Here is a 57671-nt window from a genome sequence, read left to right as displayed (position 1 = left end):
CACGGCCAATCATAAACAATGCAGGTAACGTTAACCAAATATGGTTGTATTCAGCCACCAATAACACTAAGGCTGTAGTAACCATTATCTTATCGGCGACGGGATCTAAAAAAGCACCAAAGCGAGTCGATTGTTTTAATTTACGCGCTGCATAGCCATCTAGCGCATCGGTGACCGCTGCCAACCAAAAAACAAATGCCGCAGCAAATGGCGACCAAGAGTAGCTCGTATAAAAAAGAACAACGAAAACAGGTAATAAAAGCAACCTGAAAAGAGTAAGTGCTATCGGAACATTAAACGGCATCATAAAACCAATTTTTTAAAAGCAGCGCCAATCTTGCCTTAATTTTGTTACCCTCGCAATGCATCATGTATTGTTTGTGCCATTTCTAAGCTAATACCTGGTACTTTTGCCAATTCAGCCACACTAGCCCCTTTAACTTGTTGCAATCCCCCCAAATATTGGAGCAGTGCTTTACGCCGTTTGGGCCCGACGCCAGCAATAGACTCAAGGCTTGATGTATTGCGGGTTTTCTGACGCTTATTTCGATGACCCGTGATGGCAAAGCGATGGGATTCATCACGAATATGTTGAATTAAGTGCAACGCACCAGAATCTGCTGGCAAATTAAAGGCTATCTCATTTTCACCATAAATTAACGTTTCCAGTCCAGGTTTTCGCCCTTCTCCTTTGGCGATACCAATCAACGTGGGGGCCACATCAAGGTGAACAAATTTTTCATTAACCACCTTCTGCGCAATTCGGAGCTGCCCTATTCCGCCATCAATAAACAAGATGTCAGGAATTTTCCCTGAGGCATCAATCTTATCAAAGCGCCTTGAGATGGCTTGCTTCATCGCTGCGTAGTCATCCCCTGGTGTAATGTCGTTAATGTTGTAACGCCGATAATCAGCTTTACTCGGCCCTTGACGGTTAAATACAACGCAGGAGGCTACGGTACTTTCTCCCATCGTATGACTGATATCAAAACACTCCATACGCGCAATGGCTTGGCTTTGCTCCAAGGCTTCTTCTAACAATAAAAAGCGCTCTTCTACGGTATTTTGATGGGATAAACGCGTTTCAACTGCATGATGAGCGTTGGTTTCGGCGATGCGTAAAAAGCTGGCTCGCTCGCTACGTACTTTGGTTTTTATCGCAACGCTTTTTGATAATGCTTGCTCTATCGCCAATTCAAGTTCATGAATATCATCAAACGCATGGCTAACAATAATCTCTTTGGGCAAAGTGCGTTGACTGTCAAAGTTGAGATAAAATTGCAGCATAAATGCCCGCAAAATTTCTGACAACTCAGTTTTATCGGGTATTGCAGGATAATAGCTACGACTACCAAATATTTTTCCGCTGCGAATAAACAACAGATGAAAGCAGGCAATCCCAGAGGAGTAATAGACACCAATTACATCCATGTCTCCACTATCGTTTGAAACTTCTTGCTGCTCGGCTACCCGCCGCAGAGCACTGATCTGATCACGATACCGCGCAGCGTCTTCAAACTGAAGGGATTGTGAGGCTGTTTCCATCTTCCCTACTAGCTCGCCAACCACTTGCTGATCTTTGCCTTTTAGAAAAAGGGTCGCTAACTTGACCTGTTCTTGATACTCCTCATCAGAAACCTTTGCCACACATGGACCACTGCAGCGTGCGATCTGATATTGCAAACAGGGACGAGAGCGAGCTTTGTAATAGAGATCATCACATTGTCGGATGGGAAACAGTTTCTGCATTAGGTGCAGGCTTTCTCTCACGGCCCCACCATTGGGATAAGGCCCAAAATAGTGGCCCTTTTCGCGCTGAGGCCCCCTGTGGTAGGCGAGTCGCGGATGTTTGTGGCCACTTAAAAAAATATAGGGATACGACTTATCATCTCTCAGCAGCACATTGTATTTGGGCATGTACTGCTTAATGTAATCATTCTCAAGGATCAGTGCATCGGTTTCACTGTGGGTTAATGTCACATCAATATTAGCGATGTGGGAGACTAAGGCTTGAGTCTTTACATTAGGTAGGTTGCGTCTGAAATAGGAACTGAGACGCTTCTTTAAATCTTTAGCCTTGCCAACATAAATAACGCTTCCGCGAGCATCATACATGCGGTAGACGCCTGCAGAAGAGGAAACCGATTTAAGAAACAGTGCCGCATTAAAAGAGTCAGTCATTCGCTATGCTTGTCTGTTTAGCTTTAGTCAGTTAAAACTGGCCAGTATCGAGCATTTTGTAGCGAATCGCTAACCGCGTTAACTCTACATCACCACTGATCCCCAATTTCGCGAACAGGCGATAACGATAGCTGTTCACTGTTTTAGGACTCAAATTAAGTTGCTCGGAGATATCACTGACTTTTTCACCACTGGTGATCATCATCATGATCTGCAACTCTCTTTCGGACAGCGATTTAAAAGGGTTTTCTTCAGTTTGACTAAATTGACTTAAGGCCATCTGCTGGGCTATCTCTGGCGACAAATAACGTTGACCGTGGGCAACTTGTCTAATCGCTTGAATCACCTCAGGTGGCGTCGCCCCTTTGGTCAAATATCCTGACGCGCCCGCTTGCATCACTTTAGTTGGGAAGGGATCTTCACTGTGTATGGTCAAAACAATAATTTTAGCATGGGACTGATAGCGTAAAATCTTACGGGTCGCCTCAAGTCCTCCAATGCCAGGCATATTCATATCCATCAGAATCACGTCGGCTTCATTGTTACGACACCACTGCACAGCAGCTTCACCATCACCAGCTTCGCCCACCACTTTAATGCCACGCTCGTCCTCGAGAATACGACGAATGCCCGTTCTAACTAATTCATGATCATCAACCAAATATACAGATATCAACTTAACTCTACCCTGATAGCGAATACTAAACCGACATTGGTTTACGTAGGATAACACAAAGTAATTTATCCCAATTGTTGCGAATAAGAAAGCATAATGTGGTTTTGTATAAGCTTATGAATTATAAGTGAACTATATTTTTATTTCTGCACAAATAATCAGCAGGTACCACAGGCTTATATACAATTGCTGAACACCTAAACATGAAATGAAACGATAGAGACAGCCTAAACTGAAAAAAGGCAGCACAGAGGCTGCCTTACATAAACATATATCTAGCACCTGAAAACGAATGTCATCACAGCACGAGCATTCTACTCTAGGCACTTACAATCAATGTATTAGGTTAAGCTTAGTTGCCTGCACAGCTATTAACTAATGCCCCCCCCTTATGAAACTGAAGCTGACCGTCAACGGGTGCATAGTCTGCGACCTTCAAATTGGGATGGTTGACAAAATATTCACGAAACACTGATGCATCGGTAAGCTGCGTATCGATATAATTTGGATGCTGATTAATGACAGGATAATCATCACCGCCCGCAGCACTAAAGTGGATTAGCGCAAACGTGTAGTTTTGTGCTAAGTCGAACGCCCTTCCCCCTAGTTGTGCAATATCAACCTTACCAGCGTCACAATCAACATCCATTCTTACTGCATTGAGTTGTGGGAACCCGCCACCTGTTTTAACCGCTATCTCGGCAAGGTATTTTTCAACCTCTTCACCACTCATGGTCACATATGAGACAAAATTACCGAAAGGTTGCACCGTTAGCACGTCACGATAGGAGATGTTCCCCGCCTCAATCGATGCGCGTATCCCGCCTGAGTTCATCACTCCAAAGTCAGCGGTTACCGCAAAATTGTCAGTGATGAATTGTGAGTAGGCGGTTGTTAATAGCTGACCTAAATTGGTTTGTTGTGCCCTTACCACCTCTCGGTCACCTTCAAAACGGCCATCGGTATGCGAAATAACGACATCGAGTAGTTCCTGGCCGCGTTCTTGATAAGGCTTTAAGGTCTCGTAAACAAATGAATCAGGCGTGATCTCTTGGGTGGCGTACTCTAGATCCCCAGCCTCGTTTTCAACCTTTAAATTGATAGGGATCAGCTGATAGTTGGCTAACGTCAGCTTACCGTCCATATATTCAAAATCAGCACGCCCGACATACTTGCCCCATTCATGAGCTTGCATGATAAAGGTATCATTTTGAAAGTCAGGTTTACAGGTATCACCTGGCGTGAAGTCGGCATACTCATCACCCTCCATACACACTGGGTTTTGCGAATGGCCACCAATAATAGCTTGTAACTTGCCTTGCTCAACAGAGCGCGCCAGCATCACATCTCCCGGTGCTTCTGTACCATGATTACCATCGGCATAGTGCCCCATATGGGTTAGTGCAAACACCATGTCAACGGATTCATTTTGCTCAATCTCAGCTAATACTTTAGGTAATTCGAGTTGAGGGTCGGTAAAGGTTAAACTCCCTACATTTTCAGGGTTGGTCACTTTGGGAGTGTCAATTGTAGTGAAGCCAATAATGGCAATCTTTAGCCCATTTACCTCAAATACTCGATACGGTTCAAAATAGCGCTCATTACTATCTTTGTAATAGATATTCGCCGCAAGCATTGGAAAATTCGCCAACGTTTGCTGCATATCTAAGGTACTCAGTGGGTTATCAAACTCATGATTACCTACTGCCATCGCATCATAGCCAAGTAGGTTCATACCAACAAAATCAGGAATAGCTTGCTGCATATCGGATTCAGGGACACCGGTGTTGATATCGCCACCAGAAAGTAAAATTGTTTCACCGCCATTACGCTCAACTTCATCACGAATTTTCGCAATCACCGTCTTGCGCGCCGCCATGCCGTACTCACCATTACTGTTTTGCCAGAAACGACCATGATTATCATTAGTATGAATAAGCGTAAAGGTTTTACAGCCATCTCCCGCCGCTTCGCATGCCGTTTCTACTTTATCATCGCTACTATTACAACCAACCAACACTGCTATGACAGTGGTTGCTAATATACTTTTAAGCCATTTACTATTCATCACATCAACCCTAGTTATCATTATTAATCACCAAATATTGAATTGGCATCAGAAGGTTAAACCGCGATGAATATAGCAAAACAAGTTACATAAAATGTAACTATTCCAAATAAAAACAGCAACTTAAAACAAAACATTAACATTAATTGTTTTCTTGATGAAAGTAATCACCATAGCAACAAGTTATTGATGACATTTACCATGATTTAGATAGCATTTATTTTGATTCAACTCATTGAATATCAGCAACTTAAAATAATAAAAAAAAGGCGACACCTTCCTAATTACAGAACAATGCCGCCAATTAATATACAGTCCTTAAAATAAGCAAAAACTTAAAACCAACTTATTTGAGACGCGCAAGCAACCATTTACCAATATCTTGTAACTGATTAGGAACAACACTGTGCGCCATTGGATACGTCTGCCACTGGGTTTGATACCCCGCTGCAGAAATCAGGTCAAAAGCCTGCTTACCTGCTTGCATTGGCACCACATCATCTTGCTCGCCATGCTGCTGCAAGATAGGTGTATTACGATTAGCATCACTCAATTGATCGGGGAGTTGCGTACCTGTGGGTAAGTAACAGGATAGCGCCATGATGCCCGCTAAGGTATGAGGGTACCGTAGGCCAGTAAACAGACTCATTACGCCACCTTGACTAAAGCCTGCTAATACAATTTTATTCGCTGGAATACCTAATGCCATTTGTTCATCAATGAGCGTATTAATGGCCACTTCAGATAGCTGTACACCAGCCATATCGGCTCGGTTTTCAAGCTCCATTCCTTTGATGTCATACCAAGCTGGCATCACGTAACCTTGGTTAATGGTGACAGAAATGCTTGGCGCATGAGGAAAAACAAACCTAACTCCTATGGTATCTGGAAGGCCGAGTAACGGTACTACTGGCGCAAAACCCGCGCCGGAGTCACCGAGGCCATGTAACCAGATCACACAAGACTTGGCTTGCTGCTGGGGTTCTATCGTAATTCGCTCTAATGGTTGGCTCGACATTTATCTTCCTTTAAACGGCAAAATTTTTGATGGCGCAGATCATAGCAGGATAACTGCAGCGACCCCAACAGTTCTAAAACATCGAATGATTAAACCGCTAATATGTGCTTTTATATCGACATTCTGCAACCTAAACTAGGTTTCAACAGTGATAACAGGAAGCGATAATGGGCCTTTTACAAAACGGCAAGTGGGTCGATAAGTGGTACTCTACCGATAAAAATGAAGGGAACTTTGAACGAGAAGACGCCATTTTTCGTCAACAGATCTGTGCGCCAAGTGACGGCAAGCCAACACCGAGGTTTACGCCTGAATCCCAGCGCTATCATCTTTATGTGTCTCTGGCTTGCCCTTGGGCACACAGGACACTGATCTTCCGAGAACTCAAAGCATTGCAGTCCCATATCGGTGTGACCACAGTAGAACCCCATATGCTTGCCAACGGCTGGGAGTTTAGCGGCCCTAAGCAGAGTGAGATAGCAAGCCATATTAACGGCGCTGAAAGCGACAGACTCAATGGCAAAGATTTCTTATATGAGATTTACCAAACAGCCAAACCAGATTACAGTGGCCGCGTAACCGTGCCTGTATTGTGGGATAAATCCTTAAACACCATTGTCAGTAACGAATCATCTGAAATCATCAGAATGTTTAATAGTGAGTTTAATACGTTGACGGGTAACGAATTAGATTTTTACCCAAAAGCATTACGAAATGAGATTGACCAGATCAATGCATGGATCTACAGCGATATTAATAATGGTGTCTATCGCTGTGGCTTTGCGACCACACAATCTGCCTATAATACCGCCTTTGACAAACTTTTTAGTGCATTAGATAGAGTCGAAGCGTTACTCAGCAAGCAAAAGTTTCTGGTAGGAGACACCTTAACGGAGGCTGATTGGCGGCTATTTACCACCTTAATCCGCTTTGACGCAGTTTATGTGGGCCACTTTAAAACCAATCGAAATCGTATTGCTGACATGAGTGCAATTCAGCACTATATGAAGGCGTTATATCAGTATCCAAATATTGCCAAGACGGTAAACTTTGAACATATAAAGCAGCATTATTACTTCAGCCATGGACAAATCAACCCCACAAGGGTTGTACCAAACGGTCCGCAACTGGATCTATTATCGGCACATAATCGCGGTTAGTTACAGATCAAGCCCAAGCTCGGTCGCAACAACCTCCATCTGTGTCAATGAGTCAAGTTTACAGTGCCAACGTACCGCGCCAGCATCGGCTACGATCATCAATGCATCACTAATTAGCTTAATATCTTCGGCCATTGCATAAAGCGTCACCGGTAAGGCCGTTAGCTTAATCTGCAACTCAAAAGGGGATAAAATAAGCTTGCCTTGCGTAAAATCTAACACCATAAAACGACTCCAGTGAAGGCACAAAAAATAAAACCCAAACAACTGTTTGGGTTTATATCACATCATTAACCTACTCGCTTAGTGGTGATGACCACCTACACCATGGGCATGACCATGGGCAATCTCTTCGTCGGTAGCATCACGCGCGTCAACAACATCAAGCTCAAACGTTAACTCGCGACCCGCTAATGGGTGGTTTACATCGACGGTGGCCATAAACTTGCCCACCTTAATGATGGTCACTTGGCGTTGTCCTTGATCTGTATTAATCAGTGCACGCATGCCCGCTTTCCACACTTTTGCGCCTTGCAGATGTTTAACAGAAACACGCTGCTCTGCATCTTCATTACGAACACCGTAAGTCTGTTCAGGAGGTAAGGTAACCGAGAATTTGTCACCAATTTCGCGTCCAGCGATCGCATTTTCAACTCCTGGCATCATATTGTCATGGCCATGAAGATACGCAATTGGGTCTAAACCTTCATTGGTCTCTAATACTTCACCCGCTTCATCACGAAGGGTGTAGTTAAACTGAACAACCATATCATCTTTAATGCTCATCAGATTTCCTTGAATCTCTATCAAATTTAATTGCGACGCAGCTTAACAAATGTTGCGCTGTTGCTCTAGCGCTATTATTGCGCCTCAAGCCTCTCTTTAAGCAAGCTGGCGCTATCTTCCCTTGGCACCAGGCACAATAGCCAAATGTTCGATTTGCGCCAACACATCAGTGTTATCTAGGGCCAGCTGACAAACGCCAGTGCGAATTTGATGTCCTATCGAACAATCAACGCTCCATTGACGTAATAAGTAGCCCGCTAACGCGGCACGACTACTGATGACTAACTGCCCATCACGCATTTGATAGTCTAGTGCAATCGCTTCTCCATGCTTAAGACTTGGGTGAGGAATCAACACCAATTCCACAAGTTGCTGCCAAAGTTGGTCTAGCGCGGCAAGTTCATGATCGTAGGGCTCAATGCTTGACACCCCGACAGATTTTATTCGCGTCACGACAAAGTCTGTAAAAATCTGATGGTGACGGTCAAATGCTCTTACGTGCCAACGCTGACCATTATTAACTAATGTATGGGGTACCACTTCTCGCTGTTTCTCACCTGAAGATACCGACACATAAGTCATTGCGATCGCACGCTGATGCTGTATGGCCCGCATCAGCGCGGCAATGATCTCTGTATTCGGGTGAATAAGCTGAACGGCGGCAATACAGATTTGGCTGGGTTCAACAGGATGTGACAAACCATCACCAAATCCGTTAGCAAGCCCATGCAAAATCACTTCCGGATCGTGGTCAAACAGAGGCTTAAATGTATCACAGCGATGATAACGTTTAGTTTGATGAACCAACTGCATGTTTTGGGGTGCTAACGCCTTATAACTGGCAAGATCTCGTGTTGCAGCCGCTAAACCTGTAGCAAACTTTGCAATAAGATCTTGACGCGAAACCTGCGCAAAGTATTGCAAACTAAAATCAATAAACGCCAATCGCTGACGTTGACCATGAGACAGTTTGTCCATCACATCCATGAGCTAATACCTCGACACCATAACGAAACGTTTTTACACCACACAGAGCACACCCTGCAGGAACTATTGTATTCCAAGCGACTTAAACGTCTGATCGCTAGGGAAACCATCAGCAATTAAGCCGACACTGCGTTGATAAGCTTGCAAACCCGCACGAGAATTGGTCCCTAACACACCATCGGGCTTACCAACATCGAAGCCCTTGTCATTAAGCGCACTTTGTAACTGCTTTAATCTTTCGCGGCTGATATTATCTTGCTTTGGTGGTGCCACTGTCAGCGGCGCCCCACCATTAATCCTATCGGCTAAGTTGCCCACCGCAATTGCATAAAATTCAGAACGATTCCAGCGCATAATCACATCAAAGTTGCTGTATCCAAGAAATGCGGGACCTGTATGGCCAGCAGGTACATATAAGGACGCCTGCATGTCAGGCGTTGCCAATGGTTGTCCATTGGCCTGGGTAATACCCGTTGTCGCCCACTGTGTAAGTGGCTGCGCTTGTTTACGTCCTAGTTGACTAAAGTCATAGTTTGCAGGCAATCGAACCTCTCTGCCCCAGCGTTCATTACGCACCCAGCCTAACTGATTGAGAAAGTTGGCGGCCGATGTTAATGCGTCAGTAGTACTGTTCCACAAATCTGCTTTGCCATCATCATCGGCATCAATAGCGTATTTTGCATAGGCAGAAGGCATAAACTGCGTATGACCCATCGCCCCCGCCCATGAACCTACCATATCTTTGGTATCAAACTGATAAGCTTGCTTTAATTTTAATGCCTGAATGAGTTCGCCAGTAAAGTAGTTGCTGCGTCTTGGGTCGCACGCCAAGGTAGTCAATGAATCAATAACAGGCATTTTACCCTTGTAAGAACCAAAGTTTGTCTCTAACCCCCAAAAAGCCATCAAATATTGTGGCGGTATGCCGTACTCTTGCTGTAACTGTTTTAGCAAGACGCGATGTTCTTTCAGCAGTCGGCGCCCTTCTTTCACGCGCCAATCCGTAACACGCTTAGTGAAATAGTTATCAAAGGTTTGACTAAATTCAGGTTGTTTCTTATCAAGCTCAATCACTCGAGTGACATACTTAACCTGCCCCAAAGTCTGTTCAATGGTCGTTTGGGAGACACCCGCTTGCGTCGCTTTCTCTTTTAATGAGGCCACGCAACTGTCAAATTCATTTGCCGTCGCATTGAGGCTACTTACCCCAGAAACCAAGAGTGCAGAGGCGATAGTGAGCAATGTTTTCAAATTGGATACTCCTAGATAATCAGCGGTTGGTTATACTCGCCACCTTGAAACTGACCAACCTTAAAAAGAGATAGCGATAAGACATCATAACGATTGGTACTGTTTATACTAGATTTTTTATCGCAATTTAATTCACCTGCTAGGCTTTTATCTGTAAGCGGCCAATTAGTGCGCTTTTTTACTAAACTATCACTTGGCTGACTCATTACTTGACGTATAATGGGGCGTTTTTTTAACAAACTTCAAAGAGATCGAACATGACTGACAGCAATCCCGTTTTAGTAAGTTTTATTGAAAACGTAAAAGAGCACCAAGCCGTTTGGGGTCTTCAGGACGAAACTGGTGAAGGTTGGGTAGTTTGCGACTCTTCAGAGTATGAAGAAACTGACGTCATGCCGTTATGGTCAAGCCAAGATCTAGCAAGAATACACTGCACTGAAGAGTGGAAGAACTATCAGCCAGTATCAATTACCCTAGAAGAATTTCTTGAGTATTGGGTGAGCGACCTTCATGATGATGGCGTACTCATTGGTGTTGACTGGGTAGCCGAACAAGAATGCCTAGAACTTGACCCGATTGCAGTGGCCAAGACATTAGTTGATATCGAAAAAGAATAAGTTTCATCCGGTGCCAAATACGCCAATAGCAGACAAGGGCTAAACCTTGTCTGCATTATTTCCATTGATTGATATCCCGTTCACTCAACGTCACACCTGTTGGTTTTGCGGTGAACCATGCAATGCGATATTTAACTATCAAGCGCACCACTACACGCCACATCCATCACTCTCCCTTCCTTGCTGTAAAGAGTGTCTATCATTTGCATCAAAAGCTCCGTTAACCTCAATTTGGGACTGTCAAATGGCAGTCAAAGATGAACTTATGCGACGCTATGCCAAACATTTGGCCATAGGTGAAAATTGGACTGAACAGGAGTTAGCCGAATCTGAGTTCTCTTGTAAAGTATTTGAAGGGTTTAAAAAGAGTGCATGGTTTATGTACCAAGTCGCCAAACAGCGAGTATCAGCCTCTGGGTGGCCATTGAGTCTGAATGGTGTCAGTTTAGATGCCAGTCAGTACGATCTTGGCTTCATGTTTGACGGTGTCAATTACACATCAATCTCAAGCGCAGTGGAGCACTACAGCAACATGCTAGGCTTAGACAAACTATTTTTGCAGGATCTAGTGACCTTAGTAGGCCGAGAACGATTTGGCTATGCCGTCAGAATCTGTCGGATCAATATCGCTTCAACCAAAGCGGTGAAGCGACAGGTACTGGCGGATATGAGTAACGAGTTAAACGATTAACTTGTCTGTTTCACTTTGCATTGTCATTCGATAAAGCCTAATGCCAAGCTAAACCTAAACGTCAGTCCTATACCACTTGACGTAATCTATCTTGTACAACACCTACCAGTAGATCGGGTTGAAACTTAGAAATAAATTTATCGCAGCCAACCTTTTCTACCATGGCGTTATTAAAACTGCCGCTTAAGGATGTATTGAGAGTGATATAAAGTTTATTCATGCGTTTGTCTTTGCGGATCTCATGAGTCAGACGATAACCATCCATCTCGGGCATCTCTGCATCAGTGATCAACATCAAAATCTCATTGTAAACATCTTTACCTTCATCACACCACTTCTGCAGTACCTGTAATGCTTGCAAACCATCAGACGTCTCAATCACTTCAATCCCTAACGGCTCAAGCGTTTCCTTCACTTGTCGTCTAGCAGTAGAAGAGTCATCGGCAATGAGGATTTTACGGCCATACATGTTCGCCGCGAGCTCCTGGTCTAAAACGCCCTCAGAGAGTGAAATATCGTAATGGATAATTTCAGCAAGGACTTTTTCAACATCAATAATAGACACCAGCTGTGTGACGCCCTCTACTTCAACTTTGGTGATGGCGGTAAGATAGTTATGGGCACCGGTACTTTTTGGGGGTGGCATAATATCACCCCAAGTCATATTGATAATATGCTCGACTCGCCCGACCATAAACCCCTGAATGCTTCGGTTATACTCAGTAATGATCAAATTTGCATCGCCATCATCAACCCTAGGTTGAAAACCGATGGCCGCTCTTAAATCAATCACAGGTATTGAGGTTCCACGAATATTGGCGACGCCCTTTATGCTACTGTGGCTGCCAGGTAAAGCGCTGAGTGGCGGAAGTTTAACAACCTCTTTAACCTTAAAAACATTTATGGCAAACAATTGTGTCGCATTAATGCGAAACAATAATAGTTCCAAACGATTTTCGCCGACAAGTTGTGTCCTCTGATCAACCGTTTCTAACACTCTGGCCATAACACTTCTCACTAAATTTTCAGGGTATTTGGGGGCTATAACTTTAACAAGTATAGCCCTTTATTGACGCTATTTATCACTGTTCAATCACAGTCGACGAATCTCTTTATTACTGACTAGTATTTAATGCTACAGGTGCCACAGGTATGATTCTAGATCCATGTTTGATCACGATATCCATAATACCGAGATGAAGCTCTTCTGAAGCAACTTGGTAAGTAGGCAAACTCTTAGTACCAACATAAGCAAAAATATTAACCTGCAACCCATGCAGACCAAAGCCCTTAAATGTCACCCTTAATGGCGAATCCATCACTAACTCATGCGCCTCGAGCATCTCTTTAATGTCTTTAATAATCGCCTTCAATTGTTCGGTATTGGTCATCAAATAGTCTAATCGGATATCTGCTTTAAAACGAATTTTCTCCCGCTCAGAAATATTCTCAATTTCCATCTCGACCAACTTTGCATTAGGTACATGGATAAGTGTCCTGTCTAGCGTTCTTATCTGTGTGCAACGCAGACCAATCTCTTCAACAGTGCCTTTAATTGAACCAAATTTACAGACATTACCCACCTTAATTGGCGCGGCGGAGTATAAGGTAATCGTGCCAATGAAATTCTCAATTGACTGCTTAGAAGCAAGCGCAATTGCAATGCCACCAATCCCCATCCCAGCGATGATTGCACTGGCGTTAAAACCAAGGTGCTCAAGCCACACCAGCACTGCGAGCACAACAAAAATTACTCGTAAAAAATTGGTTAGCGGTCTTAAAAGTGATGCCCCCTGCTTTTGTCCTTTGTCGAGCATACGTTGTTTAAGACCAGCTTGGATTATCCCCATTCCTGACCAGACTAACCAAATAATTGAGATGAGCGTTAAAATGCCAGTATCAATCGCTTCGAGCGCGGCAGTAGATATGGTGCCATGGCTTAGCCAGGTTCTAACAGCCATCACAGCAAGAAAGAAGCGCAGTGGACCAGCAACAATGTAGGCGAGTTCAGTTTTTAAATGATACTCTGTACGGAGTATCAGTATCTTAAACAACCATGTAATTGGGATGATGATACAAAATGCTACCACTAAGTAGGTCACGATTAATGCCCACTCCCATATATTGACCTTAAAAACTCGGCCTTCCGGAAGGTGTGCAATATACCACTCAGTTAATGGCCCGTAGCCCAAATTGCCATATAACTGAGGCACTTTAGCCACCGTTGCATTGGAAATTTTCCAAATCGATCCATTCGCGCCTGGCACTCGTTGTAAATAAAGAGCTATTTCACTACTTTGTAGTTTGACCCGACCAAATAGATCTCGATAACTCGGTAATTGGTCTCCTGTGACGCCTTGTGGAGTATCACTAATAAGCTCCAAATCAATCCACATGTTCCGGTCAATAATCGCCTGCAGTTTTTGTGCATATTCAGGACCTTTGTCAGCAGACAAACCGTCTGGCAAGTACCTCAAATCGAGATATTTGGCCGCCGTTTCAAAATCTTGTTCATAGGTCGCTTGAGTGAAACCTTCTAGGGCACCGCGAGGCGTGTCGCGGCGGAGTGCGTCTTTATAATTATACTTGTGTGGCTCAACGTCTAAAAACTCTTGTTCTGTGGTGTCAGTCGATGCCTTTTGCAAAGCTTGTACAACACTTGTTGGTTCAGCAGCATTAGCTACCAAAGCAAAAGCTGATAGGAATAAAACCCACCCCAAAAAAAATTTGTTATGCATCCTAGCCTCAAAAAATTAACAAAAGCCTATGAATTCTAGCATTTATTACAGATAACAAAAGATACTAAACAACGCATTTGCGCAAAAACACTAACCTTATAAGTCTCCCATCAAAACTATTTGACAAGCGAATGCTTGTCGGTATACTGGCTGGAAGTTTGAGACTCCCTGTCCTGTATTCTTGTTTCGCTAGACCATTGTCATCGCATCCAACTAATCCAGCAGTCCCCTTAACACGTCATATCATTGTCATAAAACCATGATTTACTGTGTACATCCCAGTATCTCGGTGGCTAGACAAAGAGCAAAGCCAGCCACCATTGAAATGCTGATGATTAGTTTAAGGGAAATGGGTTATCTCAAATGTTTTTAACTCATCTTTTGCATAAGCTAAGGATATTTTATTATTGAATTTAAACTGTTAAGCAAACAGTCAACACTATAGGAGTATGACCTATGTCGTACAAAATGAATGGACATGAGATCACGGTTAATTTTCCCGTTGCCTCTATTTCCTTGAACAAATCTTCTATCGCTTTCACCGATAGTTTAGGTAAAAACAAGCAAACATTTTCTAAGCGGGTCGAAGCACTTCAATTTATGAAATGGTTGCTGTCTAGCAATAAATAACTAACCACCGCTATTCGATACACCTCCTCTCACCGTATCGAAGGTTGCTGTTGCAACAAGTAGGATTGACATCATCTGTCAACGACTCAGCAAATCACTTGTCTCAGGTTGTATCACTTTCACAGATACTAACCTGAGCCGGGTAGATTAATCAGCTTTACCACTCAATGGATACTTTCTCTGATACCTTGGCAACATCGACTCATTGCCCAGTAAGCCTCCCTGATGCAAATATACAATAGTTTCATGACTATTCTCGGCCATGTAATGGGTTAAATTAAGCCAGCCTAGTGGATCATAAAGCAACTCAAAAGTAATTCCCGTTTTATTCACTTTGTTCCAAATATCATAAAACTCTCGATAGAGCTTGCCAAAATGATAACGTTTTGCCAATGCGACCACATGTGGGTGATGGGATAGATTTGCTGACAGTTGGGTAAACTGAGCATTCAAATAAGTACAATCTCCAACAACAGCGCAGGTGACAACTTTGATACTGGAGGCAAGTTCGTAAAAGCTCTTTTGCAAAAATAACGCTGTAGTACCAGTGCCAGAAGGAAGGAAAACGGTAAGTTCTGCCAAATTTTGTTGTTTTTTCCACTCGTTCAATTCCATCGCTAACCGCCGAACGCCAAACTCAGCATAAGCACATCGACCACCTTCAGGCACAAATAGAGTATTTTGCTGATTGGGCAGGATCTCCTGCTCTATGTAATCTAATGCAGCACGCCCTTGCCGATCACTGCATAAGCTTAAATCGATAATATTGGCGCCATTATTAAGCGCACCCAAATAATTGCCACTTGGATTATCACGTAGGTGACTGGCAATGTGATCGACATAAAAGTCCAAACGCCAACCCTTTAGTTGCGCTAACGCTGACATTGAATAGAGCGAATTAGCCTGAGGAGAGCCGTAGCCAATCAGCCGACATATGCCGTCAAACTCATGCTGCAAAAAATGGGCAAATTTGCGCGCTTTATTACCAGAAAAATAGGGGTGCAACAGATCGTCGCGTTTAACGAAAACTCGATATCCGTCAACGTTGATGCTATGGATCGGGGTATTAGCTAACTTCATTATCTTGAGCGTCTTTAGAGGAGACGGCCATTTTACCCTGTATATGGATCGATGAGCAATCTGACTAACTTTAGGCATAATATGTCACACCTTAACAATAGCTCATCCGTAAAAAGCAATTATAACACAAATAATCAGTAACTTAACAGTTGGCACGCTATCTGCTTATCACTTAAGTAGATAAGGGAAATAGGAAATTGATATGCCAATTCTAAGATTAATATTTAATATTGCGTGGTTTATTTTAGGCGGGTTCGTCATGGGCTTAGCTTGGTGGCTAGCTGGACTTCTTTGCTTCATTAGTATTATAGGCATTCCGTTTGGCCGAGCCTGTTTCGTCATTGGCGAGATGGCATTTTGGCCCTTTGGACAGGATAATATTAACCGAAAGGCACTCACAGGTGTGGAAGATATAGGCACAGGTCCACTGGGTTTAGTCGGTAATATTGTGTGGTTCTTATTCTTTGGGGTTTGGTTGGCAATTGGGCATATCACTCATGCGTTAGCGTGTTTTGTTACCATTATAGGCATCCCGTTTGGGATAGCGCATTTAAAACTGGCGCTGTTAAGCTTGACGCCTATAGGTCAAACCATCACAGCCAAAGCATAATCTTAATTGCTTAAAATATTCGCGACATGAATGGCTGCCAACCGCGGCCATTCATAGCGACTTAAGATATTCATCGACCACCTGGTTGATATCGATACGCGCCAAACCCTCGTTATATATCTCACGCCACTTAATGCCCTCATCGCTATTTTTAAATGCCACATAAAGCTTTTTTGTATCAAGCAGTTGCTTATTTATTTGCAGTTTTTCGCCTAACCCCACTAAATGTGGTTGCGCCACTAAATAGTTAAACACATAGAGATCCATCACAGCTCCAGGAATGCGCCCTGTGGCTACTTTTCGAATATTGTGTTCATCGGAACTAACCGTTTCGACTGGTTGCCGGCCAGAGTCGATCATCTCATCCAACTCCAGTGTATTAACGTAATCCCTTACGACACCTAAGGTGTAGCGGTTAAGATCTGTAATCCTGGACCATTGCATAGGGAACAGATGATGCTCTATTATCCCTAAGGGACTTTCGCCCATGGAACTGGAAAAAACAAACTGATCGGTTGGATGGTAGTATTCGGGGAAATAGCCCATATAGATGGAATCTTCACGATTAACAACGCGGATTGTTCGACTCCATGGATAGTAATCGACTTTCAACTCATGTCCCATGGCATTCAATGCGGCTCGTGCGACCACAACACTTGCGCCGCCGCCTTTAAGTGTCTCACCACTATATGGCGGCCAATTTAAAGACGATAATACTAAGGTGTCAGCGCGACTGTGGATTGCTGTTACCAACATCAATAGCCCACTCGTGATGAGGCAAAATATCATCCACAAAACAGATCTGCTATCGACAGTAAAAGTAGCATTCACTATGTCTAATTCCTCTATTTACTTTTAAAGTCATCTTTCATAAAAGAGATACAGTAACCATCCTTCTTTAAGAATCTAATTAACTCCACCAGCAAGCAATTGAACCATTGCCACTTATACTGCAGGCTCTTTCAAAAAGCACAACACTATAACTAACGTTGACCCATAAATCCTTTTGTTACAAATATTGATTCGCAATATGGGGAAAAATGATGCACAACAAGTATAGTTAATATCTGCATTACAAGGGGTAAACATGTTACGAAAAACAGTTATTACGATTGTGGGAGGCGGATTAACCCTGTTAGGTACGGCTTTGATCGTCTTACCAGGGCCTGCTTGGTTATTACTCCCTATCGGGCTAGCAGTGCTGAGTCTAGAATACTCATGGGCAAAACGTTGGCTAAAAAAGAGTCAGCGCTTCATGAGCCATAGCGCCAATTTGCTTGATAAGAAGATTAGGGATTATCGCTACCGAAAGCCATAAAGCGGTCAATATCACACATTACCCCATAAGCGTGAGGTACTGCAATGAGCCTATCCTTAGTGATAACCCCTGTCTGTGATCTAAATCGTATAACCTCAATCCAAAATAGCGATAGTCTCAATCTAAACAATACGTTATAAGTACTCAGTTAAAAAATCTACACTAGCTTCAAGTTAATAACCCTACATTTAGCATGTATTTATATGAGGTTTTAGATGAAGCAACTTAGTACACTTAGTATTGCCGTAATCACCACACTGGCCAGCCACTCTTTGCTTGCCCAAGAGCCAATTGCAATAATCGAACCAGCCAAAATCTCTCAGCCTGAAAAAGTTGAGTTGGGTAAAATGCTATTTTTTGAACCACGCCTATCTAAATCTGGGTTCATCTCTTGCAACTCATGCCACAACCTTTCGTTAGGTGGCGTTGATGCATTGCCAACCTCTATTGGCCACAACTGGCAACAGGGCCCTATTAACTCTCCCACGGTCCTCAATGCTGAATATGGTTTAGCCCAATTTTGGGACGGCAGAGCAAAAGATCTGCAAGAGCAAGCAGCAGGCCCGATTGCAAATCCCAAAGAGATGGGCTTTACCCACGAATTGGCCGTATCTACCATCGACTCTATGCCAGGGTATCAGAGCCGTTTTGCAGCGATTTATGGTAAAGATAGCGTAAATATTGACAATATCACCGATGCCATTGCTGAGTTTGAAAAGACCTTAGTCACCCCAAATAGCCCTTTTGACAAGTACCTTGAAGGTGACAAAGAGGCGATCAGTGAAAGTGCGCAAGCAGGTTACCAGCTATTTAAAGATAAGGCTTGTAGCAGTTGCCATAATGGCCCTGCGGTTGGAGGAACTATGTACATGAAAATGGGACTTGTTAAGCCATTCCACACGAATAACCCAGCAGAAGGTCGCATCGCTGTAACCGGTAAGGAATCGGATAAGCACGTGTTTAAAGTACCAACCCTAAGAAATATTGAACTAACCTACCCCTACTTCCACGATGGTGAAACTTGGACCTTAGAAGAAGCAGTTAATACAATGGCCGACATCCAACTTGGTGCAGCATTGACAGAAAAAGAAACCAAAGAGATGGTCAGCTTCTTAAAAAGTCTTACAGGTGAGCAGCCGCAAATTACCTTACCTATTTTACCGCCGTCCAATGCTAATACTCCAAGACCACTGCCGTTTACTAACTAGTCTAGGTTAACTAAAAACACGTGGAGGTTATTGCCAATATTGGGATAACCTCGTTTACACCATTTATACGGCGACTTGATAACTTAGCTGAGTCAAACGGTCTACAATCGCAATTAGCACACCTTGGCGGCGCATGTTATTAAGCACCCCAGGGCTAAAGCGCTCTAAACGCGCCATTGCAGTCAACAACAACTGACATTCATAAAAGCTTGCATCGCCTATATAGTCAGGCCTATCGACGAGATAGCTATGCTGATACCACTCATCCCAATTTAACTGCGCCAGTAGCAACCCATTATGATCCATCGCTTCCATAAAACCATATAAATGCTCGGCCAAGACCAGATGTTCTCCAGGTGTCAGCTTGGTTCTATATTGACTATTGATGTTTGCCATCTGGACTGATGATAACCCATTCATATCGATCTCCTCATTATTGCAGATCGCAATTAAGCCTATCCTTAAACGGCTAAATTGACGGTCGCTCGCCAATATATTTAATCTGCATAACCCATACCACTTAGTTGCTGACAAGTGTATGGAACGCTTACTGAACACACGCTTAACGATTGCAGGAGAGTCTCTATCTAAGGAAATCTATCAATAAGACGTAAGTGAGGACTTCTCTTATAGCTATCAATCTACTTAGCTGATTGTCGAGCCTGTGGGTAGATTATGAAATCGGCTAAACTCTTTTAATATCAGATCGGTAAATAAACGACCAGCACGGCCCAACGGGCGGTCCATAGTCGACACTAATTGGGGGGTAAAGCTGAAGCGGCTGCCCCCTAAGAAATCCAACTCAACAAGGCTTTCCAGAGCAAGTTCATCTTTAATAAGAAACTCAGGCATCCAACCGAAGCCCAATCCCATCAGCAGTGCATTTTTTTTCATAATGAACCCCGACAGAAAAAACACCTTATCTCCACCAAACTGCAACTCATCACTGTTGTGCTTGCCGGGCGAAGAATCTTCGATGGTTAACTCCACATGTTGCAGTAACTCATACAAGCTTACATCAGTCGCACTCGCAAGTGGGTGCTGTGCAGATACGACCAACATACTGCGAATTTCCGGTAACGACTTGGGGCGATAATTGGGGCCGGTCCGATAGTCTTTTACCAGCATCAGATCTGCCTTATCACGCTCAAATCTGTGCTGTACACCGCCCAAGAACTCCATGTTTAACTGAATTTTGGTCGGGATATTATGTTCTGATAGCTGTTTTAGTGCACTCATAATGGGTTCCATAGGCAAAGACCCATCAACTACAACTTCAAGCTTAGGCTCCCACCCTTCACTGAATCGACTCGCTAAATGTTCGATATTATTGAGATATTGTAGCAATCTTCGTCCTTCTGCCAGAATGACCTTGCCCTCGGCTGTTAATTCCGCCCGGTACTGATCACGACAAAATAACTTTACACCTAAGTGTTGCTCTAGCTTTTTTACTTGATAACTGACCGCCGACTGAGCCTTATGCAATCGCTCTGCAGCCTTAGCAAAACTGCCCTCTTCCACTAAAACTTCCAGTACTTTAAACGCTTCAACATCAATCTTCATACGCATCACTCACTGTAAAGCAAATACCACCATCTATAAATTAGATGGAGTTGAGCTATTTATTATTCTTTTTTTTGTTCATTCTAGCAACTAAATTGATACCTAGATCACAAATTGATAAGTGTGCCAGCAGAGCACCCAAGGACTTAAGCGATGCCATTTTATGTAAGACAGGGAGAGATCCCACATAAACGCCATATCACGTTTAAAAAAGAGAATGGTGAGCTTTATCGCGAAGAGTTGTTTTCGACCCACGGTTTTTCCAATATTTACTCCAATAAATATCATCACAATATGCCCACCAAAGCATTGCAGGTTGCGCCTTATCAGCTCAATCATGGTGAGACTTGGGAAGATTCGCTTATCCAAAACTACAAGCTCGATTCAAAACAAGCCGACTGCGAAGGTAATTTCTTCTCTGCACGAAATAAGATCTTTCACAATGCCGATGTTGCCATGTATACGGCCAAGGTAACTGAAGACACAGAAGCGTTTTACCGTAATGCCTATGCAGACGAAGTGGTTTTTGTCCACGAGGGGGCAGGCACTTTATACAGTGAATATGGCACCTTAGCAGTTAAGAAGTGGGACTACCTAGTGATCCCTCGCGGCACTACGTATCAATTGAAATTCGATAACTATCAAGCGGTTCGTCTATTCGTGATTGAATCATTTTCCATGATTGAAGTGCCTAAGCACTTCCGAAATGAATATGGTCAACTGCTCGAATCTGCTCCCTATTGCGAGCGAGACCTTAGAGTACCGAGTTTGCAACAAGCGGTGGTTGAAAAAGGTGAGTTTTCACTGATCTGTAAATTTGGTAATAAATACCAATTAACGACACTTGAATGGCATCCCTTCGATTTAGTGGGCTGGGACGGCTGCGTTTATCCCTGGGCATTTAATATTCAAGATTACGCGCCAAAGGTCGGTCAGATCCATCTACCGCCTTCCGACCACTTGGTCTTTACCGCCCATAATTTCGTAATCTGCAATTTTGTCCCGCGCCCCTACGACTTCCACCCACAGTCAATTCCAGCGCCTTACTATCACAGCAATATTGATAGCGATGAGGTGCTCTATTATGTCGACGGTGACTTTATGAGTCGCACAGGTATCGAAGCGGGCTACATGACCTTACATCAAAAAGGCGTGCCGCATGGACCACAACCTGGTCGTACTGAAGCCTCAGTGGGCAAAACTGAAACCTATGAGTATGCAGTAATGGTGGACACCTTTGCACCACTGCAACTGACCCAGCATGTCAATGCGTGCATGAGCAAAGATTACAACCGTTCCTGGCTAGAAGAGTAAAAGCGTTCAGCCAGTGCTGAACATCTAATAAATATAACACCAGAGGTGACACCGAAGAGTGTCCTTGGTTGCAATAAGTTGAAAGAGGATAATTACATGGCAAGCGAACAAAACCCACTGGGTCTACTTGGTATCGAATTCACTGAATTTGCTACACCAGATCTAGATTTTATGCATAAAGTTTTTATCGACTTTGGTTTCTCAAAACTTAAAAAACACAAGCAGAAAGATATTGTTTACTATAAACAAAATGATATTAACTTTTTACTCAACAATGAAAAACAGGGCTTTTCAGCCCAGTTTGCCAGAACGCATGGCCCAGCCATTAGTTCTATGGGCTGGCGTGTAGAAGATGCCAACTTTGCCTTTGAAGGTGCTGTAGCCCGTGGGGCTAAACCCGCAGCAGATGAGGTGAAAGATCTTCCCTATCCCGCTATCTATGGCATTGGTGACAGCCTTATCTACTTTATCGATACGTTTGGCGATGACAACAATATCTACACTTCTGATTTCGAAGCGTTAGATGAGCCTATCATCACCCAAGAGAAAGGTTTCATTGAGGTCGACCATCTCACCAATAATGTCCATAAGGGCACCATGGAATATTGGTCAAACTTCTACAAAGACATTTTTGGCTTTACAGAAGTGCGTTACTTCGACATTAAGGGCTCACAAACAGCTCTTATCTCTTACGCCCTGCGCTCGCCAGATGGTAGTTTCTGCATTCCAATTAACGAAGGCAAAGGCGATGATCGTAACCAAATTGATGAGTACTTAAAAGAGTACGATGGCCCAGGTGTCCAACACTTAGCGTTCCGTAGCCGCGACATAGTTGCCTCACTGGATGCCATGGAAGGAAGCTCCATTCAAACCTTGGACATAATTCCAGAGTATTACGACACTATCTTTGAAAAGCTGCCTCAAGTCACTGAAGACAGAGATCGCATCAAGCATCATCAAATCCTGGTAGATGGCGATGAAGATGGCTACTTACTGCAAATTTTCACCAAAAATCTATTTGGTCCAATTTTTATCGAAATCATCCAGCGTAAAAATAATCTCGGTTTTGGCGAAGGTAATTTTAAAGCCCTATTTGAATCGATTGAGCGTGATCAGGTGCGTCGCGGCGTACTCTAACAATCACCCAGTGATCCAACCTCAAAAAACCAGCATCGCGCTGGTTTTTTTTATTGCAGCACAACAATAAACCTCTACACTAGCACACTTAATTATCTACTCACTGGCCTAACGCTTTCATGTCAGAACATATTCTCATTGCGGTATTTTTACCGACCTTTTTTTTCGTCTCAATTACACCAGGTATGTGTATGACACTGGCCATGACTCTCGGTATGAGTATCGGTGTGCGCCGAACCTTATGGATGATGGTTGGTGAGCTAGCAGGCGTTGCCCTCGTGGCGATTGCCGCCGTAATGGGTGTCGCCAGTATGATGCTGAACTATCCACAACTCTTCGATATTTTAAAATGGGTCGGTGGGCTCTATCTTGGTTACATCGGCATTAGCATGTGGCGAGCCAAAGGGAAAATGGCCAACCTTGACAATACTTCCAGTCAGATCAGTAATCGAGCGCTAATAACTCAAGGCTTTGTCACCGCAATTGCTAATCCAAAAGGCTGGGCCTTTATGATCTCGCTGCTCCCCCCTTTTATCAGCGTTGACCAAGCGATTGCACCACAATTAATGGTATTACTGTCAATTATTATGATGACAGAGTTCTTCAGCATGCTTGCTTATGCGAGCGGCGGAAAAACCCTTAAACTGTTTTTAAGTCGAGGCGATAACATCAAGTGGATGAACCGTATAGCAGGGAGTTTAATGATCTGTGTTGGCTTATGGTTGGCGCTAGGTTAACGCAGAGTCTGTTAGTCGCCCTTTTTATACGGTAAGACTTTCCGCAATTGCGCCATATAATGGTTAATTTGCTGTCGCTCTTGTTGAGTAAAATCCTCAATAGCGACGCGAAAACCAGGATGCTTGATTTCATGTGCTGAGTAGGTTGCTACCGGTTCAAATCCACGCAAGACTTTATGCTCTCCTTGGGCGCCTGCATCAAATATCTGAACCCCATGGGTTATCGCATAATCAATCCCTTGGTAATAACAGGTTTCAAAATGCAGCCCATCCATCTCTACCAAGCTGCCCCAATAACGCCCATAAAGTGTGGTCGCTGAGGTAAAATAGAGGGCTGCGGCAATAGGAATAACGCCATGCGACGTTTGTTGCTCAACAATAAGCAACAAGATGGCATCCGCCATCGAAGCTAGCAATTGGCTGAAAAAAGCATGATTTAGGTATCCACTGTGACCAGAGCGTTTATCGTAGGTCGCTTGATAGCACGCCACAAAGTGCAGTAAGTCACTTTCTGTGACATCCTCACCCTTAACAAAGCGGAAACTCAACCCTTTATCGTCTAGCTGACGACGCTCTTTAAGGATATTTTTACGCTTGCGGCTACTCATGGTGGCAACAAAGTCATTGAAGTCACTATAACCACGATTGTGCCAATGAAATTGGGTACCGAGGCGCGTAAGGTGACTCGCCTTCCTGAACTTTTGCTGGGCCTCGCTATCATGAAATAGGTTATGCCAACCTGATGCACTTAGTTTATCAAGTAAGCCATCTAAATAGTGACTTAACTGCTGCAGTAACAGTGTTTGTTCCCCCACCTGCACACTTGGCGCGATGGCTATCCGCTTACCGCAAACGGGAGTAAATGGAATCGCGCTGACAAGTTTTGGATAGTAATCGAGCTGGTGTCGGGCATAAGCCTGCGCCCACGCCCAATCAAACACATATTCACCATAGGAGTGAGTCTTAAAGTACAAGGGCATTACTGCAACGCTTTGCCCTGCATGGGTCACTTTAACGTGCATAGGTTGCCATCCACTCGCCCCACCAACACAACCACTCACCTCAAGCGAGTGTAAAAAATCATAGCGGGTAAACGGGTTACTTTGCCCCATTAAGCTAGACCAAGCCTGCTTACCAATCTGCTCAATCTGATTAACGTATTGAAAACTAAATTCCACTGACACCCATAACTCCTTACGACAACACCTTGCTTTTAACAGCATTAATCGGCACATTTAGTAACAAATCAAGATACAAAGGAATGATTGTGCGCCCAATTAAGACCCTCATTATCGCCATATCGCTCTCTTTGCCGCTAATCTCAGGGCAATTTGTTCACGCTAACGAATCATCAATATACAGTAATAGTGCCACTGTCCAACCCATCTGGGCTAAACATGGCATGGTATCAAGCCAAGAAGCGCTGGCAACCCATGTTGGTGTCGATATTCTCAAACAAGGCGGTAATGCCGTCGATGCAGCCGTCGCGGTTGGTTTTGCTCTGGCCGTCACCCTGCCACGCGCAGGGAATTTGGGGGGGGGCGGTTTCATGCTCGTTCACCTCGCTAAGGAGCAACGAACCTTGGCTATCGACTATCGTGAAGTGGCGCCAGCCAGTGCCCATAAGAATATTTTTCTCGACGAAAATGGTGATCCGGTTGCAAAGCTGAGCCGAGAACATGGGCTCGCTGTTGGCGTACCTGGCACAGTAATGGGAATGGAGCTAGCGTTAAAACAGTATGGCACCATGACGATGTCGCAGGTCGTTGCCCCCGCCATTGAATTGGCCAAGAACGGCATTTTAGTGACCCCTGATTTAGCAACATCCTTAGCGGGACTTAAACGCAGAATCGCACAGTGGCCAAGTTCCAAGGCAATATTTTATCAAGCAGATGGCAGCAATTTTGCCATTGGAGACACCTTATTTCAGCCTGAGCTTGCTCACTCACTCTCTTTGATTAGTGAGCAAGGCAGCAAAGGGTTTTATACTGGCGACACGGCAGAAAAGATTGTGGCAGCGATTACTGAAGCGGGTGGCGTTATGACCCTCGATGATCTGGCACAATACAAGGTGATAGAGCGACAACCTATCAGCGGCCAATATCGAGGCTATCAAGTGGTCTCCATGCCACCGCCGTCATCAGGGGGGATTCATATTATCGAGATGCTCAATATGCTTGAGCCCTACCCGATTGAAAAATTGGGGCACAACAGTGCCGATACGCTTCACTTAATGGCTGAAGTGATGAAGCGGGCTTACAGCGATCGTAGCGAATATTTAGGCGATCCCGGCTTTGTTGACGTTCCCGTCAGTCAACTTATCAGTAAAACCTATGCCAACAGTCGTGCCAAAAGCATTAGCATTAACCGAGCGACACCCAGCAGTGAAATTGCACCTGGGAAAATTGCAGGTTATGAAAGCCCACAAACCACCCACTATTCTGTTGTAGACAAATGGGGGAATGCGGTAGCAAATACCTACACACTGAATTTCAGTTATGGCTCAGGGTTAGTCGCTAAGGGAACGGGGATTTTACTCAATAACGAGATGGATGATTTTTCAGTTAAAGCAGGTGTGCCAAATGGCTATGGCCTCATTGGTGGTGATGCCAATGCGGTGAAGGGAGGTAAACGTCCATTGAGCTCCATGAGCCCAACCATCGTAATGAAAGCGGGTAAACCCTTTATCGTCACAGGCAGTCCTGGGGGCTCGCGAATTATCAATACTACTCTACAGATTATTATGAATGTCATTGATCACAAGCTGAATATTGCAGAAGCCAGTTATGCCAGCCGTATACATCATCAGTGGTTACCGGATGAACTACGAGCCGAAAAGAGCCTTAATCGCGATACGATAAATTTGTTAGAAGCGAAGGGGCATAAAGTGAAGGTGAAAAATGCAATCGGCGCTACCCAATCTATCATGGTAACCGAAGAGGGTATCTTCGGCGCCTCTGATCCGCGAAGAGCTGGCAGCGAAACAGCGGGATATTAAATAATGATGTAGTGCAGAATAGATAGCGCAGCCATAAACTGCGCTAAATTCCACTATTTTGCTTGCACAGCCAACTCAACAAAGGCTGCGGTATACATTTTGAGATTAAGCATAAATTGTTCATGGGTGATAAATTCATGTTCACTATGACCTGTGTATTCAACCCCAGGCATGGCTGGGCCAAAACTAAGTGCATTAGGAAACAGTTTACTGTTCGTCGAGCCGCCAATCGCAACAGGTTGCGGGTTTTCTACGCCGGCGAAATGGCCAAATACTGACAATAGAGTATTCAGATGCGGTGCCTTATCCATTAACTTAGGTTCACCCCAATAGGTGTCGACATCAATAAGTTCAATATCGTTAGCCTGTTGCCAATTGCTTAATGCCTTAAATGTCTGTTCATCTAACGTTTGTGCTGTTTTACCTAAGGGTCTACGCAAATTAATGGTGACTTCAGTACCCTGCTCCACCGCTTTTATTACTGTCGGTGCAAGGCTCATTTGCCCCATAAAGGGATCACTGTAACCAATCTCGCCAAATTGCTCGGCGTAGAGCCCAAGACCAATCATCTGTGCGACAAATCGCTGAGTCAACGCCGCAGTGGTCGCAGGCCAATGATAACCTGCCAGCAGCATAGCCAGATGCGTGACAGCATTGACACCATCTTCGGGCGTTGAAGAGTGAGTAGACTTACCGTCAGCTAGAACAGTTAAGCTGTTGCCTTGTTGAATAAATTGGTATTGCACCCCTGGATGTTTTTCAGCACGGTGCTTAAGCAGGGTGACCAGTTTGGCATCTATATTGACGATTTCAGCCCTTGCTTGCTGGGGGATCTGGCTAGCAAATACACCACCCGTAAACTCGACCAGGCTAGCAGAACCTACCAGCGCATCAGCAACATTAGGAATAATAAACTTTATCTGGCTCCAGCCTTTCTCCGCTGTCACCACCGGATATTCTGCATCAATGGTGATGTTAATCTCTGCAGGGGTAAATGTGTCTAAAAACGCTTTCAGTGGATCCCAATCTGACTCTTCTGCCATATAAACCATTAATTCGATGCGTCTATTTAATTTAAGCCCGCGATCATTAATGGTCTTCATTGCATACATTGCGGTGACAATGGGCCCTTTATCATCTTCGGTGCCACGACCAATCAACAGCCCGGGCATGCTAATCTTATTCAGTTCGAAAGGATCAGTTTGCCACAGGGTTGCATCAGCAGGTTGCACATCACCGTGGGTAATAACGCCAAGCTTATCTTTACTTTCCCCAAGCCCAATCAGTACCACATAACCATGATCGGCGTAGTCTAACCCTAATGTTTCACTGAGGGCTTTTAATTCCCTTTTTAAGCCAATAAATTCAGGATTGGTATCGGGTGTCATGCCATCTACGGCAACCGTTTTGTAACGTACTAAACTTGCTAAACTTTTGACTGTTTCATTACCATATTGGCTCACGGCAAGCTCGGCCGTTTCTATCGCCAGAGTAGAGATGGGAGCATGGTTATGTTCAATTGTCGCTTTCGTCGCGGGGCTGATACAAATACTAAAAAAAGCTGTCAGCAAAGCTGCCTTTACAAGGCTAAAATGATGAGTAATCATAAAAGGATAGGTATTATTGTTAATGATTAATCGCCGCATATTGCCACAAAAAAGCCCTGTTAGAACTAAAAAACGACCAACTCACAACATTTGTTACAAACAAAAGACAAATTTGATGGCTTTCTCTGTAAGAACAATGATAATTAACCCGTTTAACGTCAGGCAAAATGCATTTTTGACGTGAGTGTTACACCAATATTGACCACACAATAGTGCAACAACAATGACTTGTTGCTATCGATTCCAAGCAAATAACCGGGGATTTTAGTATGAAGGGATTGACCCTTAAGCCACTTGTGTCAGCGATGGCACTGACCTTTGCGCTAGGCGCATGCAGTTCAAATACCGTTAGCAACGATGACAGCAACATTGCACCCAATGTGGTTGCACAGCAAATTATCGACAATAACGCGACCAACCCATTTTTTAAGCCTTATGACACTTATATGGGTATCCCCGATTTCGACAAGATTAAGCCTGAGCACTACCTTCCGGCATTCAAAGCCGGTATCGCCCAGCACAAAGCTGAGATCCAAGCGATTATTGATAATCCAGATGCGCCAACTTTCGCCAATACGATTGAAGCAATGGAGTTTTCAGGCGAATTAACCACCAAAGTTGCCAGCGTTTTTTATAATTTGACAGGCGCCGATACCAACGACGAACTACAGGCTATCTCGAAAGAGGTCTCACCAATGCTTTCTTCAGCTGGTGATGATGTTCTGCTTAACGACAAACTGTTTCAGCGCGTTAAAACTGTTTATAACCAAAAAGAAAGTTTAGGTCTAAGCGTTGCCCAGCATAAATTACTTGAAGATACGTACAAATCATTCACCCGTGGCGGCGCTAACTTAAGCGAAGCTGACAAAGTGAAGTTACGCGCACTCAATGAAAAAATTGGTAAATTAAGCCTTGAATTTGGCGACAACCTATTGGCCGAAACTAATGCCTTTGAGCTGGTAGTTGAGCGTGAATCTGACCTCGCCGGATTGCCACAAGATGTGATTAATACTGCAGCCCAAACTGCCACAAAACGTGGTCATGAAGGCAAATGGGTATTTACCACCCAACGTCCTTCTATTACGCCGTTTTTGACCTATGCCGATAATCGTGATCTACGTGAAAAAATTTACAAAGGTTATATTGAGCGCGGTAACAACAATAACGCCAATGACAACAAGAAAATATTGGCTGAGATGGCAGCACTTCGCGCAGAGCGTGCTCAACTCATGGGCTATAAAACCCACGCCCATTTCGTCCTCGAAGAGCGTACAGCCAAAACACCAGAAAATGTTTATCAGCTGCTAAACAAAGTATGGCCAGCAGCACTGGGTCAAGCCAAGGCTGAAGTGGCAGATATGCAAGCGCTTATCGATTCTGAAGGTGGCGACTTTAAACTCGCAGCGTGGGATTGGTGGTACTATTCAGATAAGATCCGTGTAGCTAAATATAGCTTTAACGAGCAGCAAACACGCCCTTACTTCTCATTAGAAAACACCCTTAAAGGCGTATTCTATACCGCTAATCGTCTGTACGGCATCACGGTAAAAGAGCGCACCGATCTACCTAAGTACAATGATGAAGTGCGTACCTGGGAAGTCTTTGATAAAGATGGGTCATTGATGGCTATCTTTATGGGCGACTACTATGTGCGTGACAGTAAGCGCGGTGGCGCTTGGATGAATGCCTACCGTCAGCAATACAACATGAACGGTGTAGACTCTACGCCTATCATCGTAAACGTACTAAACTACCCTCGTCCTGTGGGTGATGAGCCCTCTTTGTTAACCTTTGATGAAGCCAGCACCCTATTCCATGAATTCGGCCATGCACTGCACGGCATGTTATCTGATGTCGAATACCGCTCACAGGCGGGAACATCTGTACCGCGCGATTATGTGGAGTTCCCATCGCAAGTGATGGAAAACTGGATGACTCAGCCGGAAGTATTAGCGCAGTTTGCCAAACACTACAAAACAGGTGAAGTGATTCCACAAGCATTAGTGAAAAAGATCCAAGCTGCCAGCAAGTTTAATCAAGGCTTTGCCACGGTTGAATATATGGCTGCGACTAAGCTGGACCTTGATTGGCACACATTGACTGACTTCACGCCAAAAGATGCAGCACAGTTTGAAGCTGATTCTTTGAATAAGATGGGATTAATTGGTGAAATTGCACCGCGTTACCGCAGTACCTACTTCTCACACATCTTTGCTGGTGGGTACTCTGCCGGTTACTACAGCTACCTGTGGTCAGATATTTTGGGGGCTGACGCATTTGAAGCCTTTAAAGAGAATGGTATTTTCGATAAAGCAACCGCAGATGCCTTTAGAAACAATATACTATCTCAAGGTGGCAGTGAAGATCCTATGCTACTTTACAAGCAATTCCGCGGTAAAGAAGCAGGCATCGAGCCGCTACTAAGAAGCCGAGGCCTTTTGTCTAAATAGGCTCAGATTAGTCACTCAAAGCGCGCTTTATAGCGCGCTTTTTTTATCCCTATTTCGCACAAACTCTCGCTTACGCCCACTATTTGACCACACTAATGATATTGTCTAATTGTTAATCGATGTTACAAAATGATACATGCAAACTCTGGGGTTCGTCACAATTATCAAACAATGAGACGCTATAATCGGCAACCGTTAATAGACAATTATACTCAAAATAGCGCTATTAGCAGTTTAAGAGGTCTTTAGTTACCTCTTGGGGTCTAAACAAAAAAGAGAATGGATATGTTAAATAAAAAAGTTTTAGCAGTTGTTATCGCATCATCACTCGGCTTAGCGGCATGTGGATCAGACAATAATGACGACAACACCACGGCAGTTCAGGTTGATCTACGCATTTTAGAAACCAGTGACCTGCACACTAATATCATGGATTACGATTACTACAAATCGAAATACGACCCAACCATCGGCTTAGCCAGAACCGCAAGCCTAATAAAACAAAAAGGCAGCGACGTCAGTAATTTCGTTCTTGTGGACAACGGCGACTTACTTCAAGGTAGCCCTATGGGTGACTATGTTGCCAATAATTTCAAACGTGACAACACCATAGGTGGTACTCACCCAGCCTACAAAGCCATGAATACCTTAGGCTACTCTGTGGGCAATATCGGCAATCATGAGTTTAACTATGGCTTAGATTTCCTAAGCGAAGCAATTGCTGGTGCAAATTTCCCTTATATTAACGCCAACGTATTGTGTGAAGCTGATTGTTGGGAAGGTAAAGAGAAAGGCGACAACCTATTTACACCTTATCTCATTGAAGAAAAAGTGGTCATCGACAGCAATGGCGACCAACAGATTGTTAAGATCGGCTACATCGGCTTTGTGCCACCGCAAATTTTGCTGTGGGACAAGCAAAATCTTTCAGGCAAAGTCTCGGTAATGGGTATTGTCGAAGCGGCAGAAAAATTTGTGCCTATGATGAAAGAGCAAGGCGCTGATGTTATCGTCGCTATCCCTCATTCAGGGGTAGGTTCACCAACCAACCCAGTTGATGTTAACGATGAGAATGCTACCTATGCACTGTCACTCGTAGATGGCATTGACGCCATTACTTTTGGCCATAGTCACTCTGTTTTCCCATCTGCAACCTTTGATGGTTTGGCTAATGCCGATCTCGATAAGGGCACTATTAACGGCGTCGCTGCTGTAATGCCTGGCCGCTGGGGTGACAACCTAGGCGTTGTAGATATCAAGCTTGAAATGAAAGATGGCAAGTGGATGGTTATCGACCGCTCCGCAAAAGCTGAACCTATCTATGACAAAAGTGCCGAACAACCTGAATTAGTTCAGGCCGATAATGGTATTCGTGATGCTGTCGCTATGGATCACGCCAACACGCTCGCTTATGTCGACCAACCTATTGGTAAGGCATCGGCTGACATGTATAGCTTCCTCACTTTAGTGCAAGACGATCCAAGCGTGCAAATTGTCTCTAATGCCCAAATTGAAAAAGTGAAGCAAAATCTGACTGACGCACTAAAAGACATTCCAGTACTTAGCGCCTCTGCGCCGTTTAAAGCGGGCGGACGTCATAGCACGGCGGCTGACGCAGACAGTTACGTACAAGTGCCTGCTGGTGATTTAACTTATAAAAACGCCGCCGATCTTTATCTTTACCCAAACACTATGGTTGCCGTAAAAGTGACCGGTGCTCAGGTAAAAGATTGGCTAGAATGCAGTGCCAACCAATTTAATCAAATTGCACCAAATAGCACAGAGCCACAATATCTGATTAACTGGGACACACATCGTACCTACAATTTCGATGTGATTGATGGCGTTACCTACAAAATTGATGTTACCCAGCCAACTAAGTTCGATGGCAACTGTAAAGTGGTTAATGCTGATGCAAACCGTATTGTCGGTTTAAGTTTCCAAGAGGAAGATGGCACCATCATTACTGGTGAAGCGCTTGCGACCAAAGAGTTCATTATTGCATCAAATAACTACCGCGCATTTGGCGGTAAGTTTGCGGGCACAGGTTCTGATTATGTCGTCATGGAATTGCCTGATAGCAACCGTGAAGCTCTGGCTGAGTACATCACTGTAGAAACTGAAGCTAATGGCGAAGTTAATCCCGCTGCCGATAACAACTGGGACTTCGTGACGATTAACACCGCCACGAAACTTGATGTTCGTTTTGAAACTCAAGACAGTGAACTGGCAGATAAATTTATTGCTGAACAACAGTTACGTAAGCTCACTAAGCGTAGTGATCTTACCGATGAGTTTGGCTTTGCGATTTACAACATCGATCTCACTACTGAGCCTGCGGCAAAGTAACGCTGTAACACCTGTGAAAAGGCTCCTTTAGGAGCCTTTTTTATTATCCGCCATCACTTTTTATTGAGGCCTGTGGCACATTAGGGTTAAATAAAGGACAAATAACAACAATAAGCACCAATTTACCTATGAGTGACATTCAACAGCTTCCCTTTTCGCAATCATGCGAAAACAATAAACAGGCAATTTTACCTCAACTGCAATCCCTTTTTTCAACCACTAAACGCGTATTAGAAGTTGGCAGCGGTACGGGCCAACATGCTGTGTACTTTGCCAAACACCTGCCCCAACTTATTTGGCTACCTAGCGATCAAGTGCAATATATTGAGCCGCTGTCGCTGCGCATTGAATTAGAAGGATCGAACAATATTGCACAACCAATAGCATTAGAAGTCACTCAACCCTGGTCATTGGATCCCAACGCCGTTGACGCCATATTCAGCGCCAATACTTTGCATATCATGAGCGAAACAATGGTCGAAGCCTTTTTTGACGGCGTTAAGCAGCATCTTGAGCGCAACGGTCTCCTGTGTATTTACGGTCCGTTTAATTACAACAACCAATATACCAGTGACAGTAATCGCCAGTTCGACATCTGGTTAAAGCATAGAAATGTTAACAGTGGAATACGAGAGTTTGAGTGGGTCAGAGAACTCGCCCACTCAGCTAGCTTAAATTTACTGTCAGATATCGACATGCCCGCCAACAATCGGCTGCTTTCGTTTAAGAAAACATAGAGCCTCTAACAACATTGTCACCGCTCTGAAGGCTGAGGTGCCATTATTCTGCAAGCGTTAGAAATCGTCTTCACACAGCCCAATTAATTGCAAACTTGCACTTTCAACTTGCTTGCGCAAACTGCGTGTTTGCACCGCCCAGTAATTCATATAAAACTCTGCAGTAGTGAGTTTAGCGCGATAAAAGGTTTCATTCTCAACACCCTCTTCCAGTGCTTGCAAAGCCACTGCCGCCGTTCTAGCCCACATCCAAGCTAATGCAGTAATGCCAAAGATCTGCATATAGGGCATAGAAGCTGCACCGATAATATCAGGGTTTGTCGCGGCCTGACTTGAGATAAAACCAGTGGCTTTTTCTAGATCAGTAGAAGCATCCATCAGAGGTAACAAGTAGGGTTTCATTGCTTCATTGTTAATATGCTCAGCGATAAATGGTTTAACCATATCTGACCATAACGTCAACGCCTCACCACGGTCAGACAGCAGCTTACGGCCGACTAAATCTAATGCCTGTACCCCGTTGGTTCCCTCATAGATCATCGCGATACGGCTATCTCGAACAAACTGTTCCATGCCCCATTCATGAATATAACCATGACCACCAAATACCTGTTGAGCATCTACACACGCATTAAATCCTCTATCGGTGATAAACCCTTTTACAATCGGGGTAAACAGGGCTGCCAATTTTGCAGCTTGTTTCTTCTGACCCGAGTCAAGGTGGCGATGGGACTCATCAAGCCATAAGGCTTGCTGACCAACCAATGCCCGAGCCCCTTCATTAAAGGCTTTTTGTGCCATCAACATCCGACGTACATCACCATGCACAATGATGGGATCTGCAGGAGACGCAGGAGCTTTAACACCACTTAGCGCACGGCCTTGAAGGCGGTCTTTTGCATAGGCCAATGCATTTTGATAGGCAATCTCTGATACACCAAGACCTTGAACGCCCACCCCAAGGCGGGCTTCATTCATCATGGTGAACATCGCTCGCAGTCCTTGGTGCGGCTCTCCTACTAATTCACCCAGTGCGCCATCAAATACCATGACACATGTCGAGTTACCATGGATGCCCATTTTGTGCTCTAACGCCGTAGCCTCAACCCCATTTCTACAACCTAGACTTGCATCATCATTAACCAAGTATTTAGGCACTGCAAAAAGCGATATGCCCTTCACCCCCTCTGGCGCATCAGGCAAACGCGCTAGCACTAGATGAACAATATTTTCGGTCAGATCATGGTCGCCAGATGAGATAAATATCTTTTCACCACTTACGGCGTAATTTCCCTCCCCAACGGGTACAGCTTTAGTGCGTAGCAGCGCAAGATCGGTTCCCGCATGAGACTCAGTCAGGTTCATAGTACCCGTCCACTCGCCGGAGACCAGCTTCTCAAGATATTTCTGCTTGAGCGCATCGCTGCCGTGGGCATGAATCGCTGCATAGGCACCGTGGGTTAGCCCCGGATACATAGCAAACGCCATGTTGGTGGCAGTTTTCATCTCTGTGGCAAAAATCCCCACGACTTCAGGTAAGCCTTGGCCGCCATAGATAGGATCACTGGTTAACGTTGCCCAACCATTTTCAACATACTGCTGATAGGCGGCTTTGAAACCAGTAGGCGTTTTTACCTCTCCCTCAACAATTTTGCATCCCTCTACGTCACCACTACCATTGAGCGGTAACATCACGTCAGTGGTAAATTCAGCGACACCTTGCAATATCGCATCGGCAAGTTCAGCATCAATCTCTTCAAATCCTTGAAGGTCGTCACGCTGATAGATGTTAAGAAGTTCATTTAAGACAAATTGATAATCTCGTAGGGGAGCTTGATAGATAGGCATTCCATAATCCTTTTTATTATTTGAATAACTATTTAACTGGGTAGAAATTAGGGTGAAACAAAAACTGCTCTGACCACTGTAACCAAGTACGCACAAAAATGCAGCACAAAAGTACCTTGTTTTCCGCTAAGAACAGGGAAACCGCAAAATCAACCAAACCGATACTTATGCTTTTACACAAAAATCTGTAAAGTAGACAAAAATATTCCGGTCATTGGCCAGCATTCAGGAATGAGGATTAGCGCATGGGTTCTGTCACCACCAAACAACATCCAAATGGTTTAGAGTATGTCGATATTGACACCTCGCTATGTAAAGCGAGAATATTTATGCAAGGTGCGCAGATAGATCACTTCCAACCTGTGGGTAAACCGCCACTATTATGGGTATCGCCCGCCGATGATTATCAGCCAGGTAATGGTATTCGTGGCGGGATCCCAGTTTGTTGGCCTTGGTTTGGTATGAGTGAAACACCTGATTGGCCACAACATGGATTTGCTCGGACTCGCATCTGGTCACTCGACTCTGTACAGATGAAAAATCAAGCTGTAGAGCTCAAGTTCAGTCTTACCATAAGTGAAGAGGACCAGCTCTATTGGCCTCACAATACAAAAGTCGAGTTAATCTTTAACCTGACTGACTCCTTAAAAGTAAGCCTAGTGAACACCAATCTCGCTGACTACCCGGTGAGTCTTACCCAAGCTTTACACACCTATTTTCCAATTGAGGATATTCATCAGCTCAAGGCAACGGGTTTTGCAGGATCAAAGTATATTGAATTTGGCGAAGGTCCGTTCTCACAAGATGGAGATGAAGTCGTCTTTAACAAAGAGACTGATCGCGTCTACACCCAATTAGGTGAAGTACAGCAACTTAATACCCCGCAGGGTATAATTAACGTGCACCGAGAAAACAGTCAATCAGCCGTATTATGGAACCCTTGGATAGACAAATCTCAACGCTTATCACGTTTTAATAGCGACGACTACCTCACCATGGTGTGCCATGAAGCCGCTAATGTCCTAGAAGATAAGGTCACGCTAGCACCAAGCAGCTCCCACACCTTAACAACCGTCATTAGCTGGGCCAAATAATCCAAAAAATGGGCGCACTGAACGCAACTGAAGGCCTCATGACGAGGCCTTTTCTTTCAATATTTACTTCGTCGATGCGCCGTCTAGCATCACCACAACACTGATCGTCCCTTCAGGACTAAAGCCATTAGTTCTCACCTGCATTGAATGATAGAATTCACGCTACAGGATGGAACTTCTCAAGAGATAGGGATAGATGCGGCAGGGCTTTTCTAACGTGACTCAACGCTTAATGTTAATAACAGTGCTATTTTTTATCACTGTTGGCATCGCGAGCAGCCTTCTGATTGCCAATATGAGCTATCTGACCCAAGCAGTTGCTAATCGTTATCTTATGCCTCAAGGCAGCCAAGTCACTGCCATCACGCTCTCTTTATCGTCCCTAAGTCATTTGCGCATTGACACGCTGTCCCTCGACGTTAACGACAGCCAAATTCATATTGACGGCCTGCAGTTAACACTGGCGAAAAAACCATCTTGGCTAGATATGGGTCTAAAAGATATCGAAACCATTGCACTAGGTAATATCTCAGTTGCATTAAACCCGACACTGTTAAACCCGCAATCGGCACAAGATTCAAGCAGTGGGCCGACCCTGTCGTTAGATCTCAACCATCTACCACAAATCGCTATCGGCCCAACCCATTTTGAGGTCAAAGAAATCAACACTATGGATTTCAGCCTGGATATGGACTACCTAAATTTGGACGACCAAGGGAGGGTGACCAGCGCACTCAGTCACCAAGGACAGCTTTTATTGGCGTTTGAGGTTAGTCTCAATCCCAATCAATGGGCGTTAAACAGCACGCTATCTCTTGAGAGACTGCAAGGGCTGCTCAATCAAATCGCTCAACTCCCCACTGTTAACCCTGTAGGTCCGCTGGGACCACTGATCGCACTAAAGGAAACGGTTGAACGTCACCACCTGGCATTAACTGGCGATCTTGCCACGTCTGCCACATTAGATATCTCCACCGCTCAATTAACCTCTACCCACCAGCTGTCAAACCTCTCTATGTCAGTGGACAAGATTGCTGGCACGTCACTGCAAACGCCACTAGACTTGCAACCTCAATCAGCACATCCCCAAGCCGAAGGCCCCATCAGCTTTACACTTAATGGGCCCATCACTGACCTAACCTTGGCGCTACAACCTCTGTCGCTGCAACTAGCGCTATCTGAAGAGCAGTACCAAGGCTTGCTCAGACCATTAGATGAAACTGGCCTGCATGGCCTATTTCAACGCATAAAAGATGCTCAACAAGCGACAGAATTTACGGGGTCTTCATCGCTTAATATTCACCTAGCACTACAATCGCCGCTTCTCTATCGAATGGCTAACGCCCAGTTGACGCTCGGCAGCGCCATTGCCGAGGTCACATTAGCTGATTTTTCGCTAAGTGCTGAGCTAACCGATAGCCGCTATGTCCATACGCACAATAGCCGTCATGCAAATAGCCAGTGGTCATTAAACCTCAAACAGGGAGCACCGCTATGTCTGTCCGCGCTTGATAGCGGTCAATTCAATACCCAGCCGACCTGCAATAATCAAGATGACGCCTTTAATCTGGCGCAGCTCAAACTTGCCACTCATGGGGAATTGATATTCACTGGAGGTCTTAACAACCTAGGTCAACCCACATCGGCAATGTACGCGCTAACCATAGCGCCAGGCAGCGAACTTAAACTCCAGTCACCCGCTTACCAGCGGCCGAACATCGCGGTGACCGCTCAACAAATCTCCCTGCAGCTTATGCAAGCAACTCGACTGACCGTAACTGAATCACTAACCGCAGAGGTCGGTGAACTGCTTGTAATCCTTGAAGGTAATCAATTTGAGTTTGGTCGGCCCATATCGCCACTAGGCAGTGATAACCGTCATGGAGGATCTTCCAGTCAATCCGATTTTCAATCAATACTCACTAGCCAACTGAGTACTATGCAGTTTGCTGGCGCATCGCTTACCATGGGTCTACAGGGCGTTGAGCAACTGTCGATACTCCCTATGACGATGACGACCAAATCACCGCATTTACTCAGCCGGAATGCACTGACACCAAAAGATGATAGCCTACGCAGCGATACAGTGACTTTTCAAAGCACAAATGAATTCAGATTTGCTAACCGTTATAGAGACCAACAACCGCCACAGTTTAGCTTCCCAGAAATGCGTGTTGTGGCCAGTAATACCTCAATCTATCGGCACACAACCAATAGCGAAAATCAGCCGAGAGAAACGGAACTGCAGCTAGATAGCGCATCGATGCATAGCCAAGGCTTTTCACTCAACTCGATAAAAGATGACTCTGACGCCCAGCAAGCTAAACATGTCATCACAGCGTTGCTCCATCAACCGGGGCAAACCTCGCTAACCTATCAGCTCGATAATGTTACCGCCACCGAGCACTATAAAAAGCGCAATAAACAGAAAAATCGCAAGACTCTGAGTTTAACCGGTGCAACCTTGTCACAAGAATTGAGTTGGCGACCAGCCAATGAGCAATTTAGGCTTAGTACCACTGAACAGTGGCAGGCCGATACCCTTCAATTCAATAGCGCTCATCAATTAACTTTTTCCAGCAAGGAGACGGTGGCGCTGTTGGATGGTCAACTATCATTCAATAGCGATATTAACCAACTACTTACCCAGTCTAACATTTGGTTTGCAACCCAATTACCAGCCGACTTAATTGGCGATATGAGCATCACCAGCGACTATCAACTGAGATGGCAGCAAAGCGGCCTCGCACTTGCTATGAAGGTGACGCCCAAGGTTGAGATAAGCCAGGGGTCAATCAATAATTTTCCATTAGAACAAGCAAGTTTTAGTGGAGATTGCAGTCTTTCTAGTCGCGATTTACTCGGCAATATTACGCGGCTTGGCTGTGATGCACTGCAGCTGAAGGTTGCCGCGTTTAATCCAGGGGTCCTATTAACCGATCTAGAAGCCACTACACAGATCTCACTGGAGGGTTCAGCGTTCAAGGCAAATAAAGGTGCATTAGCACAGAGCAATTATGCCGTGACACCACAAATTGATTACTCCCCGATTTCCCCGCTAAGAAAAGCGCAGATCGATATTAAAGCGCACGCCAACACATTAGGCGGCAGCGTACTCCTGCCTAAGTTCAATCTCAATTTGAACGGAGGATCAGAAGCCTATCTGGTGCTACAAGCGATAGACCTGCAAGCCTTATTAGCCATTCAACCACAAGTCGGTATCTATGCCGATGGTTTTTTTGATGGCGTACTGCCAGTTGAACTAACAAACGGTCAAGTATCGATAGAAGGCGGCCGGCTTGCCGCAAGAGCGCCTGGTGGCTTGATTAAGGTCGAGAACAACCCTGCCGTGTTACAGATGCGCCTGTCACAACCCTACCTGGATTTTGCTTTTGCCGCCTTGGAAGAGCTCAATTACAGCGAATTATCCAGCTCCTTTGATATGCAATCAAATGGTGATGCGCAGCTTATGGTCAATGTAAAAGGTCGAGCAAAAGATATTGAACGCCCGATTCACTTGAACTACTCTCAAGAGGAAAACATGCTACAACTACTTCAAAGTTTACAAATTGGTGATCGGTTGCAAACTCAAATCGAAGAAGAGATGGCTAGCCAATAACACTGTTCAGCTAACAGTCATATTCGCCCTGTTACGCTATCAATCATAGCGATAGCAGCAATCCTGTTTAGCAGATAAAAGGAACTATCCGTGAAGAGACTACCCAAATGGCCCTATGCAGTTATCATACTACTGCCTGTCGTCACCCTGTTTGGCTGTACGCCAACCGTGAAGATTGAGCCACCCGATAAACCTATCGTCATTAATCTCAATGTTAAAATTGAGCATGAAATTAAGATTAAAGTCGATAAAGAACTCGACGCACTGCTTAATAATGACGAACTATTTTAAACCGACATAGGTATAAGGAGATAAAAATGAAACGTAAACTACTTGTACTCGCGGCAGGTTTATTGCTCAGTATTAATGCCTTTGCGATCTCGCTTCAAGATGCTAAAAGCCAAGGTTTAGTCGGTGAGCAAACCAACGGTTATCTTGGACTCGTGGTCAACAGTGGTGTGAGCAGTGATTTAGCCACAACCGTAAATGCTAAACGTAAAGCCCACTATCAGAAGATCGCCACTAAGAATGGTATTAGTATTGAGGATGTCGCCAAGTTAGCAGCCGAGAAGGCAATAGCGGCGACTAAAAAAGGCCACTATATCCAAACTAAAGACGGTAAATGGGTCAAAAAGTAGTAAGTTAATCGCGCTGCGCAGTCAAGGTATTGGCTGCGCCAGCGGCGTATCTAGCTTATTGGTCGCGGTTAATGCATGCTTTGTGGCTTCACCACTAATAGGTCGCAATTAATTCTGTCAATCACTAGCTCTGCGATATTGCCGCACATGTTATTGAGCAATCCTTGATGACCAAAGTCGCCCACTATCACCAGTTCAGAATCTACCTCCTTAGCGACAGATTCTATAGCATCTTCAGGCAAGGCTTTAGCCACATGAAGCAACAAATTGTTATCATTACCACCCCTTGAGTCTAAATGATACTGGCTCAAACAGTTTGAGAGTTTTTCTATGTGGTGCTGCTGATTGGTCCTCTGGTCATTTTCAAGATGAAAAGAGATGCTGGGGTTATCGCCATAAAAGCAATCGATTAAGTGACAGTCTCCTTGTAGCAAGTGACTAAAGTGGGCTGAGGTTTGCAATACAGTACTGTTTAAGGATTTGTGGTCTTCATCTTCACAGCAAGGCTCCACGAAGGACAAAATATGCCCACCTGGCTGCCAAGGATGATCTTTTACCACGAAAACCGGTTGGTCAGACTCTCGCACTAAACGTAAATCCAGTGGTTTAATAGTCAACCAGTCCCACATCTTATGCCGCGATGCGGATACCACCACAGCATCGACCTTAAAATCTAAACAAAATTGCAGTACGTCATCGCTGCTATGGCAACTGATTGATGCCATCGAAATGTTGATGCCAGTGTGTGCTGCCTTTTTGGTAAACTCATGCAAACAATAGTGCTTCTCTTCTAATGTCGAAGGTTTGCCTATCTCCGTTTTCACCTCAAAGGCATCAAGCAAACGGTTCACCGTGTTGCCATGCTCCAGCAACATAACAATCACAGCCGCATGATTCTTTCCCGCAATATAAGCTGCTCGAGAGATCCCTTTTAGGGTAAAGTCATGTTCATCGACCACAACCAAAATCCGCTGATAGCTGTCCATTACTATTCACCTCATCTTGAGTAACGCATTAATTGTAGTCAAGTCGGACGTAGAAGAGCGTCAGCGAATCCGTATAAACAGGGTAATAATAGGCAAACGCATGATAATAGAAATGATTATTGTTAAGACTGTTTTTGACTTAAAACAGGCTGTTTAGCCCGTTTTGTTTAGGGAGGTAATTAATCGCATTCAAACAAACACTTACCAAAAATTGGATGTACACCCACCCTCAACGCATAGCAGTCAACTGAAATTAAAGATAAAAAATATTGTTTACAACCGGCTGGCCGACAGCATTAAAACAACAAGCATTCTTTATTACGTTTAAACAATCCCCCATCATTGGATAATGGTCATCCTACCACCGTAACAAAGCTTACAACGCAACAGCGCTTAGATAGGATTAAAATCTTTATCCAACATCTGACTTAGCAACAATTTTCCCGCCGGATCAACGCGAAATTCTCCATATTTAGATAACGCAAACTCATCGGCTCTGCCCTCCTCAAAGAAAAACGCATTACTGGCAAGTTTCACTTGACCTGCTCGCACCCGATATTGAATGAGTCGTTGATCTGTCTGTAATGTTTCTCCTTGGTAGAGCCCAACAAATTGCGCCACACCTTGGTTAGCAATGTTGATAACAAATAGCCCGTCTTCATTTTCCTCTTTGACAGTCTGACGAAGGCTAGCCGCTATGCGGTAATTAAGCGCCATATAATCCCCTTGCATTAATGAGCGAGGATCAACTGGAGCAAGTTCAAAAATCACCACATCGCCACCGGCCAATAACTGTTCCTGTTGGTAAATATTGACATTTATCAGCGCGAGTATCGTCAAAGCTGTTACCACCACCCATACGGATGCATAATCTAATTTCAATGATTTATTCACCTTCATGGTATTTGACCTCACTCCCTGTACTTTCCCGCTCTGCTGTTTCGCTCACACCCATAGCAAATCTGAGGGCTACCAGCAGCAAGCCGCTCGCCATTAACCACAACGACTTATCAAACAGATCCATATGTAGCGAGTAATAATAAAGGCCGATAAAAGCGACTAAGCCACACACAGAAAGCACCACCAACTTAAGCTCGTTATAAAAATAGCCTAACAGCAACATTAATATTGCAGCGCTGACTCCACTCATCACAATGGAAAGCAGACTAATAAATATCGCAACCAAGATAGTGGTAAACTTGGCTCTCGCTAACATCGCCCCATTACTTTTAGCATGAGTATTGAGCTGATTGAAGACTTGTCCAATAAGCCAAAGCGCCGACAACAAGATCATGGTGATGGCCATATATTGGCTCATCGCTGCATCAAACGTCATCAACACCTTGGGCAGATTCATCATTTGCCCCATCTCAGTCATGGAGAAGTTTGCCATCAACAAATTAATCCCAACCGCATACCCTAATACCCTAAGGCGTTGATAATGCTGAGGCCAGCGGTAGACGCTCGGCCAGATAAGCATAAGTAAAACCACTAGCAGTGGCAGTACTAGCACCGTCCACTGATTAATGACTAAAATGGCTAACAGACTCGGCACCATGCATAGTGCCGCTACAAATTGATTAATCTTATGAGGAATCACCAGCCAGTGTAGGGCAAACACTAACAGATAGATTAAGGCGATCAGCGTATCATCAAAGGCATTTAAACGCTCATATATCCCCCAAAGCAGCATCAGTTGGCCACAAAGGCTGAAGGCAAACACCATCTGTAATACAAACTCTTGACGATTAGCGCCAAAACGGTAATAAGCTAAACACCCTAAACACAACAACGTCCCAAGGCTAATAAACGACTCAGTGATGTCGGCAACAGATGAAGCACTCGCCAGCACAAAGGCCAATAGAAAAAGTGCCGCTATCCAGCCGCCAAGCATTTGCGCCCCAATGATATACCAAGGTACCGACAACTCTGTTTCGGGTAACGTGTCGCCATTGAGTAGCCCTTGATTTGACAAGCTCTGCCATAATTTGCGCTGGGTGATATTATGGCTCATGGCGGGTTACCTCAGTGTCAACACAGGCCATCTCAATGAACAGTTTCTGCAATTGCTTTAGCCAAATTAAACAGCCGCTGGTTAACCCCACGACCACCATCGCTAGCATAAAAAAGCCACCGACGGGATCGTTTGAATCTAATAACCCTCTGGATAATAAACCAATTATCACAGCACTAAGGCTGGTCAACACCAACGTCAGTGGATATAAGGTGGGCAAGCGGTAACGATACCAGCCAAACACGCCCGCCATAGTCAGTAGATAAAACAGGCCCAAGCAAGCAAACCTAAGATTAAATTTGAATTCAAAAACAACCCAAATCATCATCCACGTTAAACCAAATACCGAGACAAATAGTGCCGTTGTTTCGACACTCGGACTGCAAAAATGTGACTGACCTGCCCATTTAACCCGCCTCAACGCAGTAAATACGCCATGCATCACTAAATTACACCAAGCAAACACAGCGATTTGCTCGATATCTTCAAATATAAAACTAAACATGCCGGAGAAAGTACGGAAATAGAGCACTAAGCTAACATTGAGTAACACAAGGACGAGTAACCATAACAGGTCAAACCCTGCGATGATGGCAAAAGGTAAAATCAGTAACGCCCACGTAGCAAACAACTGCCAGGGATCGGCGCCAGTTTGATAGGTCTGTCCCACTAACGCCAATAATGCTCCCACCATGATACTGGCACCCAATAACATTGCGTTAGCCAGTGTCCAGCCATAATGGTTTTCCACACGCTTTGGTGTCGTTTGCTTTCGCTGTTGTCGATTGAACAGATAGAAGCCAACAATAAACAGTAACAATAGCGATTCAACCAAGGCAAATTTGGTCAAGTTAGTTAAGGCGTTCCAGTTAAACGCCATAAAAAAAATCACCCCAGCGCTCAGCAATAGTACGCCAAGATAAAGTAATAAATAACCGATTAGCTTACGCCATTGCTGAATACTTGGGTGTGGCGATGCCACTGACATCGCGGCTTTGAAATCGTTTGGGCTAATGTGACCGTGGCTAAACCAGTGCCAAACGTCCGAGCGTTGTTTATTTATCATCCCTTATCCTTGGAAATAGCGTTGTTGCTTGCCGCTAAGCGAGCTTTATCACGTCTGGATGTTGAATACTTGCCGATTCATGGTAAATATCGGCCAAATATTGAGCCAACTCAGCTTCAACAAGCAAATGGGCGATCACGACATCAGTCACAGGACGGCGCATACCTAATCCTGACTCAATCGCTAACATCCATCCCCGATCACGGCGCGTTATAATCATTGTGGTACCAAATACATCAAACTTCGCCACATCTTCCTCGCTTAATCAGCCATCAATCCATAATAGAAAAACTACTGGCCAGATAGCAATTAAAACTTTTTTGTGCACAACCACCAATCCCTCAACGCCACGCAGTGAGTCAGTTCACAGCTTGCAGATAAAATGAATTAGTAAGCGCTACAGTAAAGACAAAACCGGTAAAATGACGTTATCGCGCATAGGCAACGTCTACTACTCGCCCTCCCTGCTAAATGCGACTCCCTTTTACTTTGCACCGGAGTGCTAATGATTGCTATCGAACTCTTTATTGTACTTGCCTTTATCTATCTCGGCGCTCGAATGGGTGGCATTGGTATAGGGTTAGCTGGCGGCGCTGGCGTACTGGTTCTGTCACTATTTCTGGGCGTCGATACGGGACACATTCCTGTCGACGTGATCCTGATTATCATGTCGGTTATTGCTGCTATTTCGGCATTGCAAGTCGCTGGCGGCCTTGATTGGCTTGTACAGTTAGCAGAGAATTTTTTACGCAAGAACCCTAAGCAGATCACCTTTTATGCCCCTATGGTCACCTATTTGATGACACTGCTTGCTGGTACGGGACACACAGCTTTTTCTACCTTGCCGGTTATTGCCGAAGTGGCAAAAGAGCAAGGTGTTAGGCCGTCCCGTCCTCTCTCAATCTCTGTGGTCGCCTCCCAGGTCGCCATTACGGCATCGCCTATATCTGCGGCAGTAGTGTTCTTTTCTGGTATTTTGGAAAATCATGGCGTGAGTTACCTAACACTGCTGTCTATCGCCATACCATCAACATTTATGGCTTGTATGGCCGGTGCCTTTGTCGCCAATTTTATCGGCTGTGAACTTAAAGAAGACCCGGTTTATCAACAACGTCTCGCCCAAGGGTTAGTCACAACGAATGCGGTCACGAGTCGTCACATCCTACCCTCTGCGAAACTGGCCACCGCAATCTTTGTTGTCGCGATTATTAGTGTGGTGGTTTACGCTACACTCATTTCCGACTCAGTAGCATTGATTACCCATCCAAGCTTGAGCCGTAATGACGCCATTATGGTCTTTATGCTGACTGCCGCCACCGCTATCGTCACCCTAACCAAAATTGATGCAAGCAAGATCCCTGATGCAGCCACATTCAAATCGGGCATGAGCGCTTGTATCTGTGTTCTGGGTGTCGCATGGTTAGGTGATACTTTTGTGGCGGGTCATATTGAAGAGATTAAAGCAGTGTCATCGGAACTACTCGGTCGCTTTCCTTGGCTGCTAGCAGTGGTACTCTTTTTTGCCTCAATGTTACTCTATTCTCAAGGTGCAACCACCACTGCATTAATGCCTGCTGCATTAGCTATCGGTGTTGCACCACTCACTGCAATTGCGTCGTTTGCAGCCGTAAGTGCCTTGTTCGTACTACCGACCTATCCAACGCTCTTAGCCGCAGTAGAGATGGATGACACGGGGTCAACACGTATAGGAAAGTGGGTGTTTAATCATCCCTTTTTCATCCCAGGCGTGGTAACTATCAGCACCTCAGTCTTGCTTGGCTTTATATTTGGCCAATTGCTTCTAGGCTAAACTAATCAAGGCCCGGTTGGCCTTTAGTCTTGCTTGAATTATGGTTAACTTTTTTACCGTACTTTTGCAGGTACATGCGCTGATCGGCCTCTTCAATGGCAGTATCTAAAGCGATATCACTATCTGCTGGGATCTCCATAACACCATAGGAAAAATTTAATTGATAAGGTGCTTTTTCTCGTTGTAGGCTTTTGCTCAAATCTAGGTTAAAACGATCAATCGCCTCTATCGCTGAGCGCATTGTGCTGTCACTAAGCAGGACGATAAATTCGTCGCCGCCAACTCTGCCCAAAATATCAGAATCTCTAAATGTATCAACCATCTGCTGCGAAAATAGACGTAATGCCTCATCACCCACCTGATGACCATATTGATCATTGATAGGTTTAAAACTATCAAGATCGATAAAAACTAGACTACTGCATAGCCCCCTTCGACGGCTCATGGTCAACGCTTTGTCAGCCAAAATACAAAAACCACGTCGATTGGTTATACCTGTCAATTCATCAAGGGTTGCCAACGAAATTGCAGCCAACTCATGCTCCACCATGCTCGAAAGATCAACCAAGGTCTCCATATCCTCATGGGTCAGGGTTTTAGGCTCGTCATGAATAATGCACAAGGTACCGATTTTCTGTCCATTTGCGGCCCGTAAAGGTTGTCCAGCATAAAAACGGATATGCGGTGCCCTGGTGACAAGCGGATTATCAGCGAAACGCTCATCCAATAAGGTGTCTTGAATATAAAACAGCTCATCGCCCAATATTGCATGGCCACAAAAAGAGATATCTCTGGGTGTCTCTTTCGCATCTAGCCCCATGGCAGACTTAAACCACTGTCGGTTTTCATCGACCAAGCTTACTAGCGCAATATTAACCCCGAATAAGCGCCTTGCGAGACGCGTTACGCGATCAAAACGTTCTTCCGGTGAGGTATCAAGAACCTGTAAAGCATTAAGGGTGGCAAGCCGAGTGCTTTCATCTTTAGGTATTTTGGGTACTAGCATAGAGAATAAGCCCTTTAGGGTGGGGAAAGTTCCCCAAAAAAAACATCAAACATTAATTGGGAAAACCCAATTATTTATCTTGCCAAATCATCACTTGAGCTTCTTCGCCACTCTTGCGTGTCGCGCGATACATTCCTTCAGTATTGAAGGGGGTAGCAATATTGCCACGTTGATCGATTGCGATAACACCACCAGTGCCACCTGCAGTGATAAGCCGTTGATTAATCACTTCATCGGCCGCTTGAACAATCGACTTTTGTTGATACTTAACTTTAGCACAGATGTCACCTGCAACATGGTAACGGATAAAGTACTCTCCGTGTCCCGTTGCCGATACAGCGCAAACACCATTCTCTGCATAAGTACCTGCACCAATGACGGGAGAATCACCGATCCGTCCAAAGCGCTTTGCCGTCATTCCACCAGTGGAGGTACCCGCGGCGAGGTTGCCGTGTTTATCTAACGCCACTGCACCTACGGTGCCAAATTTATAGTCTAAATCCATATAGTTGAGGCTCGCCTGTTGCTCGAGGCCCCCTGTGTCGCCCTGCTCCGCAGCCTTAATTTTAGCTTTAGCGTCTAGCAACTGTTGATAGCGACTATCGGTATCGAAATGAGTGACAGGCACTAAACTAAAATTTTGTGTTAATGCAAACTCTTCTGCACCGCCACCAGACAACATCACGTGCGCAGACTTGTCCATCACTGCCCGAGCCAAATCGATGGGGTTTTTAATGTGCTTAACCCCAGCAACTGCGCCGGCATTCATGGAGTTTCCATCCATAATGGACGCGTCCATCTCATGTGCACCATCAAACGTATACACAGCACCCAGCCCAGCATTAAACAGTGGGCTATTTTCTAATATGTTGATGGCTGCTGTCACAGCACTAAGGCTATCGCCGCCTTTTTCTAATACCTTATATCCTGCATCAATCGCTTGAGTCAGTTTTGCACGATAGGCGTTCTGCTGTTCTAACGTTAACTTAGCCTTAGAAATGGTGCCAGCACCACCATGGATCGCGATAGAAAAAGGCTGTTCTGCCGCGACGACACTGGGAGCGGCCAGGCTACTCAATAGTGAGATCAAAGCAAGGTAGTTAGTTTTCTTCATCGTTATTATTGTCGCAGGTTGCCTTATAGATGGCTTCTTTGTACCTATAATCGCCAATAATTACAATCCTCATCTTGCTTGGGGCCAATAATCTGCGACAATAAAGGATAATAAAACTTTCAAATAGATAGAGCTTTTACTTGCGATTATTTTCCGCACCAAAGTTGGCAATGCAGAGTTTGATATTTAGCCTAGCTTTAGTCGCATATTCAGCTGCTGCAAACGACTGGTTAAATGTTGAAGTTGCCGGCGCCAATAACGCGTTGGCGCGTAATATCAATGCCCACTTAGGCACGCTGCCAACCTCTGATGTACAGCGTCGCGCTTTTGTGTTTAATGCTGAAGATAACATCAATGCGGCATTGCACTCTTTAGGCTACTATCACGCCAATGTTAATCAACAACTCAGTAGCCCAGAAAAAGGCGTCTGGACACTTTCTATTACAGTCAAACCTGGAGAGCCTACGAAGCTGCAATGGGTTGATATCCAACTCAGTGGTGAGATCCTACAAGATGCGGTGGTCAATCGGTGGCTTTTAGGGCTCAACGTCAAACCCGGAGACATACTTAATCACGGCGTTTACGAAGAGATTAAAACTCAGCTGCTGACAATTGCTCTTGCACGAGGCTATTTTGATGGTAAGTACAGTGCCAATAGTATCGTCATCAACCGCGATCTCAACACGGCGCAAATCACACTCCATTATGACTCCGGCCCTCGTTACCACATAGGCCAAGTGACGTTTGAGGGAGATAGCTTAGTCGATGGATTTCTCGATCAGCTGATCCCATTTGAGCCACGTACCACTTACAGCACCAAAAAGCTGGGCGACCTTAATCGCGAGCTAATCGATACGGGTTACTTTACCAATATCAAGGTGCTACCCCAACTTGACAAAATTGAGGGGCAAGCAGTTCCGATTAAAGTGGGCGTAACTGACCGCCCTAGCCACTCATTTGAGATAGGCGTAGGTGCCGAAATAGGCAACAGCTCTAACAGCGGAATTGAGCCTAGGCTGCGACTAACGTGGCGCACACCACAAGTGAATCAATATGGGCACTCGCAAGAAACCAGCCTTGAATGGTCGCCAGATCGGCCTAAGTTTTTGACAACCTATACCATTCCATTGACTCACCCATTAGATGATCAGTTAAAGCTTCGTCTGGGTATCTTACGAGATAAATATGGTGTCACCCAGGTGTATGACCCAAACAAACGCGATTACGTTAACACGGGCGAACTTGAGTCAACCAAAGCCACCGCGGGGGTGGTCCGTCAAAAGCGCTTCGATAATAATTGGTTGTTTACCTACTCCATTGACGGCATAAAAGAAGCCTACACGCAGCGAGACGTTGACTACAATACGCAGATGGTGCTCCTTGGTAGTAGCCTTTCTAAAACCCATCGCGGTGACAACTCTCTCGACCCTAAATCAGGTTTTTTCCAACATTACTCACTGGAATATGCCGATCCTAACTTAGGCTCAGATATTCGATTGACTCGATTACAAGCAAAGTTTAAGTGGATTGATACCTTTTTTGAAAAACACCGCATAGTGTCACGACTCGACCTTGCCGCCAATATTGCCGCAGAATCAGATCTCGCCAATATTCCCCCCTCACTACGTTATTTTGCGGGCGGTGACCAAAGCATTCGTGGTTATAGCTACCAAGAGCTTGGCCCCTATATCGATTACACCAATAGCGAAGAACAGCTCGCTCGTATGGTGGTCGGTGGACGCTATCTAATGGTCGGTAGTTTGGAGTATCAATACTATGTTACGCCAACTTGGCGTGTAGCCACCTTTGTTGATGCGGGTAATGCATTTGATGTTAACCAAATTGAACCTATTGTAGCTGTTGGCGGCGGTATTCATTGGATATCGCCAATCGGTCCAATTAAGCTCGATCTCGGTGTTGGACTCAAAGAGACAGAGACTGTTGATCGCTCTTGGCGCATCCACCTCACCATGGGGGCAGAGCTATGAGTCAACAGCCGATGCCAACTCCCCATGACGAGCTGACACCAACGGCCAAAGCGACCAAGCCTTGGTATCCTCGTTTGACAACATGGATAAAAAATACGCTTCGCGTCATCCTTTATCTGCCGTTACTACTATTGATCCTTATTGCCTTAATGCTGGGCACACCTTTTGGTACTCAAGTAGCGGTAATGCTCGCAGACACCTTTGTCCCCAATCTGTCAGTCACCTATCAGTCAGGTCGTTTAAATAAACAACTAGAACTTGCTTATGGGCACTGGCATATGTCTGGGATTGACGTTGAAGTTGAAGGGTTAGCGATCAGCTGGCAACCGCTGTGCTTGATTCAAAAACAGCTGTGTGTGAATGCGTTAAATGCAAATAAAGTCATCGTCAACATCGACACTGACCTCATTGGTACCCAAGCTAATAACGCCACTGCTGAAAGCAAAGATAACGGCAATGAGAGCGAAATCAACCAAGGTATACCAAGTAATGGGCCAGACACGAATGAGACTTTAACCCTTCCCTTTGGCATTGTGCTGACACAAACTCAACTTAAGAATATCCAAGTGCGCGTTAATGAGATGCAGTTCAATGCCGCACATATAAAGGGCACTGCCAGTTGGTTAGAAACGGGGTTGCGGGTTAACCAGTTAGAGAGTGATGGCCTGTTCGTGTCGATACCGTTGGCAACAGACAAGGCAACGCCCGAGCAAAATCCCTCAGAACTTGATACCGAATGGCCTCTGGCAACCATGCCACAGGTAGCCATTCCTATGCCTATATTCATCGATGATGCTCGGTTAGCAGATAGCCAACTGCATCTTGGGACGCGCCAAGATACGTTTGTATCCATCAGCCTACAAGGCAGTTATGTGGGTTACTTAGTAACCGTTGACAGCTTATCGGTTAGCCACGAATACGGCGATGTTAAACTTGATGGTAATATTAGTCTCAATAACCATTATCCAATGACTATTCACGCTGATGCAGACGTTAATAAAATTAATGAGATACCAGGGTTATCAGCCCAGCAGCTTGCACTAACCCTTAACGGCAACTTTAATCAATTACACCTAGACGCCATAGGTAAAGGCCAGAGTGACTTCACCTTACTTGGCAACATTAATCTATCCGATGCCAGCTTACCCTATCAGCTTAACTTAACCAGTAAACAGCTTAGTTGGCCATTGGATAGTCCCGAGTATTTAGCCAAACAACTTGTGTTGGATAGTAATGGGTCCCTTAAGCAGCAGCATGCATCATTGAAAGCAGAACTAAAGACGCCCTTTCATCCATGGCTTACCCTCGACACCCAGCTGGAGCACCAAGATCATAGGCTACAAATCGCTAAACTGGCTATCAATAGTGACATGGGCGACGCAAAAGTCAGCGGAACATTTGATTTTGGTGACGCCATCGCCTGGAACGCAATTGTCGATACTGACAAGCTAAATCTCGAGCCACTATCACTTCCATTAGAGGAGCCGCTGCCTACGACATTGATAAGTGGTCACCTGAAAACTGATGGCCTAATTGACAAGAAAATCTGGCGGATAGGATTACAACAGGCCAATTTGACCGGATCAATTGATCAATACCCCTTAACGGTAAAGGGAGGAATACGTTTAGACAATCAATGGCACCTTGATGCAGATAACTTGATTGTCGATGCCTTAGAGTCTCGCCTCGCGGTCAGCGGCAGCGTCACCGAGCAGTGGGCACTCAATGGTCAACTCACCGTTCCGGCACTGAGCTTTTGGTTACCTAATGCTACCGGTGCCATTGATGCCAAAATCAATGTCTCTGGAGAAAATGAGCATCCTGAAGTATCTATTAATGCTGAAACAATCGAACTATTGTTTGCCGATATCGCGGTAGAAAAAGCAACCTTGAAAGGGTTTTATCGTCCGATGGATGAGCATCAATTTGCCCTATCACTGAAGTCGTCGAATATGGCGTTAAATGATCTCTCCTTGTCCTCCATGACTTTGGGGGTAAAAGGCGATTTAAATAATCAAAAACTGGGGTTGCAAACCTTTGGTGATCTGCACTTGGTCACGTCAATTCGATCAACTTTTGATGAAAAAAAGCAATTGTTAAGTGCTAACATTAGCCGACTAAATCTCGATTCAATTCTTGGGCCTTGGCAACTGGAACAACCTATTGATATTGTCTGGGATAATAAAAAGCTATCCGGTGCAATTTCGCCATTTTGTTGGCAACACCAACAAGGCAATTTATGCCTACAAGACGCCATCGAATTAAGCGAAAATGGCAGCACTGAAATGGCGTTCAACGGCAATATTGGTACACTTTTAACACCCTTGCTGCCCCAAGATACCGTTTGGCAGGGATCAGCATCGTTAAAGTCATCTTTTAAATGGCAGCAAGGAAAAAAACCACAAGCTAAGCTCAATCTTGCTTTAGAGCAAGGAACAGTGTCACTCAAAACCACCAAACAGCTTGTTGTCGCAAAATATAACTACCTAAACCTAGATGCCCAGTTAGATGAAGAACAATTGGCCATCGACACTCAGTTTGAATCCGAACGGTTTGCTAGCGTATCCAGCAAAATAACCATTGGTGTGACACCTGAGCACCACTTGGCTGGCAATATCGATGCCGCTAACATCAACCTCCATTCACTGTCTGATTTTATCCCGCAACTGGAAAACATACAGGGCATGATTTCCAGCGAATTAGCCTTATCTGGTTCATTGGCAGATCCTGATATCACAGGTGCAATCACACTCAAGGATGGACAACTACTTGCCGCCGCTAACCCCACACTGCTCGACCAAATCAACGCTACGGTGGCATTGTCAGGCCAAAAGGCAGAAATCTCGGGTAACTGGATTATGGGTCAAGGCAAAGCAGCGATTGGCGGCTTTTTAGATTGGCAAAATGATGAATTAAACGGGCTGATTGAAATAGATGGTAAACAACTCGCTATCATTCAGCCACCAATGGCAATTTTAGATGTGTCACCGTCAGTGGCGGTAAAATTCGGCCCTAACAGGGTCAATATTAGCGGCCAAATCGATGTACCTTCAGGCAGTATCAATATCGTGCAGTTACCAGAAGGAGGTGTAGCTGAATCCAGCGATGTAGTCTTTAAGGACAGTATTGCCAGTGAAGAGTTAGCCCGTCATCCAACCGCCATCACCAGCAATTTAATCATTAACGTTGGCGACAAATTAACCATTGATGGCATGGGCCTTAAAGGATTGCTGCAAGGTACATTAAATCTGCGCCAAGAAGCGTTAAAACCGCCGCTGCTCTATGGCGATATAAAGGTTGTCAACGGTACCTATAAGTTTATGGGGCAAACACTCGATATCAAAGCAGGTGAAGTTCAGTTTATCGGACCAATGGAGGTACCTAACCTTAATATCGAAGCCACCAGAGAGATCAAGGAAGATGATGTTATTGCCGGAGTCAGGGTTACTGGCACCCCACTAAAACCTGTAGTGAGCCTTTTCTCTTCACCCACTAAAGAACAAGCAGAGATCCTCTCCTATATTATTAAAGGTACTGGCTTTAATAGTAACAGTGAAGATCAAAATAGCGCATTGATGATGGGTGCAGCGTTAACTTTGGGCAATCAATTAGGTGGCGGGACTGTCAATAACTTGAGTAATTCTGCCACTGGGATAATTGAAAAATTTGGTATTTCAAACGTCCAGTTAGATGCAAATGATGATGGTAAAGTCGCCATCAGTGGGTTTATAGGTGAAAACCTCATGGTGAAATATGGTGTCGGCGTATTCAATCCAGGGTATGAGATGACAGTTCGCTACTACTTGATGTCACAACTCTATTTAGAAAGTGTTTCAGGTACAGTGGAACAAACTTTAGATATCTATTATAGCTTCGATATTGATTAACTCTCATCCACAAAAAAGCCGCTTAATTAAGCGGCTTTTTTACCATCATAGCTATTACACGCTTTCGGCTGTTTGCATTAAATTAGCTTTATAACGCTGCCAAACTTTACCGCTGTTAATGCCATAACTGCGCATTAATACCGGTACATCGTTATGATTCTGGGTTTTAGCCAGTGCTTCTAGCGCTTGATAAAAATCGAGTGCAAGCTCCCTAGCCTTATCGATAGCGAAATACTCTTCACCCACGCGGCTATATAAGCCTTTGAAACCATTTAAAATCAGTACATACAGTGGGTTACCTGAATGGAAAGCCAATGTGTGGTGTAGCTGATAGTCAAATTCAATATAAGCTTTGGCATCATCTTTTAAACTGGCTAACTGCGAAAGCGCTTCAAGCACTTTATCGGGGTTATAGCGAACCGCCCCCTTAAAATAGATGGCGCTGATATTGGTTCGTGCAGAGAGAAGTTGCTCCAATAAAACTGGTTCTCCTGCAGGATTAAGATCTGCAATGGTTTCTAATACATTGAGACCAGAGGTTTCCCAAATATCGTTAACCCTAGTTGGTTTACCATGTTGAATAGTGAGCCAACCATCACGCGCAAGACGCTGCAAAACTTCACGAAGAGTGGTACGTGTCACACCGATCAGCTCAGAGAGTTCACGCTCTGCAGGTAAGATTGAGCCGGGTGGAAATTTCCCCTCCCAAATTGAACGCACAATGTACTTCTCAGCAAAGCTCGCTGGGCCTTTTGCTTCAATAATATCTTTGTCTTTGGGCTTAGAAGGTGCTTGGGGGACAGTTGTCATCAGGCCACTATTCCAAATTAATGAGAGTTATGTTGTGCACTGATCATACCAGAGCGACGAAAAATGGAAACCTAATCTGTTACATTCCTCGTTTAGATCAAAGATTAGGATCGCAATACGGTTAAAAATGAGCGCAACATCAATATCTATGACACAGATGTTGCAGTAAACATCAGTTTTTATACATTAGATCACACAAAGGTATTAAATTAATTGAATCATTAAGCTACACTGAACCAAACAGCGGACTGTTCGTTAACTTTCTATCAAAAAATAATTATACATTTGAGAGGGTGCCATGCCTGTGACCATGAGTCAGGCGTTTATTGATAACTTCTTAGGAAATTCTCCTAAGTGGTTCAAAATCGCAATTTTAACATTTCTAGTAATCAACCCAATTGTTTTCTATATTGACCCATTTGTAGCAGGATGGTTGTTGGTTATTGAATTCATTTTTACCTTAGCTATGGCATTAAAATGCTACCCGCTACAACCTGGTGGCTTGCTCGCCATTGAGGCTGTATTTATTGGGATGACATCGCCCAGCCAAGTATTACATGAGATTGAAGCCAACTTAGAAGTTTTACTACTGCTGATCTTTATGGTGGCAGGTATCTACTTCATGAAACAGCTATTGCTGTTTGTCTTCACTAAGATGATCACCAAGATACGCTCGAAAGTGGTTGTGTCCTTGATGTTCTGTGTCGCATCTGCGTTCCTATCTGCTTTCCTCGATGCGCTAACCGTAATTGCAGTTATCATTGCAGTAGCGGTTGGTTTTTACTCTATTTATCATAAAGTTGCATCAGGAAAGAACTTTTCAGATGATCACGACCACACCTCAGACTCACATGGTGAAGGACACTCTCTTTGTGAAGATGAGCTAGAAGCATTTCGTGGTTTTTTGCGTAACCTATTAATGCACGCCGGTGTCGGTACTGCACTGGGTGGTGTTTGTACCATGGTCGGTGAACCACAAAACTTGATTATTGCCGCCCAAGCCAACTGGCAATTTGCTGAATTTGCGCTGCGTATGGGCCCAGTAACCATACCTGTATTTTTTGCCGGCGTAGCCACCTGCTTCTTGGTAGAAAAATTCAAAGTCTTTGGCTATGGTCGTCAACTACCAGAAGCGGTACATAAGATTTTATCTGATTATGCGTCATATGAAGATGTACGCCGCACCAAGCACGATAAGATGAAGCTGTTAATTCAAGCGCTAGTCGGTGTTTGGTTAATCGTCGGACTCGCGTTCCATTTGGCATCTGTGGGTCTTATTGGTCTATCGGTGATCATTATTACTACAGCTTTCAATGGTGTCACCAATGAACACGCCTTAGGTAAAGCATTTGAAGAAGCCCTGCCGTTCACGGCTCTGTTGGCCGTTTTCTTTGCCATTGTAGGCGTGATTATTGATCAGCAGCTTTTTGCACCAGTCATTCAGTGGGCATTGAGCTATGAAGGTAATACACAGTTAGTGATTTTCTATATTGCTAACGGCTTGTTATCTATGGTTAGTGACAACGTATTTGTTGGTACGGTCTACATTAATGAAGTGAAAGCAGCACTGTTAGATGGTCAGATCACTCGCGATCAGTTCGACTTACTTGCCGTTGCGATTAACACTGGTACTAACCTACCCTCAGTCGCCACGCCAAACGGACAAGCGGCATTCCTATTCTTACTCACCTCGGCTATAGCACCATTAATTAGGCTATCTTATGGGCGTATGGTATGGATGGCATTGCCATACACTATCGTGTTATCCATCGTTGGTGTTCTGACCATTGAGACTGGCTTCTTGAGTGACATGACACAGTATTTCTATGACTCTCATATGTTAATCCACCACTCTGCAGCGGAAGCTGCTGGTGCTGCCG

General features: G+C 44.6%; 48 protein-coding genes (2 of these 48 cut by a window edge). 22 read left to right on the top strand and 26 right to left on the bottom strand.

Annotated elements, in window-relative coordinates; translation table 11 throughout:
• From pgsA to BEL05_RS19070, 5 genes are all read right to left on the bottom strand, one after another.
• On the bottom strand, positions 1 to 304 hold the 5' portion of the coding sequence (gene pgsA / locus BEL05_RS19090; RefSeq protein ID WP_028761989.1) for a CDP-diacylglycerol--glycerol-3-phosphate 3-phosphatidyltransferase. The gene continues 254 nt to the left of window position 1, outside the view; 304 of the gene's 558 nt are visible here — the first part of the coding sequence; its start codon is at positions 302 to 304; the stop codon falls past the left edge of the window.
• A gap of 47 nt (positions 305 to 351) precedes the next feature.
• Positions 352 to 2181, bottom strand: coding sequence for an excinuclease ABC subunit UvrC (uvrC, locus tag BEL05_RS19085; RefSeq protein ID WP_028761990.1), 1830 nt, complete (start codon positions 2179 to 2181; stop codon positions 352 to 354).
• A 31-nt stretch (positions 2182 to 2212) separates the two neighbouring features.
• The gene (gene uvrY, locus BEL05_RS19080; RefSeq protein ID WP_028761991.1) at positions 2213 to 2857 is read right to left on the bottom strand and encodes a UvrY/SirA/GacA family response regulator transcription factor; all 645 of its coding nucleotides are present in this window, start codon (positions 2855 to 2857) and stop codon (positions 2213 to 2215) included.
• A 352-nt stretch (positions 2858 to 3209) separates the two neighbouring features.
• Positions 3210 to 4925, bottom strand: coding sequence for a bifunctional UDP-sugar hydrolase/5'-nucleotidase UshA (gene ushA, locus BEL05_RS19075; RefSeq protein WP_069672264.1), 1716 nt, complete (start codon positions 4923 to 4925; stop codon positions 3210 to 3212).
• A 346-nt stretch (positions 4926 to 5271) separates the two neighbouring features.
• Complete coding sequence (locus BEL05_RS19070) at positions 5272 to 5943, bottom strand: alpha/beta hydrolase (RefSeq protein WP_069672113.1); 672 nt, start codon at positions 5941 to 5943, stop codon at positions 5272 to 5274.
• A gap of 167 nt (positions 5944 to 6110) precedes the next feature.
• Between BEL05_RS19070 and BEL05_RS19065 the strand changes: the two genes are divergently transcribed.
• The gene (locus BEL05_RS19065; RefSeq protein ID WP_069672112.1) at positions 6111 to 7103 is read left to right on the top strand and encodes a glutathione S-transferase family protein; all 993 of its coding nucleotides are present in this window, start codon (positions 6111 to 6113) and stop codon (positions 7101 to 7103) included.
• Here the strand turns inward: BEL05_RS19065 and BEL05_RS19060 are convergent, their stop codons facing one another.
• From BEL05_RS19060 to BEL05_RS19045, 4 genes are all read right to left on the bottom strand, one after another.
• Complete coding sequence (locus tag BEL05_RS19060) at positions 7104 to 7328, bottom strand: DUF3389 family protein (RefSeq protein ID WP_028761995.1); 225 nt, start codon at positions 7326 to 7328, stop codon at positions 7104 to 7106. It abuts the gene before it with no gap.
• Positions 7329 to 7406: 78 nt separating this feature from the next.
• Entirely contained in the window at positions 7407 to 7889 is a 483-nt protein-coding gene (locus BEL05_RS19055) for an FKBP-type peptidyl-prolyl cis-trans isomerase (RefSeq protein WP_069672111.1), read from the bottom strand.
• Positions 7890 to 8000: 111 nt separating this feature from the next.
• Positions 8001 to 8876 (bottom strand): WYL domain-containing protein, encoded by an 876-nt coding sequence (locus BEL05_RS19050; protein ID WP_069672110.1) that lies wholly within the window; start codon positions 8874 to 8876, stop codon positions 8001 to 8003.
• A gap of 63 nt (positions 8877 to 8939) precedes the next feature.
• Positions 8940 to 10127 carry a lytic murein transglycosylase gene (locus tag BEL05_RS19045; protein WP_069672109.1) on the bottom strand — a complete coding sequence of 396 codons (1188 nt, stop codon included), beginning with the start codon at positions 10125 to 10127 and terminating at the stop codon, positions 8940 to 8942.
• 257 nt (positions 10128 to 10384) lie between these two features.
• Here BEL05_RS19045 and BEL05_RS19035 point away from each other — a divergent pair, with 257 nt between their 5' ends.
• Positions 10385 to 10744, top strand: a complete 360-nt coding sequence (locus BEL05_RS19035) for a DUF2750 domain-containing protein (RefSeq protein ID WP_069672107.1) — start codon at positions 10385 to 10387, stop codon at positions 10742 to 10744.
• A 46-nt stretch (positions 10745 to 10790) separates the two neighbouring features.
• The gene (locus BEL05_RS19030) at positions 10791 to 11435 is read left to right on the top strand and encodes a hypothetical protein (protein ID WP_069672106.1); all 645 of its coding nucleotides are present in this window, start codon (positions 10791 to 10793) and stop codon (positions 11433 to 11435) included.
• A gap of 67 nt (positions 11436 to 11502) precedes the next feature.
• Here BEL05_RS19030 and BEL05_RS19025 read toward each other — a convergent pair whose 3' ends face one another.
• Both BEL05_RS19025 and BEL05_RS19020 read right to left on the bottom strand, forming a co-directional pair.
• Positions 11503 to 12441 carry a chemotaxis protein CheV gene (locus BEL05_RS19025; protein WP_028762002.1) on the bottom strand — a complete coding sequence of 313 codons (939 nt, stop codon included), beginning with the start codon at positions 12439 to 12441 and terminating at the stop codon, positions 11503 to 11505.
• Positions 12442 to 12550: 109 nt separating this feature from the next.
• The gene (locus BEL05_RS19020) at positions 12551 to 14173 is read right to left on the bottom strand and encodes a mechanosensitive ion channel family protein (protein ID WP_069672105.1); all 1623 of its coding nucleotides are present in this window, start codon (positions 14171 to 14173) and stop codon (positions 12551 to 12553) included.
• Positions 14174 to 14629: 456 nt separating this feature from the next.
• Between BEL05_RS19020 and BEL05_RS20965 the strand changes: the two genes are divergently transcribed.
• Entirely contained in the window at positions 14630 to 14803 is a 174-nt protein-coding gene (locus BEL05_RS20965; RefSeq protein ID WP_139151924.1) for a hypothetical protein, read from the top strand.
• A 147-nt stretch (positions 14804 to 14950) separates the two neighbouring features.
• On the opposite strand, the gene BEL05_RS19015 is transcribed toward BEL05_RS20965, so the two are convergent.
• A complete protein-coding gene (locus tag BEL05_RS19015; protein WP_028762004.1) occupies positions 14951 to 15883 on the bottom strand; it encodes a pyridoxal-phosphate dependent enzyme in 933 nt (310 codons plus the stop codon).
• Between the two features lie 202 nt (positions 15884 to 16085).
• On the opposite strand from BEL05_RS19015, the gene BEL05_RS19010 reads away from it, so the two are divergent.
• Positions 16086 to 16493: a YccF domain-containing protein gene (locus BEL05_RS19010; protein ID WP_069672104.1), complete on the top strand. Its 408-nt coding sequence runs from the start codon at positions 16086 to 16088 to the stop codon at positions 16491 to 16493.
• A gap of 51 nt (positions 16494 to 16544) precedes the next feature.
• On the opposite strand, the gene BEL05_RS19005 is transcribed toward BEL05_RS19010, so the two are convergent.
• Complete coding sequence (locus BEL05_RS19005) at positions 16545 to 17249, bottom strand: substrate-binding periplasmic protein (RefSeq protein ID WP_245687032.1); 705 nt, start codon at positions 17247 to 17249, stop codon at positions 16545 to 16547.
• 331 nt (positions 17250 to 17580) lie between these two features.
• Between BEL05_RS19005 and BEL05_RS19000 the strand changes: the two genes are divergently transcribed.
• Positions 17581 to 17811 carry a PGPGW domain-containing protein gene (locus BEL05_RS19000; protein WP_051412825.1) on the top strand — a complete coding sequence of 77 codons (231 nt, stop codon included), beginning with the start codon at positions 17581 to 17583 and terminating at the stop codon, positions 17809 to 17811.
• A 215-nt stretch (positions 17812 to 18026) separates the two neighbouring features.
• Positions 18027 to 19019, top strand: coding sequence for a cytochrome-c peroxidase (locus BEL05_RS18995; RefSeq protein ID WP_069672103.1), 993 nt, complete (start codon positions 18027 to 18029; stop codon positions 19017 to 19019).
• Between the two features lie 63 nt (positions 19020 to 19082).
• Here the strand turns inward: BEL05_RS18995 and BEL05_RS18990 are convergent, their stop codons facing one another.
• Complete coding sequence (locus BEL05_RS18990; RefSeq protein WP_028762009.1) at positions 19083 to 19439, bottom strand: DUF6508 domain-containing protein; 357 nt, start codon at positions 19437 to 19439, stop codon at positions 19083 to 19085.
• A gap of 225 nt (positions 19440 to 19664) precedes the next feature.
• Positions 19665 to 20582: a LysR family transcriptional regulator gene (locus tag BEL05_RS18985; protein ID WP_069672102.1), complete on the bottom strand. Its 918-nt coding sequence runs from the start codon at positions 20580 to 20582 to the stop codon at positions 19665 to 19667.
• Positions 20583 to 20735: 153 nt separating this feature from the next.
• Here BEL05_RS18985 and BEL05_RS18980 point away from each other — a divergent pair, with 153 nt between their 5' ends.
• The 3 genes from BEL05_RS18980 (at position 20736) to BEL05_RS18970 (ending at position 23770) form a co-directional block, all read left to right on the top strand.
• On the top strand, positions 20736 to 21896 hold the full coding sequence (locus BEL05_RS18980) for a homogentisate 1,2-dioxygenase (RefSeq protein ID WP_028762011.1): 1161 nt from the start codon (positions 20736 to 20738) through the stop codon (positions 21894 to 21896).
• A 96-nt stretch (positions 21897 to 21992) separates the two neighbouring features.
• Complete coding sequence (hppD, locus tag BEL05_RS18975) at positions 21993 to 23033, top strand: 4-hydroxyphenylpyruvate dioxygenase (RefSeq protein WP_069672101.1); 1041 nt, start codon at positions 21993 to 21995, stop codon at positions 23031 to 23033.
• A 119-nt stretch (positions 23034 to 23152) separates the two neighbouring features.
• Complete coding sequence (locus BEL05_RS18970; protein WP_028762013.1) at positions 23153 to 23770, top strand: LysE family translocator; 618 nt, start codon at positions 23153 to 23155, stop codon at positions 23768 to 23770.
• Between the two features lie 11 nt (positions 23771 to 23781).
• On the opposite strand, the gene BEL05_RS18965 is transcribed toward BEL05_RS18970, so the two are convergent.
• The gene (locus tag BEL05_RS18965; protein WP_028762014.1) at positions 23782 to 24954 is read right to left on the bottom strand and encodes a GNAT family N-acetyltransferase; all 1173 of its coding nucleotides are present in this window, start codon (positions 24952 to 24954) and stop codon (positions 23782 to 23784) included.
• Between the two features lie 83 nt (positions 24955 to 25037).
• On the opposite strand from BEL05_RS18965, the gene ggt reads away from it, so the two are divergent.
• A complete protein-coding gene (ggt, locus tag BEL05_RS18960; protein ID WP_439332372.1) occupies positions 25038 to 26768 on the top strand; it encodes a gamma-glutamyltransferase in 1731 nt (576 codons plus the stop codon).
• Between the two features lie 53 nt (positions 26769 to 26821).
• Here ggt and BEL05_RS18955 read toward each other — a convergent pair whose 3' ends face one another.
• Complete coding sequence (locus BEL05_RS18955) at positions 26822 to 28375, bottom strand: dipeptidase (protein ID WP_069672262.1); 1554 nt, start codon at positions 28373 to 28375, stop codon at positions 26822 to 26824.
• 269 nt (positions 28376 to 28644) lie between these two features.
• On the opposite strand from BEL05_RS18955, the gene BEL05_RS18950 reads away from it, so the two are divergent.
• The 3 genes from BEL05_RS18950 to BEL05_RS18940 all read left to right on the top strand — a co-directional run bounded on the left by BEL05_RS18950 (position 28645) and on the right by BEL05_RS18940 (position 33911).
• Positions 28645 to 30825 carry a M3 family metallopeptidase gene (locus tag BEL05_RS18950; RefSeq protein ID WP_028762017.1) on the top strand — a complete coding sequence of 727 codons (2181 nt, stop codon included), beginning with the start codon at positions 28645 to 28647 and terminating at the stop codon, positions 30823 to 30825.
• A gap of 285 nt (positions 30826 to 31110) precedes the next feature.
• Positions 31111 to 33174 (top strand): bifunctional 2',3'-cyclic-nucleotide 2'-phosphodiesterase/3'-nucleotidase, encoded by a 2064-nt coding sequence (locus BEL05_RS18945; RefSeq protein WP_069672099.1) that lies wholly within the window; start codon positions 31111 to 31113, stop codon positions 33172 to 33174.
• A gap of 128 nt (positions 33175 to 33302) precedes the next feature.
• Entirely contained in the window at positions 33303 to 33911 is a 609-nt protein-coding gene (locus tag BEL05_RS18940; RefSeq protein ID WP_037427688.1) for a DUF938 domain-containing protein, read from the top strand.
• 57 nt (positions 33912 to 33968) lie between these two features.
• Here the strand turns inward: BEL05_RS18940 and BEL05_RS18935 are convergent, their stop codons facing one another.
• A complete protein-coding gene (locus tag BEL05_RS18935) occupies positions 33969 to 35759 on the bottom strand; it encodes an acyl-CoA dehydrogenase C-terminal domain-containing protein (RefSeq protein WP_069672098.1) in 1791 nt (596 codons plus the stop codon).
• Between the two features lie 245 nt (positions 35760 to 36004).
• Between BEL05_RS18935 and BEL05_RS18930 the strand changes: the two genes are divergently transcribed.
• The 4 genes from BEL05_RS18930 to BEL05_RS18915 all read left to right on the top strand — a co-directional run bounded on the left by BEL05_RS18930 (position 36005) and on the right by BEL05_RS18915 (position 41110).
• Entirely contained in the window at positions 36005 to 36853 is an 849-nt protein-coding gene (locus BEL05_RS18930) for a D-hexose-6-phosphate mutarotase (protein ID WP_069672097.1), read from the top strand.
• Between the two features lie 196 nt (positions 36854 to 37049).
• Positions 37050 to 40472 carry an intermembrane phospholipid transport YdbH family protein gene (locus tag BEL05_RS18925; RefSeq protein ID WP_069672096.1) on the top strand — a complete coding sequence of 1141 codons (3423 nt, stop codon included), beginning with the start codon at positions 37050 to 37052 and terminating at the stop codon, positions 40470 to 40472.
• Between the two features lie 123 nt (positions 40473 to 40595).
• Entirely contained in the window at positions 40596 to 40763 is a 168-nt protein-coding gene (locus BEL05_RS18920; RefSeq protein WP_373316113.1) for a YnbE family lipoprotein, read from the top strand.
• A 26-nt stretch (positions 40764 to 40789) separates the two neighbouring features.
• Positions 40790 to 41110 carry a YdbL family probable chaperone protein gene (locus BEL05_RS18915; RefSeq protein ID WP_028762024.1) on the top strand — a complete coding sequence of 107 codons (321 nt, stop codon included), beginning with the start codon at positions 40790 to 40792 and terminating at the stop codon, positions 41108 to 41110.
• A gap of 68 nt (positions 41111 to 41178) precedes the next feature.
• Here BEL05_RS18915 and BEL05_RS18910 read toward each other — a convergent pair whose 3' ends face one another.
• From BEL05_RS18910 to BEL05_RS18890, 5 genes are all read right to left on the bottom strand, one after another.
• Positions 41179 to 42096: a universal stress protein gene (locus BEL05_RS18910; RefSeq protein WP_069672095.1), complete on the bottom strand. Its 918-nt coding sequence runs from the start codon at positions 42094 to 42096 to the stop codon at positions 41179 to 41181.
• A 393-nt stretch (positions 42097 to 42489) separates the two neighbouring features.
• Positions 42490 to 42996, bottom strand: coding sequence for a GDYXXLXY domain-containing protein (locus BEL05_RS18905; RefSeq protein ID WP_051412827.1), 507 nt, complete (start codon positions 42994 to 42996; stop codon positions 42490 to 42492).
• The gene (locus BEL05_RS18900; RefSeq protein ID WP_069672094.1) at positions 42983 to 44110 is read right to left on the bottom strand and encodes a DUF4401 domain-containing protein; all 1128 of its coding nucleotides are present in this window, start codon (positions 44108 to 44110) and stop codon (positions 42983 to 42985) included. The genes BEL05_RS18905 and BEL05_RS18900 overlap by 14 nt, the downstream gene beginning before the upstream one ends.
• Entirely contained in the window at positions 44100 to 45176 is a 1077-nt protein-coding gene (locus tag BEL05_RS18895; protein WP_069672093.1) for a DUF2157 domain-containing protein, read from the bottom strand. Before BEL05_RS18895 ends, BEL05_RS18900 begins: the two co-directional genes overlap by 11 nt.
• A 34-nt stretch (positions 45177 to 45210) precedes the next feature.
• Entirely contained in the window at positions 45211 to 45426 is a 216-nt protein-coding gene (locus BEL05_RS18890; protein ID WP_028762028.1) for a DUF7661 family protein, read from the bottom strand.
• Between the two features lie 255 nt (positions 45427 to 45681).
• Here BEL05_RS18890 and BEL05_RS18885 point away from each other — a divergent pair, with 255 nt between their 5' ends.
• Entirely contained in the window at positions 45682 to 46986 is a 1305-nt protein-coding gene (locus BEL05_RS18885; RefSeq protein WP_069672092.1) for an anaerobic C4-dicarboxylate transporter, read from the top strand.
• A gap of 1 nt (position 46987) precedes the next feature.
• Here BEL05_RS18885 and BEL05_RS18880 read toward each other — a convergent pair whose 3' ends face one another.
• Together BEL05_RS18880 and BEL05_RS18875 are read right to left on the bottom strand one after the other, a co-directional pair.
• Positions 46988 to 47992, bottom strand: coding sequence for a GGDEF domain-containing protein (locus BEL05_RS18880; protein ID WP_069672091.1), 1005 nt, complete (start codon positions 47990 to 47992; stop codon positions 46988 to 46990).
• Between the two features lie 70 nt (positions 47993 to 48062).
• Positions 48063 to 49106, bottom strand: a complete 1044-nt coding sequence (locus BEL05_RS18875) for an isoaspartyl peptidase/L-asparaginase family protein (RefSeq protein ID WP_069672090.1) — start codon at positions 49104 to 49106, stop codon at positions 48063 to 48065.
• Between the two features lie 170 nt (positions 49107 to 49276).
• Here BEL05_RS18875 and BEL05_RS18870 point away from each other — a divergent pair, with 170 nt between their 5' ends.
• Both BEL05_RS18870 and tamB read left to right on the top strand, forming a co-directional pair.
• Complete coding sequence (locus tag BEL05_RS18870) at positions 49277 to 51094, top strand: autotransporter assembly complex protein TamA (protein ID WP_069672089.1); 1818 nt, start codon at positions 49277 to 49279, stop codon at positions 51092 to 51094.
• Positions 51091 to 54981, top strand: coding sequence for an autotransporter assembly complex protein TamB (tamB, locus tag BEL05_RS18865; RefSeq protein WP_069672088.1), 3891 nt, complete (start codon positions 51091 to 51093; stop codon positions 54979 to 54981). Before BEL05_RS18870 ends, tamB begins: the two co-directional genes overlap by 4 nt.
• Before the next feature lie 54 nt (positions 54982 to 55035).
• Here tamB and fadR read toward each other — a convergent pair whose 3' ends face one another.
• Positions 55036 to 55791 carry a fatty acid metabolism transcriptional regulator FadR gene (fadR, locus tag BEL05_RS18860; protein WP_051412832.1) on the bottom strand — a complete coding sequence of 252 codons (756 nt, stop codon included), beginning with the start codon at positions 55789 to 55791 and terminating at the stop codon, positions 55036 to 55038.
• A gap of 298 nt (positions 55792 to 56089) precedes the next feature.
• Here fadR and nhaB point away from each other — a divergent pair, with 298 nt between their 5' ends.
• Positions 56090 to 57671 carry the 5' portion of a sodium/proton antiporter NhaB gene (nhaB, locus tag BEL05_RS18855; protein WP_028762034.1) on the top strand. It continues 14 nt past the right edge of the window, so only the first 1582 of its 1596 coding nucleotides appear in the window; the start codon lies at positions 56090 to 56092; its stop codon lies off the right edge, out of view.

Source organism: Shewanella colwelliana, from assembly GCF_001735525.1.
In the GTDB taxonomy this organism is placed as follows: domain Bacteria; phylum Pseudomonadota; class Gammaproteobacteria; order Enterobacterales; family Shewanellaceae; genus Shewanella; species Shewanella colwelliana.
Note: the sequence above shows the minus strand (reverse complement) of the source record. Positions and strands in the feature narration are given on the sequence as shown.

Bases quoted from the DNA above. Each gene is read 5' to 3' on its own strand.
- uvrC (WP_028761990.1), bottom strand. From the start codon at position 2,181: ATGACTGACTCTTTTAATGCGGCACTGTTTCTTAAATCGGTTTCCTCT.
- ushA (WP_069672264.1), bottom strand. From the start codon at position 4,925: ATGAATAGTAAATGGCTTAAAAGTATATTAGCAACCACTGTCATAGCA.
- BEL05_RS19070 (WP_069672113.1), bottom strand. From the start codon at position 5,943: ATGTCGAGCCAACCATTAGAGCGAATTACGATAGAACCCCAGCAGCAA.
- BEL05_RS19065 (WP_069672112.1), top strand. From the start codon at position 6,111: ATGGGCCTTTTACAAAACGGCAAGTGGGTCGATAAGTGGTACTCTACC.
- BEL05_RS19060 (WP_028761995.1), bottom strand. From the start codon at position 7,328: ATGGTGTTAGATTTTACGCAAGGCAAGCTTATTTTATCCCCTTTTGAG.
- BEL05_RS19055 (WP_069672111.1), bottom strand. From the start codon at position 7,889: ATGAGCATTAAAGATGATATGGTTGTTCAGTTTAACTACACCCTTCGT.
- BEL05_RS19050 (WP_069672110.1), bottom strand. From the start codon at position 8,876: ATGGATGTGATGGACAAACTGTCTCATGGTCAACGTCAGCGATTGGCG.
- BEL05_RS19035 (WP_069672107.1), top strand. From the start codon at position 10,385: ATGACTGACAGCAATCCCGTTTTAGTAAGTTTTATTGAAAACGTAAAA.
- BEL05_RS19025 (WP_028762002.1), bottom strand. From the start codon at position 12,441: ATGGCCAGAGTGTTAGAAACGGTTGATCAGAGGACACAACTTGTCGGC.
- BEL05_RS19020 (WP_069672105.1), bottom strand. From the start codon at position 14,173: ATGCATAACAAATTTTTTTTGGGGTGGGTTTTATTCCTATCAGCTTTT.
- BEL05_RS20965 (WP_139151924.1), top strand. From the start codon at position 14,630: ATGTCGTACAAAATGAATGGACATGAGATCACGGTTAATTTTCCCGTT.
- BEL05_RS19015 (WP_028762004.1), bottom strand. From the start codon at position 15,883: ATGAAGTTAGCTAATACCCCGATCCATAGCATCAACGTTGACGGATAT.
- BEL05_RS19010 (WP_069672104.1), top strand. From the start codon at position 16,086: ATGCCAATTCTAAGATTAATATTTAATATTGCGTGGTTTATTTTAGGC.
- BEL05_RS19005 (WP_245687032.1), bottom strand. From the start codon at position 17,249: ATGTTGGTAACAGCAATCCACAGTCGCGCTGACACCTTAGTATTATCG.
- BEL05_RS19000 (WP_051412825.1), top strand. From the start codon at position 17,581: ATGTTACGAAAAACAGTTATTACGATTGTGGGAGGCGGATTAACCCTG.
- BEL05_RS18995 (WP_069672103.1), top strand. From the start codon at position 18,027: ATGAAGCAACTTAGTACACTTAGTATTGCCGTAATCACCACACTGGCC.
- BEL05_RS18990 (WP_028762009.1), bottom strand. From the start codon at position 19,439: ATGAATGGGTTATCATCAGTCCAGATGGCAAACATCAATAGTCAATAT.
- BEL05_RS18985 (WP_069672102.1), bottom strand. From the start codon at position 20,582: ATGAAGATTGATGTTGAAGCGTTTAAAGTACTGGAAGTTTTAGTGGAA.
- BEL05_RS18980 (WP_028762011.1), top strand. From the start codon at position 20,736: ATGCCATTTTATGTAAGACAGGGAGAGATCCCACATAAACGCCATATC.
- hppD (WP_069672101.1), top strand. From the start codon at position 21,993: ATGGCAAGCGAACAAAACCCACTGGGTCTACTTGGTATCGAATTCACT.
- BEL05_RS18970 (WP_028762013.1), top strand. From the start codon at position 23,153: ATGTCAGAACATATTCTCATTGCGGTATTTTTACCGACCTTTTTTTTC.
- BEL05_RS18955 (WP_069672262.1), bottom strand. From the start codon at position 28,375: ATGATTACTCATCATTTTAGCCTTGTAAAGGCAGCTTTGCTGACAGCT.
- BEL05_RS18950 (WP_028762017.1), top strand. From the start codon at position 28,645: ATGAAGGGATTGACCCTTAAGCCACTTGTGTCAGCGATGGCACTGACC.
- BEL05_RS18945 (WP_069672099.1), top strand. From the start codon at position 31,111: ATGTTAAATAAAAAAGTTTTAGCAGTTGTTATCGCATCATCACTCGGC.
- BEL05_RS18940 (WP_037427688.1), top strand. From the start codon at position 33,303: ATGAGTGACATTCAACAGCTTCCCTTTTCGCAATCATGCGAAAACAAT.
- BEL05_RS18935 (WP_069672098.1), bottom strand. From the start codon at position 35,759: ATGCCTATCTATCAAGCTCCCCTACGAGATTATCAATTTGTCTTAAAT.
- BEL05_RS18930 (WP_069672097.1), top strand. From the start codon at position 36,005: ATGGGTTCTGTCACCACCAAACAACATCCAAATGGTTTAGAGTATGTC.
- BEL05_RS18925 (WP_069672096.1), top strand. From the start codon at position 37,050: ATGCGGCAGGGCTTTTCTAACGTGACTCAACGCTTAATGTTAATAACA.
- BEL05_RS18915 (WP_028762024.1), top strand. From the start codon at position 40,790: ATGAAACGTAAACTACTTGTACTCGCGGCAGGTTTATTGCTCAGTATT.
- BEL05_RS18910 (WP_069672095.1), bottom strand. From the start codon at position 42,096: ATGGACAGCTATCAGCGGATTTTGGTTGTGGTCGATGAACATGACTTT.
- BEL05_RS18905 (WP_051412827.1), bottom strand. From the start codon at position 42,996: ATGAAGGTGAATAAATCATTGAAATTAGATTATGCATCCGTATGGGTG.
- BEL05_RS18900 (WP_069672094.1), bottom strand. From the start codon at position 44,110: ATGAGCCATAATATCACCCAGCGCAAATTATGGCAGAGCTTGTCAAAT.
- BEL05_RS18895 (WP_069672093.1), bottom strand. From the start codon at position 45,176: ATGATAAATAAACAACGCTCGGACGTTTGGCACTGGTTTAGCCACGGT.
- BEL05_RS18885 (WP_069672092.1), top strand. From the start codon at position 45,682: ATGATTGCTATCGAACTCTTTATTGTACTTGCCTTTATCTATCTCGGC.
- BEL05_RS18880 (WP_069672091.1), bottom strand. From the start codon at position 47,992: ATGCTAGTACCCAAAATACCTAAAGATGAAAGCACTCGGCTTGCCACC.
- BEL05_RS18875 (WP_069672090.1), bottom strand. From the start codon at position 49,106: ATGAAGAAAACTAACTACCTTGCTTTGATCTCACTATTGAGTAGCCTG.
- BEL05_RS18870 (WP_069672089.1), top strand. From the start codon at position 49,277: ATGCAGAGTTTGATATTTAGCCTAGCTTTAGTCGCATATTCAGCTGCT.
- tamB (WP_069672088.1), top strand. From the start codon at position 51,091: ATGAGTCAACAGCCGATGCCAACTCCCCATGACGAGCTGACACCAACG.
- fadR (WP_051412832.1), bottom strand. From the start codon at position 55,791: ATGACAACTGTCCCCCAAGCACCTTCTAAGCCCAAAGACAAAGATATT.